This is a genomic window from Tritonibacter multivorans (genome assembly GCF_001458415.1).
In the GTDB taxonomy this organism is placed as follows: Bacteria; Pseudomonadota; Alphaproteobacteria; order Rhodobacterales; family Rhodobacteraceae; genus Epibacterium; species Epibacterium multivorans.
Genome location: NZ_CYSD01000012.1, coordinates 393625 through 449102, shown reverse-complemented (window position 1 = coordinate 449102; position 55478 = coordinate 393625). Strand labels below are relative to the sequence as shown.

The 55478-nt window shown below is 60.7% G+C and carries 60 protein-coding genes (2 of these 60 only partly in view); 39 read left to right on the top strand and 21 right to left on the bottom strand.

The window, feature by feature from the left end; translation table 11 throughout:
- From TRM7557_RS03450 to TRM7557_RS03420, 7 genes are all read left to right on the top strand, one after another.
- Positions 1-366: the 3' portion of a DUF6173 family protein gene (locus tag TRM7557_RS03450; protein WP_058288800.1), read on the top strand. It extends 93 nt beyond the left edge of the window; 366 of the gene's 459 nt are visible here — the last part of the coding sequence; its start codon lies beyond the left edge, outside the window; it ends in the stop codon at positions 364-366.
- Positions 367-498: 132 nt separating this feature from the next.
- Positions 499-633 carry an aa3-type cytochrome c oxidase subunit IV gene (locus TRM7557_RS03445; RefSeq protein WP_058288799.1) on the top strand — a complete coding sequence of 45 codons (135 nt, stop codon included), beginning with the start codon at positions 499-501 and terminating at the stop codon, positions 631-633.
- A 61-nt stretch (positions 634-694) separates the two neighbouring features.
- Positions 695-1324 carry a hypothetical protein gene (locus TRM7557_RS03440; protein ID WP_058288798.1) on the top strand — a complete coding sequence of 210 codons (630 nt, stop codon included), beginning with the start codon at positions 695-697 and terminating at the stop codon, positions 1322-1324.
- Positions 1325-1435: 111 nt separating this feature from the next.
- The gene (locus TRM7557_RS03435; RefSeq protein ID WP_058288797.1) at positions 1436-2335 is read left to right on the top strand and encodes a formate dehydrogenase accessory sulfurtransferase FdhD; all 900 of its coding nucleotides are present in this window, start codon (positions 1436-1438) and stop codon (positions 2333-2335) included.
- Between the two features lie 2 nt (positions 2336-2337).
- Positions 2338-2982, top strand: coding sequence for a molybdenum cofactor guanylyltransferase MobA (gene mobA / locus TRM7557_RS03430; RefSeq protein WP_058288796.1), 645 nt, complete (start codon positions 2338-2340; stop codon positions 2980-2982).
- Positions 2979-3494, top strand: coding sequence for a molybdopterin-guanine dinucleotide biosynthesis protein B (mobB, locus tag TRM7557_RS03425; protein ID WP_058288795.1), 516 nt, complete (start codon positions 2979-2981; stop codon positions 3492-3494). The genes mobA and mobB overlap by 4 nt, the downstream gene beginning before the upstream one ends.
- The gene (locus tag TRM7557_RS03420; RefSeq protein WP_058288794.1) at positions 3491-4750 is read left to right on the top strand and encodes a molybdopterin-binding protein; all 1260 of its coding nucleotides are present in this window, start codon (positions 3491-3493) and stop codon (positions 4748-4750) included. The genes mobB and TRM7557_RS03420 overlap by 4 nt, the downstream gene beginning before the upstream one ends.
- Here TRM7557_RS03420 and TRM7557_RS03415 read toward each other — a convergent pair.
- The 3 genes from TRM7557_RS03415 to TRM7557_RS03405 form a co-directional block, all read right to left on the bottom strand.
- Complete coding sequence (locus tag TRM7557_RS03415) at positions 4747-5778, bottom strand: hypothetical protein (RefSeq protein ID WP_058288793.1); 1032 nt, start codon at positions 5776-5778, stop codon at positions 4747-4749. The two genes, TRM7557_RS03420 and TRM7557_RS03415, sit on opposite strands and share 4 nt — an antisense overlap.
- A gap of 98 nt (positions 5779-5876) precedes the next feature.
- Positions 5877-6347 carry a transcription elongation factor GreA gene (greA, locus tag TRM7557_RS03410; RefSeq protein WP_058288792.1) on the bottom strand — a complete coding sequence of 157 codons (471 nt, stop codon included), beginning with the start codon at positions 6345-6347 and terminating at the stop codon, positions 5877-5879.
- A 290-nt stretch (positions 6348-6637) separates the two neighbouring features.
- Positions 6638-7018: a VOC family protein gene (locus TRM7557_RS03405; protein ID WP_058288791.1), complete on the bottom strand. Its 381-nt coding sequence runs from the start codon at positions 7016-7018 to the stop codon at positions 6638-6640.
- A gap of 84 nt (positions 7019-7102) precedes the next feature.
- Between TRM7557_RS03405 and soxR the strand changes: the two genes are divergently transcribed.
- The 4 genes from soxR (at position 7103) to TRM7557_RS03385 (ending at position 12147) form a co-directional block, all read left to right on the top strand.
- Positions 7103-7594, top strand: a complete 492-nt coding sequence (gene soxR / locus TRM7557_RS03400) for a redox-sensitive transcriptional activator SoxR (protein ID WP_058288790.1) — start codon at positions 7103-7105, stop codon at positions 7592-7594.
- 192 nt (positions 7595-7786) lie between these two features.
- Positions 7787-9436: an electron transfer flavoprotein-ubiquinone oxidoreductase gene (locus TRM7557_RS03395; protein WP_058288789.1), complete on the top strand. Its 1650-nt coding sequence runs from the start codon at positions 7787-7789 to the stop codon at positions 9434-9436.
- Positions 9437-9557: 121 nt separating this feature from the next.
- On the top strand, positions 9558-11294 hold the full coding sequence (locus tag TRM7557_RS03390) for a tetratricopeptide repeat protein (RefSeq protein WP_058288934.1): 1737 nt from the start codon (positions 9558-9560) through the stop codon (positions 11292-11294).
- Entirely contained in the window at positions 11284-12147 is an 864-nt protein-coding gene (locus tag TRM7557_RS03385) for a 4-(cytidine 5'-diphospho)-2-C-methyl-D-erythritol kinase (protein WP_058288788.1), read from the top strand. The genes TRM7557_RS03390 and TRM7557_RS03385 overlap by 11 nt, the downstream gene beginning before the upstream one ends.
- A gap of 7 nt (positions 12148-12154) precedes the next feature.
- On the opposite strand, the gene TRM7557_RS03380 is transcribed toward TRM7557_RS03385, so the two are convergent.
- Positions 12155-13153 carry a polyprenyl synthetase family protein gene (locus TRM7557_RS03380; RefSeq protein WP_058288787.1) on the bottom strand — a complete coding sequence of 333 codons (999 nt, stop codon included), beginning with the start codon at positions 13151-13153 and terminating at the stop codon, positions 12155-12157.
- Between the two features lie 72 nt (positions 13154-13225).
- On the opposite strand from TRM7557_RS03380, the gene TRM7557_RS03375 reads away from it, so the two are divergent.
- From TRM7557_RS03375 to TRM7557_RS19500, 3 genes are all read left to right on the top strand, one after another.
- A complete protein-coding gene (locus TRM7557_RS03375) occupies positions 13226-13444 on the top strand; it encodes a putative signal transducing protein (protein ID WP_058288933.1) in 219 nt (72 codons plus the stop codon).
- Positions 13437-14216: a tRNA1(Val) (adenine(37)-N6)-methyltransferase gene (locus tag TRM7557_RS03370; RefSeq protein WP_058288786.1), complete on the top strand. Its 780-nt coding sequence runs from the start codon at positions 13437-13439 to the stop codon at positions 14214-14216. The genes TRM7557_RS03375 and TRM7557_RS03370 overlap by 8 nt, the downstream gene beginning before the upstream one ends.
- A gap of 218 nt (positions 14217-14434) precedes the next feature.
- Positions 14435-14602, top strand: a complete 168-nt coding sequence (locus tag TRM7557_RS19500) for a YdcH family protein (RefSeq protein WP_074941857.1) — start codon at positions 14435-14437, stop codon at positions 14600-14602.
- 77 nt (positions 14603-14679) lie between these two features.
- Here the strand turns inward: TRM7557_RS19500 and yddG are convergent, their stop codons facing one another.
- On the bottom strand, positions 14680-15543 hold the full coding sequence (gene yddG, locus TRM7557_RS03365) for an aromatic amino acid exporter YddG (protein WP_058288785.1): 864 nt from the start codon (positions 15541-15543) through the stop codon (positions 14680-14682).
- On the bottom strand, positions 15540-16484 hold the full coding sequence (locus tag TRM7557_RS03360) for a transcriptional regulator GcvA (protein ID WP_058288784.1): 945 nt from the start codon (positions 16482-16484) through the stop codon (positions 15540-15542). The genes yddG and TRM7557_RS03360 overlap by 4 nt, the downstream gene beginning before the upstream one ends.
- 115 nt (positions 16485-16599) lie before the next feature.
- Between TRM7557_RS03360 and TRM7557_RS19960 the strand changes: the two genes are divergently transcribed.
- On the top strand, positions 16600-16740 hold the full coding sequence (locus TRM7557_RS19960) for an RSP_7527 family protein (protein ID WP_165592403.1): 141 nt from the start codon (positions 16600-16602) through the stop codon (positions 16738-16740).
- Between the two features lie 75 nt (positions 16741-16815).
- Here TRM7557_RS19960 and phbB read toward each other — a convergent pair whose 3' ends face one another.
- From phbB to TRM7557_RS03340, 4 genes are all read right to left on the bottom strand, one after another.
- On the bottom strand, positions 16816-17538 hold the full coding sequence (gene phbB, locus TRM7557_RS03355; protein ID WP_058288783.1) for an acetoacetyl-CoA reductase: 723 nt from the start codon (positions 17536-17538) through the stop codon (positions 16816-16818).
- Between the two features lie 224 nt (positions 17539-17762).
- On the bottom strand, positions 17763-18938 hold the full coding sequence (locus tag TRM7557_RS03350) for an acetyl-CoA C-acetyltransferase (RefSeq protein ID WP_058288782.1): 1176 nt from the start codon (positions 18936-18938) through the stop codon (positions 17763-17765).
- Between the two features lie 280 nt (positions 18939-19218).
- Complete coding sequence (locus tag TRM7557_RS03345) at positions 19219-20055, bottom strand: EAL domain-containing protein (protein WP_058288781.1); 837 nt, start codon at positions 20053-20055, stop codon at positions 19219-19221.
- A 165-nt stretch (positions 20056-20220) separates the two neighbouring features.
- Entirely contained in the window at positions 20221-20820 is a 600-nt protein-coding gene (locus TRM7557_RS03340; RefSeq protein WP_058288780.1) for a TlpA family protein disulfide reductase, read from the bottom strand.
- Between the two features lie 24 nt (positions 20821-20844).
- Between TRM7557_RS03340 and argH the strand changes: the two genes are divergently transcribed.
- The 5 genes from argH to TRM7557_RS03315 all read left to right on the top strand — a co-directional run bounded on the left by argH (position 20845) and on the right by TRM7557_RS03315 (position 26899).
- A complete protein-coding gene (argH, locus tag TRM7557_RS03335) occupies positions 20845-22236 on the top strand; it encodes an argininosuccinate lyase (RefSeq protein WP_207382613.1) in 1392 nt (463 codons plus the stop codon).
- 33 nt (positions 22237-22269) lie between these two features.
- Positions 22270-22455, top strand: a complete 186-nt coding sequence (locus tag TRM7557_RS03330; protein WP_058288778.1) for a hypothetical protein — start codon at positions 22270-22272, stop codon at positions 22453-22455.
- Positions 22456-22565: 110 nt separating this feature from the next.
- On the top strand, positions 22566-22733 hold the full coding sequence (locus TRM7557_RS19955; RefSeq protein WP_165592402.1) for a hypothetical protein: 168 nt from the start codon (positions 22566-22568) through the stop codon (positions 22731-22733).
- Positions 22734-22859: 126 nt separating this feature from the next.
- Positions 22860-24125 carry a diaminopimelate decarboxylase gene (lysA, locus tag TRM7557_RS03320; RefSeq protein WP_058288776.1) on the top strand — a complete coding sequence of 422 codons (1266 nt, stop codon included), beginning with the start codon at positions 22860-22862 and terminating at the stop codon, positions 24123-24125.
- A gap of 86 nt (positions 24126-24211) precedes the next feature.
- Positions 24212-26899 (top strand): DUF4175 domain-containing protein, encoded by a 2688-nt coding sequence (locus TRM7557_RS03315; protein WP_082626494.1) that lies wholly within the window; start codon positions 24212-24214, stop codon positions 26897-26899.
- A 53-nt stretch (positions 26900-26952) separates the two neighbouring features.
- On the opposite strand, the gene TRM7557_RS03310 is transcribed toward TRM7557_RS03315, so the two are convergent.
- Complete coding sequence (locus TRM7557_RS03310) at positions 26953-27894, bottom strand: zinc-ribbon domain-containing protein (protein ID WP_058288775.1); 942 nt, start codon at positions 27892-27894, stop codon at positions 26953-26955.
- A 310-nt stretch (positions 27895-28204) separates the two neighbouring features.
- Here TRM7557_RS03310 and TRM7557_RS03305 point away from each other — a divergent pair, with 310 nt between their 5' ends.
- The 5 genes from TRM7557_RS03305 to TRM7557_RS03285 all read left to right on the top strand — a co-directional run bounded on the left by TRM7557_RS03305 (position 28205) and on the right by TRM7557_RS03285 (position 32354).
- The gene (locus tag TRM7557_RS03305) at positions 28205-28882 is read left to right on the top strand and encodes a cell division ATP-binding protein FtsE (protein WP_058288931.1); all 678 of its coding nucleotides are present in this window, start codon (positions 28205-28207) and stop codon (positions 28880-28882) included.
- Complete coding sequence (locus TRM7557_RS03300; RefSeq protein ID WP_058288774.1) at positions 28879-29772, top strand: cell division protein FtsX; 894 nt, start codon at positions 28879-28881, stop codon at positions 29770-29772. The genes TRM7557_RS03305 and TRM7557_RS03300 overlap by 4 nt, the downstream gene beginning before the upstream one ends.
- Before the next feature lie 44 nt (positions 29773-29816).
- Positions 29817-30518 carry a lysophospholipid acyltransferase family protein gene (locus TRM7557_RS03295; protein WP_058288930.1) on the top strand — a complete coding sequence of 234 codons (702 nt, stop codon included), beginning with the start codon at positions 29817-29819 and terminating at the stop codon, positions 30516-30518.
- Positions 30496-31101: a pyridoxamine 5'-phosphate oxidase family protein gene (locus TRM7557_RS03290; RefSeq protein WP_058288773.1), complete on the top strand. Its 606-nt coding sequence runs from the start codon at positions 30496-30498 to the stop codon at positions 31099-31101. Before TRM7557_RS03295 ends, TRM7557_RS03290 begins: the two co-directional genes overlap by 23 nt.
- A gap of 248 nt (positions 31102-31349) precedes the next feature.
- Positions 31350-32354, top strand: coding sequence for a sterol desaturase family protein (locus tag TRM7557_RS03285; protein ID WP_058288772.1), 1005 nt, complete (start codon positions 31350-31352; stop codon positions 32352-32354).
- 21 nt (positions 32355-32375) lie between these two features.
- Here TRM7557_RS03285 and TRM7557_RS03280 read toward each other — a convergent pair whose 3' ends face one another.
- The 8 genes from TRM7557_RS03280 to TRM7557_RS03245 all read right to left on the bottom strand — a co-directional run bounded on the left by TRM7557_RS03280 (position 32376) and on the right by TRM7557_RS03245 (position 42836).
- Positions 32376-32900, bottom strand: a complete 525-nt coding sequence (locus tag TRM7557_RS03280) for a hypothetical protein (protein WP_058288771.1) — start codon at positions 32898-32900, stop codon at positions 32376-32378.
- 56 nt (positions 32901-32956) lie between these two features.
- The gene (gene lpdA, locus TRM7557_RS03275) at positions 32957-34351 is read right to left on the bottom strand and encodes a dihydrolipoyl dehydrogenase (protein ID WP_058288770.1); all 1395 of its coding nucleotides are present in this window, start codon (positions 34349-34351) and stop codon (positions 32957-32959) included.
- A gap of 96 nt (positions 34352-34447) precedes the next feature.
- Positions 34448-34771 carry a hypothetical protein gene (locus TRM7557_RS19815; RefSeq protein ID WP_131727512.1) on the bottom strand — a complete coding sequence of 108 codons (324 nt, stop codon included), beginning with the start codon at positions 34769-34771 and terminating at the stop codon, positions 34448-34450.
- 138 nt (positions 34772-34909) lie between these two features.
- Positions 34910-36415: a 2-oxoglutarate dehydrogenase complex dihydrolipoyllysine-residue succinyltransferase gene (gene odhB, locus TRM7557_RS03265; protein WP_058288768.1), complete on the bottom strand. Its 1506-nt coding sequence runs from the start codon at positions 36413-36415 to the stop codon at positions 34910-34912.
- Between the two features lie 13 nt (positions 36416-36428).
- Complete coding sequence (locus TRM7557_RS03260) at positions 36429-39386, bottom strand: 2-oxoglutarate dehydrogenase E1 component (protein ID WP_058288767.1); 2958 nt, start codon at positions 39384-39386, stop codon at positions 36429-36431.
- A 273-nt stretch (positions 39387-39659) separates the two neighbouring features.
- Positions 39660-40547, bottom strand: coding sequence for a succinate--CoA ligase subunit alpha (gene sucD / locus TRM7557_RS03255; RefSeq protein ID WP_058288766.1), 888 nt, complete (start codon positions 40545-40547; stop codon positions 39660-39662).
- Between the two features lie 86 nt (positions 40548-40633).
- Positions 40634-41827: an ADP-forming succinate--CoA ligase subunit beta gene (gene sucC / locus TRM7557_RS03250; RefSeq protein ID WP_058288765.1), complete on the bottom strand. Its 1194-nt coding sequence runs from the start codon at positions 41825-41827 to the stop codon at positions 40634-40636.
- A gap of 295 nt (positions 41828-42122) precedes the next feature.
- Complete coding sequence (locus TRM7557_RS03245) at positions 42123-42836, bottom strand: class I SAM-dependent methyltransferase (protein ID WP_058288764.1); 714 nt, start codon at positions 42834-42836, stop codon at positions 42123-42125.
- Positions 42837-42936: 100 nt separating this feature from the next.
- Between TRM7557_RS03245 and TRM7557_RS03240 the strand changes: the two genes are divergently transcribed.
- Positions 42937-44049: a glycosyltransferase family 61 protein gene (locus tag TRM7557_RS03240; RefSeq protein WP_082626493.1), complete on the top strand. Its 1113-nt coding sequence runs from the start codon at positions 42937-42939 to the stop codon at positions 44047-44049.
- Between the two features lie 104 nt (positions 44050-44153).
- On the opposite strand, the gene mdh is transcribed toward TRM7557_RS03240, so the two are convergent.
- Both mdh and TRM7557_RS03230 read right to left on the bottom strand, forming a co-directional pair.
- On the bottom strand, positions 44154-45116 hold the full coding sequence (gene mdh, locus TRM7557_RS03235; RefSeq protein ID WP_058288762.1) for a malate dehydrogenase: 963 nt from the start codon (positions 45114-45116) through the stop codon (positions 44154-44156).
- 340 nt (positions 45117-45456) lie between these two features.
- Positions 45457-45762, bottom strand: coding sequence for a hypothetical protein (locus TRM7557_RS03230; protein WP_058288761.1), 306 nt, complete (start codon positions 45760-45762; stop codon positions 45457-45459).
- Positions 45763-46125: 363 nt separating this feature from the next.
- Between TRM7557_RS03230 and TRM7557_RS03225 the strand changes: the two genes are divergently transcribed.
- From TRM7557_RS03225 to TRM7557_RS03165, 13 genes are all read left to right on the top strand, one after another.
- Positions 46126-46980, top strand: coding sequence for an HpcH/HpaI aldolase/citrate lyase family protein (locus tag TRM7557_RS03225; protein ID WP_058288760.1), 855 nt, complete (start codon positions 46126-46128; stop codon positions 46978-46980).
- A gap of 34 nt (positions 46981-47014) precedes the next feature.
- Positions 47015-47566, top strand: a complete 552-nt coding sequence (locus TRM7557_RS03220) for an NnrU family protein (RefSeq protein WP_058288759.1) — start codon at positions 47015-47017, stop codon at positions 47564-47566.
- Between the two features lie 4 nt (positions 47567-47570).
- Complete coding sequence (locus TRM7557_RS03215) at positions 47571-47774, top strand: DUF1737 domain-containing protein (RefSeq protein WP_058288758.1); 204 nt, start codon at positions 47571-47573, stop codon at positions 47772-47774.
- On the top strand, positions 47774-48805 hold the full coding sequence (locus TRM7557_RS03210; protein ID WP_058288757.1) for a MaoC family dehydratase: 1032 nt from the start codon (positions 47774-47776) through the stop codon (positions 48803-48805). Before TRM7557_RS03215 ends, TRM7557_RS03210 begins: the two co-directional genes overlap by 1 nt.
- A gap of 75 nt (positions 48806-48880) precedes the next feature.
- On the top strand, positions 48881-49453 hold the full coding sequence (locus tag TRM7557_RS03205) for a histidine phosphatase family protein (RefSeq protein WP_058288756.1): 573 nt from the start codon (positions 48881-48883) through the stop codon (positions 49451-49453).
- A 127-nt stretch (positions 49454-49580) separates the two neighbouring features.
- Positions 49581-49862, top strand: coding sequence for a hypothetical protein (locus TRM7557_RS03200; protein WP_058288755.1), 282 nt, complete (start codon positions 49581-49583; stop codon positions 49860-49862).
- Positions 49863-49873: 11 nt separating this feature from the next.
- On the top strand, positions 49874-50113 hold the full coding sequence (locus tag TRM7557_RS03195) for a TM2 domain-containing protein (RefSeq protein WP_058288754.1): 240 nt from the start codon (positions 49874-49876) through the stop codon (positions 50111-50113).
- 282 nt (positions 50114-50395) lie between these two features.
- Complete coding sequence (sdhC, locus tag TRM7557_RS03190) at positions 50396-50779, top strand: succinate dehydrogenase, cytochrome b556 subunit (protein ID WP_058288753.1); 384 nt, start codon at positions 50396-50398, stop codon at positions 50777-50779.
- Between the two features lie 11 nt (positions 50780-50790).
- Positions 50791-51162 (top strand): succinate dehydrogenase, hydrophobic membrane anchor protein, encoded by a 372-nt coding sequence (gene sdhD, locus TRM7557_RS03185; protein WP_058288752.1) that lies wholly within the window; start codon positions 50791-50793, stop codon positions 51160-51162.
- A gap of 24 nt (positions 51163-51186) precedes the next feature.
- On the top strand, positions 51187-52995 hold the full coding sequence (gene sdhA, locus TRM7557_RS03180) for a succinate dehydrogenase flavoprotein subunit (RefSeq protein ID WP_058288751.1): 1809 nt from the start codon (positions 51187-51189) through the stop codon (positions 52993-52995).
- Between the two features lie 12 nt (positions 52996-53007).
- A complete protein-coding gene (locus tag TRM7557_RS03175) occupies positions 53008-53787 on the top strand; it encodes a succinate dehydrogenase iron-sulfur subunit (protein WP_058288750.1) in 780 nt (259 codons plus the stop codon).
- Positions 53788-54052: 265 nt separating this feature from the next.
- Positions 54053-55120, top strand: coding sequence for an aldo/keto reductase (locus tag TRM7557_RS03170; RefSeq protein ID WP_058288929.1), 1068 nt, complete (start codon positions 54053-54055; stop codon positions 55118-55120).
- A 69-nt stretch (positions 55121-55189) separates the two neighbouring features.
- A protein-coding gene (locus tag TRM7557_RS03165) for a hypothetical protein (protein WP_058288749.1) crosses the window boundary here: on the top strand, positions 55190-55478 show its 5' portion. 50 nt of this gene lie beyond the right edge of the window; 289 of the gene's 339 nt are visible here — the first part of the coding sequence; its start codon is at positions 55190-55192; the stop codon falls past the right edge of the window.

Here is a 55478-nt window from a genome sequence, read left to right as displayed (position 1 = left end):
GCCACCAACCCGGCTGCCGCCCTGTCCGAAGAAGCGGCTAAAGCCGCCAAAAGCCCGGCGCAATGGGCCTACGAGCGGCTGATCCTCTATATCAAGAACTTTGAAGAGCAGCTCGACACCTCGGAAGAGGTCGCGATGGGCTTTGTTGGCGGGGATGCCGGTGTTCTGCGTATCGAAGGCATGGGCTATTTTGACCCCGATATCGTCACCTTTTACGGCAGCGACGGGTCTGGAGCGCGCACCCAGCTGGTGCAGCACGTCAGCCAGCTGAACGTTATGCTGCGCGCGCTGCCAAAACCGCGCGAAGCAGAACCAGCGCGCCGGATCGGGTTTGAACTGGCCTCTGACCTCACGCAAGAGGCGTAAAAGGTACATTTGCCCTGCGGCAATTTGCATTAGGGATCTGGACAGTATGGCGGTCATCGCCCGGTGACAGATCCCGCCAAATCCGCTAAGCACAAGATCAGATCACCCCGAGATTTGGAGGACGACGGACCAATGGCGGAACATAAACACGGCACCATGGACATCACCGTGCAGGAAAAGACCTACGCGGGTTTCATCTCCTTTGTGGCGCGCAGCTGCGTGGTTCTGATTCTCTTCACGCTCTTCCTGGCCATTTTCGCGGTCTGACTTCTGTTTTGTGACCCGGTGGCCTTGGCCACCGCAGGGCACAGCAAAGAAGGTTGCTCTCATGCAATTCGGTAATGTGGTGCGCCTGTTTTTATGCGGGCTTCTTCTGGTGTTGGCAGGCTGTGCCAGTTCACCGCAAAAGCCAAACGCAGATGCGGCCACTTTGGCGCAAGCCGCCTATCGTGACCCCGGCGCGCCCTCGATGATGTTGATCACCATGGTCAACAATCGCACCGGCAAGGGGGGGCACACATCGCTGATGGTCAATGCCAGCCAGCGGGTGATCTTTGACCCGGCAGGGTCTTTCAAGGCCGATGTTGTGCCGGAATACAACGACGTCCTGTATGGCATTACGCCAGCGGTGTTCAAAGCTTACCGCGGCTCGCATGCGCGCGAAACCTTCCACGTTGTCACGCAAGAGGTCGCATTGACCCCCGCACAGGCCGAACGCGCGTTTCAGCTGGTGACATCGAACGGTCGGGTGCCCGGCGCTTATTGTGCCAACGCAACGTCGGGCATTATGGCGCAGATCCCCGGTTTTGAATCGATTGACCGCACCTTCTTTCCGGTTCGGTTGCAGGAGCAGTTCGGCACGCTGCCCGGTGTGATCACCCAGCGCTATTACGAAAACGACAGCGAAGATCTGCAAGTGGGCATTGCCGCCAATAATGCGCAGCTGAACGCGCAGTAGCAGAGGCTGCGGTCGGACGTGCGGGGGCGTTGTCGCCCACGCCGTTGAAAAGGGCCGTTTTTGTGGTGGTGCGCGGCAGAGCGCGCGGCTAGGCTTTGGCAAACGGACCTGATGCCTGGGAGGGGCGCCGTGGCGACGGAACCCAAAAACACAAGCTACTTGATTGCGCCTGATCCACAGGCGCCGCGCCTGACACGGCCAGTGTCGGGTGTGGATCAGAACGGTGAGACGACCGAGATCGCCGTGGTCGAGGAACGCCCCCTGACGATCTATCTGAACCGCCAAGAGATCGTCACCGCCATGACCATTGGTGACTACCCGGAATATCTGGCGCTGGGGTTTTTGAAAAATCAGGGCATGTTGCTGCCCGATGATGAGGTCACCCGCGTCGACTACGACGAGGAACTGGAAACTGTTGTTGTGCGCACCGCGCGCGAAACCAGCCACGAAGAAAAACTGCAAAAGAAAACCCGCACCTCGGGCTGCGCGGTTGGCACCGTTTTTGGCGATATGATGGAGGGGCTGGAAGGCGTCACCCTGCCACAGACCGAGGTCCGCAGCAGCTGGCTTTATACGCTGGCGCATCAGATCAACCGCACCCCGTCGCTGTATCTTGAGGCCGGCGCGATCCATGGCACGGTGCTGTGCCGTAAGGATCAGCCGCTGGTCTATATGGAGGACGTGGGCCGCCACAACGCCGTCGACAAGATCGCGGGCTGGATGCTGTCGACGGGCGAAGAGGGCACGGACAAGATCCTCTATACCACCGGGCGGCTGACGTCCGAGATGGTGATCAAAACCGCGATGATGGGCATCCCGGTTCTGGTGTCACGCTCGGGCTTTACCGCCTGGGGCGTGGAGATCGCGCGCGAAGTCGGCCTCACCCTGATCGGCCGGATGCGCGGGCAGCGCTATGTCTGCCTCGCAGGCGAAGACCGCCTGACCCGCGACATGTCCGCCGAGGAGGCCCCGGTGGAAGAAAAGAAACACCGCCGGAAAAGCGCGGGGTGATCATGAAACCTCTTGGTGTAATCCTCGCAGGCGGCCTCGCCACGCGCATGGGCGGCGGCGACAAAGGGCGGCTCGAAATTGACGGCCAAAGCCTGCTGACCCGCGTGCGGGACCGTCTGGCACCGCAGGTTGCGGGGCTGGCGCTCAACGCCAATGGCGACGCAGACCGCTTTGACGACCTTGGCCTGCCCGTGGTGCCCGATAGCATTGAAGGCTTTGCCGGGCCCTTGGCCGGCGTTCTTGCAGGCCTCGACTGGGCGGCAGAACAAGGGGCGGAGGCGATTGTCACCGCAGCCGCCGACACGCCGTTTTTCCCGACCGATCTGGTGGACCGCCTGCTGGCAGCGGCCTCGGGGCAAGCATATCCCCTTGTCATGGCAACCACGCCGCGCACCGGGAACGAATTGAAATCTGGCGGTGGCAAGCGCGTCAACCGCCACCCCACCTTTGGCCTCTGGCCGGTCAGCCTGCGCGATGATTTGCGCGCTGAGCTGCACAATGGGCTGCGCAAGGTGGTTCTGTGGACCGACAAACATGACGGTCGCGAAGTTCTGTTCCCGGCCGACCCGTTTGATCCCTTTTTCAATGTAAACACGCCCGAGGATCTGGCGCAGGCCAAGACATGGGCCAAGGACTATCTCTCATGAAGATCTATGGTGTCACTGGCTGGAAAAACAACGGCAAGACCGGTCTGATGGAACGTCTGGTGGCTGAATTCACCGCGCGCGGGCTTTCGGTTTCGACCCTGAAACACGCCCATCACGCGACGGATGTGGATCAGCCGGGAACTGACAGCTACCGCCACCGGACCGCCGGCGCACAAGAGGTGGTGCTGGCCTCGCCCAATCGGGTGGCAATCATGCAGGAACTGCGCGGCGCGCCGGAACCGGCGCTCGAGGAGCTTCTGGCGCGGATGCGCCCCGTGGATCTGATCCTTATCGAAGGCTTCAAACGGGCCCCACACCCCAAGATCGAGGCCCACCGCGCCGAGGCGGGCCAGCCGCTGATCGCGCCGCAGGATGCTTCGGTCCGTGCCGTGGCGAGCGACGTGACGCTGGATCTCGACCGGCCGGTGTTCCATTTGGATGACACGCAGGCGATTGCGGATTTCATCGCGGCAGAGCTGTCGCTGCGACCCCTGTCGGAGGCCCAGAAATGAGCCTGAAGCCGCCGCCCCTCAGCAATGACTGCTTTGCGCTGCCACCCGGTGTCAGCTGGACACCGGTGGATGAGGCCTTGGCCCATCTTCAGGCGCGTCTGACGCCTGTTGCAGCCGAAGACGTGGTCCCGCTCGGTGACGCATTGGGCCGCATTCTGGCCGAAGATATCTGCGCCAAACGGTCCAACCCGCCGCAGCCGAACACGGCGGTGGATGGCTATGGGTTTGCCGGTGGACGGGCCGACGGACCGCATAGCCTGGCCTTGGTCGACGGTCGCGCCGCCGCGGGTGGCGCTTATGACGGGACCGTGCCTGCGGGCATGGCGATCCGGGTTCTGACCGGCGCCGCCCTGCCCAATGGCGTGGATACGGTTGTTCTGGAAGAAGACGTCACCACCGATGGCGCGCAGGTGGCGTTCAACGGGCCGGTGAAAGCCGGGTCCAACACCCGTACAGCAGGCGAGGATGTCGCCGCCGGGGACAGGATCCTTTCTGCCGGGCGGGTGCTGACGGCGGCGGATCTGGCGCTGATGGCAGCGACCGGGTTGGCGCAGGTGCCCGTGCGCAAACGCCTGCGGGTGGCGGTGATCTCGTCCGGGGATGAGCTGTTGGAACCGGGAGCCCCCGCCGCACCGGGGCAGATCTATGACGCCAATCGGGTCATGTTGCTGGGGCTTTTGCGTCAATGCGGCTATGTGGCGGTCGATATGGGCCGTATCGGCGATGACCGCGCAGCACTGCGGGCGGTTCTGGACCGTGCGGCAGATCAGGCTGATGCCATACTGACCAGCGGCGGAGCCTCGGCCGGGGATGAGGACCATGTCTCTGCCCTGTTGCGGGAAAGCGGTGCTCTGCAGCAATGGCGCATTGCCTTGAAACCGGGCCGTCCGCTGGCTCTGGGGATGTGGTCTGGCACGCCGGTCTTTGGCCTGCCTGGCAACCCGGTTGCGGCGCTGGTGTGTACGCTTGTCTTTGCGCGTCCGGCGCTGGGGCTCTTGGCGGGGGAGGGTTGGCAGCAGCCCGAAGGCTTTGTCCTGCCTGCTGGATTTGCCAAGAAAAAGAAACCTGGCCGCCGTGAATTCCTGCGTGCGCGGGTGCGGGCGGGCAAGGTCGAGGTGTTCAAATCCGAAGGCTCGGGCCGGATTTCGGGCCTCAGCTGGGCCGAGGGGCTGGTCGAACTGCCCGATGGGGCGCTCGAACTGAAGGAGGGGGATCCGGTGCGGTTCATCCCCTACAGCAGCTTTATTGGTTCCTAGTCGAAAGTGCCTGCCACACGTCCCAGCAGCATGAAGGCGCGCGCCGTGCGTGTGTCGCTCAGGGCCGAGATTTCCTCGTCCGTGGCACTGTCTTCGAACCTGCTGAACATCTGGTCGAACCGGCGCAGGAAGTGATGCGCGGCATCGCGGAAGATCGGATCCTGCTTCATTCGCGCAGAGCTGAGCGCAAGGGAGCTGCGGTCGCGGACGCCCCCAAGGGCCGCCACCGCGCGACCGCGGGTGCCTTGGGCAAACTGCCGCCAGATGTCGGGACGGGCGCGATCTGGGCGTAGGTCATCCATATAGATGCCATCTTGGCTGAGCAGGGTCAGAATGTCCTGCGCGGCGCGGATCACCTGCGCGCCACTGCGGTCCTGCAACGCCAGACGCAGGGCGACAAAGCCTTCTTCGTCGTCGGCGCTTTCGGGGAAATTCAGCGCGCGGATGAAATGCCCGTTTGCCAGCGGCGGCGCCATGTCCTCGGAGGGGGTGCCAAGCGCAAGAGAGCCCTGTTCGCTCACCGTTTCCATGGCTTTGACCGGAATGGCCGGGCGATCCGGCGTGCGGCGGCTGGTCTGGAAGGTCGCAAGCGCCACTTCGGTCTTGCGCGTGCTTTCCATGATTTCCTCGAGCTTTTTGGTGACCGAGGTCTCTGCCACCGAAGCGGAGGATTGCGAATGCGACAGATACATGTGCCGCAGGCTGGAGATTGCGGCGTGCAGCCGTTCGCTTTCTTCGCGCATCAGCCGCGCAGAGCGCAGGGAAATCGCCGCCACCACCAGCATGATCACCGGCATCATCACGGCCAGAATGCGCACCAATGGCGCGTTCCATTCCGGCGAGGCCGCGGTTTCCGGCGCAATCACATAGACGGTCACCACCACCAGCGCCCAGGCCACGCCCAGCAAAAGGGCCACCGTTTCCGGCAGCCCGAGCGAGCGGGCCTCTTGCCCGGTCAGTTCCCCAAGCCGCGGACCCGCGGTCCCGGAGTGGGCTGCATGTTCCTGTTGGCTCGGGTCGCTGCTCATCGGGCGCCTCTTTGTTTGGCTCGTCTTGAACCTGTGGCCATCGCCTTTGCGGAGAACGCGGCCAAAGGATGTGCAGCCCCGCAGTCGGGGCCGGGCACTTAGGCGTAGACGATCTTCAGGATCTCATAGGACCGTTGACCGCCGGGGGTACGCACTTCCACACTGTCGCCTTCGTCCTTACCAATCAAGGCGCGCGCGATGGGGGATTTGATATTCAAGAGACCGGCTTCGATGTTGGCCTCGTGTTCGCCAACGATCTGCCAGGTCTTTTCTTCATCGGTGTCTTCGTCGACCACAGTGACCTTGGCGCCGAATTTGATGGTGCCGGACAGTTTCGACGGGTCGATCACATCGGCCAGACCGATAATGCCCTCGAGCTCCTTGATGCGGCCTTCGATGAAGGACTGCTTTTCGCGGGCAGAGTGGTATTCGGCGTTTTCCGACAGATCCCCCAGTTCGCGGGCCTCGGCGATCGCTTGGATAATGGCCGGGCGCTCAACGCTTTTGAGGTTTTTCAGTTCCGCTTCCAGGGCGCCAAAGCCCTGAGGCGTCATGGGGATCTTATCCATAGCTGTGTCCGCTTTCGTTTTTTTGCCCGCGCCGGGTGGGGCGCTGGGATCGTGTATTGATCGTCTCTGTCAGAACGTCACCGCCCCGCCGCAGGTGGCGCGGCGGGGCGTCTGAACGTGTTGGTAAATACCTGACCCAATCATGGGCCGAATTGCAAGAGGGCGAGGCTTGCGCTGCGCGGAGTTTCACCCATCCATGAGGCGATTAACGCTGAAATATTCTCCACAGCCAAGGATTTGCCCGGTTTGGGACGCTCCGGCTGCACCGCAGCATTTCAGGAAGAAAGGCGTCAATCATATTGCACAACCTCGTATTCGACGCCCTGATCGTCCAGAAAATAGAACCGCAGACCGGGTTCATAGTCGGCATGGTTCATGGGCGTGAACCCCTGTTCGCGCACCGCGGCCTCTGTGCGCTCAATGTCCTCCACGACCACCGCCAGATGATTGAGCGCGCCTTTGTTGGCATAGCGCGGATGTGGTTCGGCCAGATCATTGGCGGGGCTGTACAGCGCAAGATAGCTGTCCTTGCTGCCCACATGCACGGTGTAGCCGCCATTCAGCGCCGGACCCTGCCAGCGGATGCGCCAGCCAAAAACCTTCTCCATCCACGCCGCGGTGTCGGTTGGTTCAGCCACGGTCAAATTCGCATGTTCCAGTACTGCAGTCATCTCTCAGGCTCCTTTCTCTTGCCTGAGTCGGGTGTAATTTCTAAACCTAACTTGAGCTCAAGCTATTTTTTGAAAGGGCCCATCATGCCCCAGCCCGGACTGTCCATCGGCTATCTGGCCGAACGCACCGGCCTTGCCGTGTCTGCGATCCGTTATTACGAAACCCAAGGTCTGCTGACGCCCTGGCGCAATGCGGGGGGGCAACGGCGGTTTGAACGCGCTGATATCCGGCGGCTGTCCTTTATCCTGATTGCGCAGAAGTTCGGGTTCACCCTGCCGGAAATCCGCGACCAGCTGGCGACGCTGCCGGGCAAGCGCACGCCGACCAAAGCGGACTGGCAAAAGCTGTCGACCGCGTTTCGCGGGCATCTGGATGCGCGAATCGCCCAGCTGGAAACCCTGCGGGATCGGCTGGATGGCTGTATCGGGTGCGGGTGTTTGTCGCTCGATAGCTGTAAACTTTACAACCCACAGGATGCAGCCGCAGCATTGGGGCAGGGCCCGCGCTATGTCATGGGGGATGATGCCGCCGATTTGGGCATTGATCCGGGGGAATTGCGTGCAGATTCGGACTGAAACTGCTGTGATCGACGCTACCGTGGAAATCCGCAGTACAATATGTCGCTTTTGATCGTCTTTGCCACATTGAACGTAGGGTATGGATTGACCTTATTATGCTGCAACCGCTAAGCAGCCGCGCAAGAATGTTGCGCTTTGTAGCCACAAACCACATGCGCACGTGGTAAAGCTAGCCAAGGGAGCCCTCGAATGGCCGAGATTGAACGCGAAGCAATGGAATACGATGTTGTGATCGTCGGTGCAGGTCCCGCTGGCCTGTCCGCTGCGATCCGACTGAAGCAACTGGACGCCGACCTTGACGTGGTCGTGCTGGAGAAGGGCTCTGAAGTGGGCGCCCACATCCTGTCCGGTGCGGTTCTTGACCCCTGTGGCCTCGATGCGCTGATCCCCGACTGGAAAGAAAAAGGCGCGCCGCTGAACACCGAAGTGAACGAAGACAACTTCTACTTCCTGGGTGAAGCTGGCCAGGTTCGTATCCCGAACGCGCCGATGCCGCCTCTGATGAACAACCACGGCAACTACATCGTCTCCATGGGCAACGTCTGCCGCTGGATGGCCGAGCAAGCCGAAGAGCTGGGCGTCGAGATTTTCCCGGGCATGTCCTGCTCCGAGCTGGTCTACGGTGACAATGGCGAAGTCAAAGGCGTGGTTGCCGGTGTCTTTGGTCTCGAAGAAGACGGCTCTTATGGCCCCAACACCGAGCCGGGCATGGAACTGCACGGCAAATATGTCTTCCTGTCCGAAGGCGTTCGCGGCTCATTGTCGAAGGAAGTCATCGCCAAATATGACCTGCAAGCCGGTAAGGAAGTGCAGAAATACGGCGTTGGCATGAAAGAGATCTGGGAAATCGACCCGGCCAAGCACAAGGAAGGCACCGTCACCCACACCATGGGTTGGCCGCTGAACTCCAACGCGGGCGGTGGTTCCTTCATCTACCACCTGGAAAACAACCAAGTGTACGTCGGCTTCGTGGTTCACCTGAACTACAAGAACCCGCATCTGTATCCCTACATGGAATTCCAGCGCTTCAAGCACCACCCGATGGTGGCCGAGCTGCTGAAAGGCGGCAAGCGCGTGGCTTACGGTGCCCGTGCGATCACCGAGGGTGGCTACCAGTCCATGCCGAAGCTGACCTTCCCGGGCGGTGCGCTCTTGGGATGTTCTGCGGGTATGGTCAACGTGCCGCGCATCAAGGGCAACCACAACGCCATGCTGTCCGGTAAGGCCGCAGCCGAAGCCGCCTTTGACGCGATCAAAGCAGGCCGCGCGGCGGATGAGCTGACCGAATACGAAACCTCGGTCCGTGAGGGCGCGATCGGCAAAGACCTGAAGATGGTGCGCAACGTCAAACCGATGTGGTCCAAATGGGGCCTCACCGCGTCGCTGGCGCTGGGTGGTCTGGACATGTGGACCAACAACCTGTTTGGCTTCTCCTTCTTCGGTACCCTGGGTCACGGCAAAAACGACGCCGAATCCACCGAACCGGCGGATAAGCACAAGCCGATCGATTACCCGAAACCCGATGGCGTTCTGTCCTTTGACCGTCTGACCAACGTCTCCTTCGCGGCGACCAACCACGAAGAAAGCCAGCCCTGCCACCTGCGTCTGGCTGACCCGGAGACCCCGATCAAGGTCAACCTGCCCAAATTCGCAGAACCGGCGCAGCGCTACTGCCCGGCTGGCGTCTATGAGGTGGTCGAAGACGAAGACGGCCCGCGTTTCGTGGTGAACTTCCAGAACTGTGTTCACTGCAAGACCTGCGACATCAAGGACCCGTCCCAGAACATCACCTGGACAACCCCGCAGGGCGGCGACGGCCCGAACTATCCGAACATGTGATCGGCAGATCGCAGCTTGTTCAACAGAATATGGGGCGTCCGGACGGGCGCCCCATTGCAGTTCCGGGGGCTGGGCACTACGATTCGTGGGATTACTATCCATTTCGATGGGGGAAGCCTTCGTGCCCGTTTCATTCCTGCGCCGCCTCAGCACTGCCGCGATTTTGCTGGCAACCGTATCCACCGTGCAGATCGGCAGCGCCGGACCCGCGCAGGCAGATGGGCTGGTTGGGGCCTATCTGGCTGGCCGCAGCGCCACCCAAGACAGTGATTTTGCCGCCGCCGCGCAGTATTTCACCCGCGCACTGGTGCGGGATCCGGCAAACCCCAACCTTATGGAAAGTCTGGTTTATACCCAGCTGGCGCTTGGCAATCTGAAAGCTGCCGTGCCAGTGGCGCAGCGGATGCAGGACAGCGGCTTGCGCAGTCAGGTGGCCAATATCGTTGCCGCCGCCCATGCAGGCGAAACCGGCGATTTTGCTGCCCTCCTCGACCGGGATCTGGAAAACGAACAGATCAGCCCCTTGGTGGATGGTCTGCTGACGGCTTGGGCCCATATGGGGCAGGGCGCGGCAAAAAAGGCGCTGGAGACCTTTGATGAGGTCGCCAAACAGCAGGAACTGCGGTTCTTCGCGCTTTACCACAAGGCGCTGGCGCTGGCCTCTGTCGGGGATTTCGAAGGCGCGGAGCGCCTGTTCTCGGACAATGGTGGCCAGCTGGGCCGCAGCTCGCGGCGCGCAGCCATTGCCCGTGTTGAGGTGCTGTCGCAGCTGGGCCGGACGGATGATGCCCTTCAGGTTCTCACCGAATCCTTCGGAAGCGATCTGGATCCGAGCCTGACCCGGATGAGCGAGGCGCTCGCCGCCGGAGAGGCGCTGTCCTTCACCATTGCCCCCAGCCCCCGTGAGGGTCTGGCCGAGGTCTTTTTTGTGCTGGCCTCTGCCCTGCAGAACGAGGCCGCGGATGACTATGTGCTGCTCTATGCGCGCTCTGCCACTGCGCTGCGCCCGGACCACGTGGATGCCCTGCTGCTGAGCGCGGAGCTGTTGGACAAGCTGGGCCGCTATGAGCTGGCGATCGCCGTCTACAAACAGGTGCCGCGCGAAAGTGCGGATTATCACGCCGCGGAACTGGGCCGCGCCGAGGCCCTGCGCCGCGCCGCCAAACCCGGCGCCGCCGCCGAAGTTCTGGAACAGCTGATCCGGGATGTCCCGGATTCGGTTATTGGCCACATGGATCTGGGCGATCTGATGCGGCAGGAAGAAAACTATGCAGCGGCTGTCGCGGCTTATGACAAGGCGCTGTCGCTGGCGGGCGAAGATGCAGGCAACCGCTGGTTCCTGTTGTATGCGCGCGGGATCTGCCACGAACGTCTGAAAGACTGGGACAAGGCCGAAGCGGATTTCCGGGCGGCGCTAGAGCTGAACCCGGATCAGGCGCAGGTGCTCAATTACCTTGGTTACTCGCTGGTGGAACGCCACGAGAAACTGGACGAGGCGCTTGATATGATCGAACGCGCGGTCACGGCCCGTCCCGACAGCGGCTATATCGTCGACAGCCTTGGTTGGGTGCTCTATCGCCTTGGCCGCTATGGCGAAGCTGTGGGTCATATGGAACGCGCGGTTGAACTGATGCCGGTGGACCCGGTCGTCAATGATCATCTTGGCGATGTCTATTGGGCTGTGGGTCGTCATCTGGAAGCAGAATTCCAGTGGAAGCGCGCCCTGTCGTTCATTCCCGAAGATGAAACCGACGGAGAGGCCGATCCCGATCGCATCCGCCGCAAGCTGGATGTGGGACTTGATCTGGTGCTCGAAGAAGAAGGCGCAGAGCCGTTGAAGGTGGCCAATGACGGCTAAGACGCCGGTGTCTGCCCCCGTTTCTGCCCCGTTTCTTGCTCCCGTTCTTGCTCCGGCCAAAGTCAATCTCAGTCTTCATATCACTGGCCGTCGTGATGACGGCTATCACCTGTTGGATTCGCTGGTGGCCTTTGCCGATATGGGCGACCGGCTGACCCTGACGCCGGGCGATGCGCTGTCGATTGATGTCGCTGGCCCCTTTGCGTCCGGCGTGCCCACCGACGCGCGCAATCTGGTCTGGCAGGCGGCCGAAGGTGCTGGCTGGACCGGGCATATCAAACTGGCCAAAAACCTGCCACATGGGGCAGGGATCGGCGGCGGGTCGTCGGATGCTGCTGCGGTTCTCAACGCCCTGGCCGCGCAGGGCGTGGATATCCCCGAGGGGCTGGCCCTGTCGCTGGGGGCGGATGTGCCCGTCTGCGTCGCAGGTCGCGCCACGCGGATGCGCGGGATCGGCGAAGACCTGACAGCTGTCGCACTGCCGCAGCTGCATGCCCTGTTGGTGAACCCCGGCGTTCACGTGCCGACGGGCGCGATTTTCAACGGGCTGGAACGGCGCGACAACGCCCCCATGCCGGAGGAGATCCCGGCCTTCACAGGCCCCGAGGATTGCGCCGCATGGTTGGCCGAACAGCGCAATGACATGGAACCCCCTGCCATACAGAACGCGCCGGTGATCGACCGGGTGCTGTCGGACCTGCGCGGCACAAGTGACGCGCTGATGGCGCGGATGTCAGGGTCTGGGGCCACCTGTTTTGCGCTCTACCCCACGAAAAAGGCCGCCCATATGGCGGCCTATGACATCGGCACAGAACAGGCCGATTGGTGGTGCTACGCCACTACCCTGAACTAAGGCACCCTTAGTTCAGGCGCGCCACCACGTAAGCTGCCAGATCGCTCAGCATCTGGCGGATCGGGTGCTCGGGCAGGATTTCCAGCGCTTCGCGGGCTTTGGCGGCCCAACCCAGCGCATCCTGACGGGTGGCTTCCAGAGTGCCGTATTTCGCCATCAGCTCCAGCGCGTGCTCCAGATCGCCGTCTTCTTGGCGGCCTTTTTCAATGGTGCGCACCCAGAAGGCGCGCTCTTCGTCCGTTGCCTGCGCTACGGCTTTGATCACCGGCAGAGTGAGCTTGCGTTCGCGGAAGTCGTCCCCGACGTTTTTACCGGTCGCCTTCGTGTCGCCCTGATAATCCAACAGGTCATCGGCAATCTGGAAGGCGATCCCCAGCGCGTCGCCGTAGTCATAAAGCGCCTGAACCTCGGCCGCCTCGCGCGCGGCGATCACGCCACCCACTTCGGTTGCCGCCGAGAACAGCGCAGCCGTCTTGCCGCGCACCACCTGCAGGTAAATGTCTTCCGTGGTCTTCAGATCGCTGGCGGCGGTCATTTGCAGCACTTCGCCTTCGGCGATGGTCGCGGCGGCATTTGCCAGAATGTCCAGAACGCGCAAAGATCCGGTTTCCACCATCAGCTGGAAGCTGCGTGCAAACAGGTAGTCGCCCACGAGGACCGAACTTTTGTTGTCCCACAAAAGATTCGCCGTCGGACGCCCCCGGCGCTGGCCGCTTTCATCCACCACATCATCATGCAGTAGGGTTGCGGTGTGAATGAATTCGACTGTGGCGGCCAGTTTCACATGGTCATCGCCTTCATAACCGCACATCTTGGCCGCAGCGAGCGTGAGCAGCGGGCGCAGGCGTTTGCCGCCTGCCTCGACCAAATGGGCGGTCACTTCGGGAATGCGCGGCGCGTGTTTGGAGGCCATCCGGGTCTGGATCAACGCGTTGACGGCTTCCATTTCGGACGCCAGCGTATCGGCCAGCAGTTCATGGGGCTTTTGCGTGTTCATCTGGTCCATTCTTTTCCCGATTGGGCGTCTGTCGAACTGGTGTCTCGACAAGCAAGCGCCCATGCCCTTACATCCATGATCATGAAAGAACTTTTGCGCAGCACGGATCCGACAGTTCTGGCCTTTGCCACAGCTCTTCTTGAGGGAGAGGATATAGACTGCTTTCAAATGGACGTAAATATGAGCATCCTCGAAGGAGGCATCGGAATTTTCCCCCGACGCCTGCTTGTGCGGGCGGACGACCATGCACGGGCGCTTCGTGCGATGCGCGACAATGGAATTGCCACCAGCGATGACTGATCTTGCCCTTTTTGCCGATGCGGATCTTACACAGGACGGTTTTCTGGATGGCCGGGTGCAGATCCAGCAGCCAAAATCGGGCTATCGCGCCGGCGTAGACCCTGTTTTCCTTGCGGCCAGCGTCAATGCGCGACCGGGACAAAGCGTGCTGGAGCTGGGCTGTGGCGCGGGGCAGGCGCTGTTGTGTCTGAACCAACGGGTGTCGGGGCTGACCCTGTCCGGGGTAGAGCTGCAGGCCGCTTATGCGGATCTGGCGCGACGCAATGCCGCGCTGAATGACGCAACGGTAGATGTCTATTGCGCGGATCTGGCCGCACTTCCCGAAGCGCTGCGTCAGCAGTCGTTTGATCACGTGATCGCCAACCCGCCCTATTACCGGGCAGGCGCGCACAGTCAGGCGCGCGATGCAGGCCGCCGGACCGCCTTGGGGGAAGAGACCCCGCTTGACGACTGGATCAGCATTGCTGCCAAACGCCTCAGGCCGCGGGGGTATCTGCATATGATCCAGAAAGCGGACCGGCTCTCTGATGTGCTGGCGGCCTGTTCCGGGCGGCTGGGGTCGCTCGAGGTGCTGCCCTTGGCCCCGCGCGACGGGCGCATGGCGGAACTTGTGATCCTGCGGGCCCGCAAAGAGGGGCGCGCGGCGTTTCGGCTGCATAGCCCGCGCATTCTGCATCAGGGCGCGCGTCACGATCAGGACGGCGAAGACATGCGGCCAGAGATTCGCGCCGTCCTGCGGGATGGGGCAGCGATTGGCTGGCCTGCGGGCTAGGCCGGCCGCCAAGCGGGCTGGCGGGTCTGTTCAAAGGGTGATTCACCGCCGATCACCAGATATGCGCGCGCTTTCCTAATCGGCGGTGTTTGGCCGATTGAGACGAATTGCGTCGAAATTCACGGCCTTCTTTTGCGACCGCAGCGTGACAAGCGCCCCTGTGCTGTGCTCCACTCTCTCCTGTTGTGAACTCAGACTGTAGAAAAGGAGGATAGACGATGAGCCTCAGCTCGCATCTCACCGAATTGAAGAAGAAGCACGAGCATCTCAGTTTCGAAGTCGAAGAAATGGAAAAATCCCCAGCCACCGACCCTCTTAAGGTAGCAATGCTGAAGAAGAAGAAATTACAGCTGAAGGACGAAATCTCGCGTCTCATGGACGCCTGACATCGGAATTCCGCACTTGGACGTGAAGAAGGGCTCTGCGTTTGCAGAGCCCTGTTTCGTTGGTCCGATTGGGTCGCTCAGGCCTGATGGGACGCGCGCGCTGCCAATGCTGCACCGCCGGTGATCAACAGGGCGGCCAGCCCCAGCGACCATGTGGGTGCGGCCACGCCAGCGGCCACCAAAATCACGGTCGACAGCAAAGGCGCGGCATAAGAACTGGTGCCCAGCATCTGGATGTCGCCCTTCTTGACGCCAATGTCCCAGACGTAAAACGCCAACCCCACAGGGCCCAGCCCCAGCCCAATCGCAGAAGCCCAGCCCAGCGTGCCCTGCGGCCAGATCGTGTCTTCCAGGGCCAGATGCAGCACGCCGGACCCCAGCGCGCTGGCCAGACAGAACACCGCAACCGAACTGGTCGGCGCATCACCAATCAGCCGCGATCCCACCGAATACCCCGACCACGTCAGCGCACAAAGCAGCGCAAGCCCATAGCCCAGGGCATATTCCATCCGCAGCCCCTGCGCGCCGCCTGCAACCAGCAGCCCCGCGCCCGCAAAGGCCAGCACCGCGCCAATCAAATGCCCACGCCGCAGCTGTTCGCCGGGCAGGAGGCCGGAAAACAGCACGATCAGCAACGGCCAGAGATAGGCAATCAACCCCGCCTCGGCGGCAGGGGCCGCCCGCAGGGCGGAAAAATAAAGCGCGTGATAGCCAAAGATCCCAAGCGTGCCAAAGGTATAGACCCGCCATGGCACCGCCACCAGTTCTGCCCAGCTTTTGGTCGCCGCGACCCAGATCAAACCAATCGCACCGCCAATGGCAAAGCAGATTGTGTTCAGCAGTAGGGGCGGTGTTGGCGCAGTGCCGACAGTCAACAGGGCCAGCAGTGCCCAAAGAAGTACTGCAATAAAGCCAATGGCGGTCGCGCGGGTGCGGTTCACTCGGAAACGTCCTCTACCGGGATGATTTCAATGTCAGCCCACATATCTGCGGTCTTGTCGATCTCTGCAAGGAACCAGTCGCGAAAGGCGCGGATCTGCGGGCGCTTCTCGGCCTCTGGCAGGCAGAGGAACCGAAACCGCGCGCGGGTTTCGATCGCCAGTTTGAACGGCACCACCAGACGGCCTTCCTGCACGTCTTTGATAATCATGGGCCGCCGCGCCAATGCCACGCCAAGCCCCGCACAGGCCGCATCGACCGCATGATCGGCGTTTGAAAAATGCGTGCCCGGCAGCGGGTCATCCGCCACCCCGGCAGCGCGAAACCACGCGGGCCAGTCGCAGCGCGGATTCAGAAAACTTATGGAATCATCATGGATCAGCGGGGCGTCTCGCAAGCTTTGCGGCGTCGGGAACCGTTCGGCCAGATCGGGGGTCATCACCGGAACCATCCATTCCCGCCGCACTGGCACCGAAGACAGCCCCTCATCCGCGCCGGTGCCAAAGCGGATCGCCACATCCACATCATCGCGGCGCAGGTCCACCATCTTGAGAGAGGCCGACAGGCGCAATTCGATCTCGGGGTGGCTGCGGGCAAAATCAAACAGCCGCGGCGCCAGCCATTTGGCCGTTAAAGCAGGCCCTGCCGTTACGGTCAGGGTCGTGTCATCCAGAAGCCGCCGGGTTGAACTCCAGGCCTGCGTCAGGGCACGAAACCCCTCATCCGCGCCCGGTGCCAGCGTGCGCCCGGCCTCTGTCAGCTCGACCGCGCGATTGAGGCGGCGAAACAGGGGCGTGCCCAGATGTTCTTCCAGCGATTTGATCTGAAACGACAGGGCGGCGGGGGTCACGTTCAACTCGGCTGCCGCCATGGCAAAGGACATATGCCGTGCCGCAGCGTCAAAGGCCCGCAGCGCGGTGAGGGGAGGGAGGCGGTCGGACATGTCAGACAAGTTTTCCTTAAGTGAAAGCCGAAGAAGTCTCGTTTGTAGCCTGAACAGCAAAGGCGCATATTGGCTGCAGGTCAAGGATACTCAATCGAAACTAAAGGAGGCCGACATGTTTGAAGCAACCACTCACGCCGATGTCAAACGCGCCATGGAGCAGGCGCACAAGGAACGCAGCGCCGCCGTGCGCCGCCTCTTTTCCGCCCTGCGCCTGTCTGAATGGCGCGGCATCCGGATTTCCCGCTGGGCCTGAGCGCGCAGGGTTCTTACGGGATTAAGAAAGGGCCGGTCGCAACGACCGGCCCTTTTGCATGTCTGGCAATCGGGGTCAGACGAAGAACTGACCGCCGTTTGCAGAAATGGTGGAGCCGTTGACAAAACCGGCGTCGTCGGATGCCAGGAAGGCCACGCAGCGTGCGATCTCTTCCGGTTCGCCCAGACGACCGGCCGGGATCTGGCCGATGATGCTGTCGCGGACTTTCTCGGGCACAGCCATGACCATTTCGGTTGCGATATAGCCGGGGCAGACCGCGTTGGCGGTGATGCCTTTGGCTGCGCCCTCTTGAGCCAGCGATTTGACGATGCCCAGGTCACCGGCCTTGGTCGCGGCATAGTTCACCTGCGCGAACTGACCCTTCTGACCGTTGATGGAGGAGATCACCACAATGCGGCCAAAGCCACGCTCGCGCATGCCCGGCCAGACCGGGTGCACCGTGTTGAACACGCCGGTCAGGTTGGTGTCGACCACCTGATGCCACTGTTCCGGGGTCATCTTGTGGAAGGGCGCGTCACGGGTGATGCCTGCGTTGGCGATGACAATGTCGATCGGACCCAGCTCTGCCTCGACCTTTGCGATACCGGCGGCGCTTTCCTCGTAGTCGCCGACGTTCCACTTGTAGGTCTTGATACCGGTTTCCTCAGTAAACGCGGCGGCGGCTTCGTCATTGCCGGCGTAGGTTGCTGCGACCTCGCAGCCCTGGGCTTTCAGCGCTTTGGAAATTGCCGCGCCGATGCCGCGTGAGCCGCCGGTGACGAGAGCGATACGTGCCATTTTAGTAGTCCTCCAACTTGTCTTCACTTCGTAATCATATTGCACAATGAATGCTGCAACTGCAATAAAATTTCGCGATGAAATTTTGCACATGCAGAATCATGGCGCCACTCCGGAGAGGAGATTTGGCGCACCCCCACCATAATCGGGCCAATGTAACGGCCCAGCAAAAAAGAAAGGGGCACCCGCGGCGCCCCTCTAACTTGCTTGTTTTTAATGCGATTTTACGGACGCTCAACGCAGAGCGCGACACCCATGCCACCGCCGATACACAGGGTCGCCAGACCCTTCTTGGCGTCGCGGCGCTTCATTTCGAACAGCAGCGTGTTGAGGACGCGGCAACCGGACGCACCAATCGGGTGGCCAATGGCAATGGCGCCACCGTTCACATTCACGATCGACGGATCCCAGCCCATGTCTTTGTTCACGGCACAGGCCTGCGCGGCGAAGGCTTCGTTGGCTTCGACCAGATCCAGATCGTCGACGGACCAGCCTGCTTTCTCCAGCGCCTTGCGGGAGGCATAGATCGGACCAACGCCCATGATGGACGGGTCAAGGCCTGCGGTCGCATAGGATGCGATGCGCGCCAGCGGCTCGATCCCGCGCTTTTCGGCGTCATCGGCGCTCATCAGCAGGGTTGCGGCTGCGCCGTCGTTCAGGCCAGAGGCGTTCGCTGCGGTGACAGAACCGTCTTTGGTAAAGGCGGGGCGCAGTTTCTGCATGGCTTCAATCGTGGCGCCGTGGCGGATGTATTCGTCCGAATCGACAATGATGTCACCCTTGCGGTGCTTCACGGTGAAGGCTGCGATCTCATCGGCAAATTTGCCGGCTTTCTGGGCGGCTTCTGCCTTGTTCTGCGAGGCGACGGCGAATTCATCCTGCTGCTCGCGGCTGATCTGCCATTTCTCGGCAACGTTTTCGGCAGTCTGGCCCATGTGGTAGCCGTTGAACGCATCCCACAGCCCGTCGCGGATCATGGTGTCGATGTATTTCATGTCGCCCATTTTGGTGCCGGCACGCATATGTGCCGCATGGGGGGAAAGGGTCATGTTTTCCTGACCGCCGGCCGCAACGATGGAGGCATCGCCCAGCATAATGTGCTGTGCGCCCAGGGCGACAGCGCGCAGGCCGGACCCACAGACTTGGTTCAGGCTCCAGGCCGCTGATTCTTGCGGCAGGCCGGCGTTGATATGGGCCTGACGGGCCGGGTTCTGGCCCTGAGCGGCTGTCAGAACCTGACCAAGGATCGTTTCCGACACTTCGGATTTGTCGATGCCTGCACGTTCTACGACGGCTTCCAATACGGCTGCGCCCAGATCGTGGGCGGCTGTATTGGCGAACGCGCCGCCAAAGCTGCCGACAGCTGTGCGCGCGGCGGATGCAATAACTACATTGGTCATGATTGGTGGTCCTCTGCCTTTGAAAGCGGAAACACACATCGCGGGGGCACCAGGGCCAGCAGCAGCGCCGTGGCCGGGGGCGTCGACCGCGAATGCGACGTCTCCTCCCTATTGAGGACAGGCATAGCCCATGTTTGCAGTTGCAGCAATAGTTGTGAACTTTCGCGCAATAAAATATCGCAAAACGATCACTGTGCGTAACAATGATGTAAAGGCTTGAATGGCCGTTCAAGTGGCCCTTGGCGCGATGGTCCTTGCATGGGGGGACGTTGCCCTTAGGTTAGGCGCGCTTCTGTTCGTTGCGCGCTTCCCAAGGTGGATTGATGGTCGGCGCGCCATAGAGGAACCCCTGCAGACAGTCCGCGCCCGCATCAATCAGGAAGGCGGCGTCTTCTTCCCGCTCTACCGACTCGGCCACGACAAACATGTCGAACTGTTTGGCAATGGCAATCAGCGACCGCACCACGGATTGGTTGTCGTGGTTGGCGTGGACCCCGCGCACAAACTGGCCATCAATTTTGACCGCATCAAAGAAGAACTCGCGGAAATGTCCAATTGCGGTTGTGCCCGCGCCAAAGTTATCCAGCGCAAAGGCAATGCCGTGCTGCTGCATCTGATCCATAAAGTCGATCACCAGCTCGGGCGCGGCCATGGCAGAGGCTTCGGCGATTTCCAGAACCAGCCGCTCTCCCAGAAACTCATCCCGTTTCAGATAGGTCTCCAGCACGCGCATCCATTGGCTGTAGCCAATCGACCGTGCAGACATATTGATCGACAGGCGAATGTTTGGGTTGCGCGACAGGGTTTTCAGCCCCTGTTCCAAGGCCAGCGCGTCCAGCTTGCGGCCCAGCTCGCGTTCTTCGATCACCGGCATGAAGTCGCGCGCGGGAATGATTCGACCCGTGGCGTCCATGACACGGATATATCCTTCAAAAAACGCGATCATGCCGGGGTTTGCCGCCTGTACAATCGGCTGGAACGCCAGAAGTGTCTGGTCGTGTTTGACGGCCTCGGCGACCATATCAACGGTGCTGCGATCCCGGGCAACCACGGCTGCATTCAGCGGGTTTTCGCCCCCTTCGGGAATGTCGGTTTTCCAAAAATGGCGTTTCTTCACGTCGCTAACCTCGGGCTTTGGGCCGAATATCTACCAAACAAAAGCTGAGTCTCCCCAGCTACCTGCTCGTATAGTACTCTGTTCCAAAAGGGTTGCTCGAAAATTAAAGCGCGCCTTTTAGCTAAAGGCGCGCGGTCGGATCGACGTCATTTCTGCTGCGCGGGGTCAGTCTTTTGCCACCAGGGCCGCAACAATGGCCCTTGCGCTGTCCGAGTACCAATCGGCATCGCCACGCAGGCGGGCGATTTCCTGACCTTCGCGGTCCAGGATCACCGTGGTTGGCAGGCCAAAGACCTTCATGTCCTTGGCCAGCAGACCCTTGCCGTCTTGGTGGCGGGGCAGGTCTGTCAGGCCGTTTTCATCAAAGAACTTTGCAATGCCGCCGGGCGTATTGCGACCTGTCGCCAGGGTCAGCACTTCGAAATCTTCGCCGCCGAATTCTTTCTGCAGGGCCGAAAGCATCGGCATTTCCTTGCGACAGGGGGCGCACCATGTCGCCCAGAAGTTCAACAGCACCACTTTGCCGCGATAGTCCGCAAGGCTGCCACTGCCCGCCTTGTCGGCCAGTTGAAAGCTTTTCTCGGACGCCGCCATTGGGGTGGGGTGAAAGATCAGCTTGCGCATATCCCCTTCACGCAGGTCGGCAAGGGCGACCTCTTCCGCATGTGCAGCCCCCAGATGCACCGTAGACAGCACAGCAGGGGCGAGGATGTTTGCACCCAAGGCCATCGCCATATAAAGGGGGATCAGACGAAACAGACGCATATTATCTCCGTAGGGTTCAGCCAGATGACAGACAAGACCTCGAACCAAATGTGGGGCGGCCGCTTTGCCGCCGGACCGGACGCGATCATGGAGGCGATTAATGCCTCGATCGGGTTCGACAAGCGGATGGCCTCCCAGGACATCGCAGGTTCGCGGGCCCATGCGGCGATGCTCGCCGCGAGCGGTGTCATTACGGATAATGACGCCGAGGCGATCCGTGAAGGGCTGCTCACCGTTTTGTCAGAGATTGAAAGCGGGAATTTTCAATTCTCCACCGCGCTGGAAGACATCCACATGAATGTCGAAGCGCGCCTGAAAGAGATCATTGGCGAACCCGCAGGCCGTCTGCACACAGGCCGGTCGCGCAATGACCAGGTTGCGACCGATTTCAAACTCTGGGTGCGCGACCAGTTTGATGCAGCTGAAGCGGGCCTTCTGGCGCTGATCAACGCACTGCTGAGCCAAGCCGAAGCCGGTGCGGATTGGGTGATGCCGGGCTTCACCCACCTGCAGACCGCGCAGCCGGTGACCTGGGGCCATCACATGATGGCCTATGTGGAAATGTTTGGCCGCGACCTGAGCCGTGTGCGCGACGCACGCGCCCGGATGAACGAATGTCCGCTGGGCTCTGCCGCGCTGGCTGGGACCTCTTTCCCGATCGACCGCGAGATGACTGCTGCGGCGCTGGGTTTTGATCGCCCGACTGCAAATTCGCTGGATGCGGTGTCGGACCGTGACTTCGCGCTCGAATTCCTGTCGGTGGCCTCGATCTGCGCCATGCACCTGTCCCGCTTTGCCGAAGAGCTGGTGATCTGGTCCTCTGCGCAGTTCCGTTTTGTGACCCTGTCGGACCGGTTCTCGACCGGCTCGTCGATCATGCCGCAGAAGAAGAACCCGGATGCGGCAGAGCTGATCCGCGCCAAAGTGGGCCGTATCTACGGCGCCAACACCGCGCTGATGATGGTGATGAAGGGCCTGCCGCTGGCCTATTCCAAAGACATGCAGGAAGACAAAGAGCAGGTCTTTGACGCCGCCGACAACTGGATGCTGGCGCTGGCTGCAATGGAAGGCATGGTCAAAGACATGACCGCCAACCGCGACAGCCTTGCAGCGGCGGCTGGTTCGGGCTTCTCCACCGCGACCGATCTGGCCGACTGGCTGGTGCGCGTCCTCAAGGTGCCGTTCCGCGATGCCCACCATGTCACCGGCACATTGGTTGCTATGGCCGAATCCCGCGGCTGCGACCTGCCCGATCTGACGTTGGACGACATGCAGGGCGTCCACGCGGGCATCACTGACGACATCTTTACCGTGCTTGGCGTCGAAAACTCTGTAAACTCGCGGATGAGCTATGGCGGCACCGCGCCTGCGCAGGTGCGCGCGCAAGTGGCCCGCTGGAAAGAGCTGCTGGGTTAAGCCCCGCAGCCTATTGCAAAAGGAACTGGCCCCATGATGCGGATCGTCTTTCTTGCCTGTGTCACTGCCGCCTCTGTTGCCCTTGCGGGCTGCGGCGCGGATGGGGAACCTGTGCGTCCGTCGCTCAATGCCGGGATTGGCATTGGCCCGGGCGGCGTGCATGTCGGCGGCAATGTTGGCGTTCGCAAAGGACCGGTGTCCATTGGCATCGGGCTCTAATCGCTGTGATTTAGGCGCCGTGCCAGCGCGCGCCTTGAAAACAGCCTCTGCATGATCACATATCAAAGGCCTCCACCCGCGTGGGGGCCTTTGTTGTTTGGAGCATTTTGATGAAACACAGCTTAGCAGCTTTCCTGCTCTTGGCGCTTGCGGCCTGTGGCGGGCCCTATGTCGACCAGCCCGCGCGCAAGACCCCCGAGCGCAAGACCGAGGCGCCGGTAAAAACCGGGGTGACAATTTCCGGCGAGGCGCGCGTTGGGGTGAAAACAACCCTCTGAGCCAGCCGGAACTGGGCTGTGTTGCGCCTGTGTTGCGCCTGTGTTGCGCCTGTGCCGCGACGGCGAATTGTACCCCGCGATCAGAATCCATTGATCCCCGCGCCCGTTTTGCCCTAAAGGCGGGGCATGGATCATTTTCTCTACCGCGACGGCGCGCTCTACGCCGAAGACGTGCCGGTGGCCGAGATTGCGGCTGCCGTGGGCACCCCGTTCTATGTCTATTCCACCGCAACCCTCTTGCGGCACTTCCGCCTGTTTGACGAGGCGCTCTCTGGCATGGACCATCTGGTCTGTTTTGCCATGAAAGCCGCCTCCAACCAGGCCATCCTGAAAACGCTGGCCCAGGCCGGTGCGGGCATGGATGTGGTGAGCCAGGGGGAATACCTGCGCGCCAAGGCCGCAGGCGTTCCGGGCGACAAGATCGTGTTCTCGGGCGTTGGCAAAACCGCCGAGGAAATCCACACCGCGCTGACCGGCGGCATCCGTCAGTTCAATGTGGAAAGCGAACCCGAGATGGAGACGATCAATAAAGTCGCGCTCGACCTTGGTGTCACCGCGCCGATCACCATCCGCGTGAACCCGGATGTGGACGCCAAAACCCACGCCAAGATTGCGACCGGTAAGTCCGAGAACAAGTTCGGTATTCCGATTTCCCGCGCCCGCGAGGTTTATGCGTTGGCCGCGTCGATGAAGGGCCTCGAGGTGATCGGCATTGACGTCCACATCGGCTCGCAGTTGACCGAGCTGGAGCCCTTCCGTCTGGCTTACCAGAAGGTCGCCGAACTGACCGAGACCCTACGCGCCGATGGCCACAATATCCGCCGCCTCGATCTGGGCGGTGGTTTGGGCATTCCCTACGAGCGCTCCAATGACGCGCCGCCCCTGCCGGTGGAATATGGCGCCATGGTCAAGGAAACCCTCGGCCATCTGAATGTCGAGATCGAGATCGAACCGGGCCGCCTGATTGCGGGCAACTCCGGGATTATGGTCTCCAAGGTCATCTATGTGAAACAGGGCGAGGACCGCCAGTTCCTCATTCTGGATGGCGCGATGAATGATCTGATCCGCCCGGCTATGTACGAGGCGCATCACGACATTATTCCGGTGATCGAGGCCGAACCGGGCACCGAACAGACCGCCTATGACATTGTGGGCCCGGTCTGCGAATCCGGCGACACCTTTGCCAAAGGTCGGATGATGACACCGCTTCAGGCCGACGATCTGGTCGCCTTCCGTTCGGCGGGCGCCTATGGCGCGGTGATGTCCAGCGAATACAACTCGCGCCCGCTGATCCCTGAAGTTTTGGTCAATGGCGATCAATTTGCGGTCATCCGCAAGCGTCCGACCTTTGACGAAATGATAAACCGCGATACCATCCCCGAGTGGCTGTAATCGCGTAAGCCCCGCCGCCGGTCAGCCTGCGGCGGGGTCTTCCCAAGGAGATGCGCGTCTGGCCCGCCAACAGGAGGCCGCGCGGCATGATCCAACGCCCTTCAGACAAGACGCCCCATCAGGCCAAAACAGCTGTGTCAAACAGCCGGTCTTCCCCTGTGTCGCCCCCTGTGTCGCGCCCTGTGTCGCCCCCTGTGTCGCGCCCTGTGTCGCGCCCTGTGTCGCCCCGAGTTTTGCGGCGGGCGGTATGGCTCACGCATCTGGGGCTGATCTGCGAAACCCTGTGGCGCGCCTTCTGGCCGCTGTTCAGTGTGCTGATGGCCGGGATGGCCTTTGTGTTTCTGGGCGGCTTGTCCTCTGGTTCGACCCCTGTGCTGTGGTCCAGTGTCGGGCTGGCGGCTGTTGCGGCGATCGCGGCGCTGGCTTATGCGCGGCCCCGGCTGTTCTGGCCCCGCCAGTCTGATGCGGTGGCGCGTGTGGATGCTGCCCTGCCGGGGCAGCCGCTGGCGGCCTTGCGCGATCAACAGGCCACCGGCACAGAGGATCCCGCAACCGTGGCCCTTTGGCAGGCGCACCGCGCCCGCATGGAACGCCGCGCCGCTGCCGCCACCCCGCAATCCCCGGATCTCAGCCTGACCGCCCGTGACCCCTATGCCCTGCGCTTTGTTGCGGCTGTGGCGCTGATGGTTGCGCTGTTGTTTGGCTCTCTGTGGCATACCCGCGATCTGGTAGAGCTGGCACGTGGCGGCGCAGGACAGGGCCTGTCCGGCCCCACGTGGGAAGGCTGGGTCGAACCGCCGCGCCACACGGGCCTGCCTGCGCTTTACCTCAATGACCAGCCTGAAGGGGCCTTGTCCCTGCCGGAAAACAGCCGCATCACCTTGCGTTTCTATGGCGAGGTCGGTGCGCTTCAATTGGCTCAGACCCTGACATTGGCCGACGACGCAGACCCAAGCGCGCCCGAACAGGCCTTTACCGCGGTGCAGGGCGGCGCGCTGCAGATCCTGGGTCCAAACGGGCGCGCCTGGCAGGTCAGCCTGATCGAAGACCGCGCCCCCTCTGTCCAATCCGAAGGCAGCAGCGAGGTCGCCGCCGATGGCAGTTTGACGCTGCCGTTTTCGGCCCAAGATGACTATGGCGTCACCGGCGGTGTTATTCGGATCGAACTGGACCTTGCGGCCATTGACCGCCGCTATGGCCTGACCATTGACCCAGAGCCCCGCGCCGCACTGGAGCTGCCACTGCCGCTGAGCCTCACCGGTGACCGCCGCGCGTTCACCGAAGCGCTGATTGATGACTTCAGCGAACATCCCTGGGCCAATCTGCCCGTGCGCTTTACCTTTGTGGCCGAAGATGCCGCAGGGCAGCTTTCGGACCCCGCGCTATTGCAAGCCCCGCTGGGCGCGCGCCGGTTTTTTGATCCCGTTGCCGCTGCGCTGATCGAACAGCGCCGGGATCTGCTCTGGAGCCGCCAGAATGGCCGCCGCATTGCGCAGGTCCTGCGCACCATGGGCCATTACCCATCCGAACTGTTTGGCGAGGCAGGACATTACCTGCAGCTGCGCGCCATCCTCTCCAAACTGGAGGCCGCTTTGGACAGCGGCGGGCTTGACCTCACAACGCAGGACCAACTGGCCGAGGCGATCTGGACTTTGGCAATGCAGTTCGAAGAGGGCGAGGTGGGCGATGCACTGGAACGGATGCGGCAGGCACAGGAACGCCTGTCACAGGCCATGCGCGATGGGGCCACGGACGAAGAAATTGCCCGCCTGATGCAGGAACTGCGCGACGCCACGCAGGACTACATGCGCCAGTTGTCGCGGCAGGCCGCCGAAGAAGCCGAGGATCTGGATCCGGGAGAGCAGAGCGAAAACTCCATGACGCTGTCGCAATCCGATCTGCAGGCGATGATGGATCGCATTCAGGAGCTGATGGAACAGGGCCGCATGGCCGAAGCCGAGCAAGCCCTGCGCGAGTTTCAGCAGATGATGGAAAACATGCGCGTCACCCAAGGTCAGGGCGGGCAGGGCAACAGCCCCGGTCAGCAGGCGATGGAAGGGCTGGCGGACACGCTGCGTGACCAGCAGGATCTGTCGGACGACTCTTTCCGTGACCTTCAGCAGCAATTCAACCCGCAGGGCCAGCCCAACGGGCAGCAGGGCCAACAACAGGGTCAGCAACAAGGTCAGAATGGCCAGGGCCAAGACGGGCAGGGTGAAAACGGGCAAGGTCAAGAAGGACAAGGCCAGCAAGAGGGCACTCAGCAGGGTCAGGGCTCTGGCCCCGGCGATCTTGCGCGCCGCCAGCAGGCTCTGCGCAATCAGCTGAGCGACCAACAGGGCAATATGCCCCTCGCTGGACCGGAAGGCGAAGCGCTGGGCGACGCGCTCGACCGGGCAGGGCGTGCGATGGACGGGGCTGAACAGGCCCTGCGCGATGGTGAATTTGGCGACGCCATAGATCAGCAGTCCGAGGCGATGGAAGCCCTGCGCGATGGCATGCGCGCACTGGGAGAGGCGCTTGCCGATCAGCAACAGAACCAGCCCGGTGGGCAGCAGGATGGCAATCCGGGGCGCATGGGCAACGCGCTGGATCCGCTGGGACGCTCCCGCAATGGCCAGTTCGGCGATTATCTGGGCGATGATATGCTCAACGGCGGAGAGCTGCGCCGGCGGGCTTGGGATCTGCTGGAAGAGCTGCGCCGCCGCGCCGGTGAACGCGACCGCAGCGAACAGGAACGCGACTACCTCAAACGCCTGTTGGACAATTTCTAAGACGGTTCAACTGGCGCCGCGGGTGACCCGGCGCGCCGACAGCGGCATGGCCGTTAGGCTTCGGCGCTGAGGCCGCGCACCAGATCATCCAACCACAGGCGCAGCCCATCGACCCAACTGACATAGGTTGTCAGGGCGCTGTCCGCTTCGGGCAGAACATCTGCGATATCGGGCGCCTGAGCATAGACAAAGACCGCAATTCCCATCAGCAAAAGCATCAGGACAAAGCCGCTGCGGAAACCGCCGCTGCGCTGCTTGGCGGCAACGACAGTGTCTTCTGCCGCACCGCTGTGGGTCATCGTGTCATCGCCGGACAGATCCTGGCTGACGTCTTCGATATCGGGCAACAAATCACGACGCGAGGTGCTGCGACGTGTGCGCCCCCCAAAAGGCGCCGGGGCTGGCGCGGGGTCTTTGAGTTCGGGTTTGTCTTCGGATTGCATCAACCCCTGAACGGCAGCAGCAACGGCCGCATGTTCCGCGGGATCGGCCACTTGCACCGCACCCGAGGTGTCAGATGGCTCTGTAACTTCTGTAACTTCTGGGGCTTCGGTGGCGTCGCTGTCTGGCGCAGCGGGGTCTTCCACGTCGGGTTCTGGTGCTGCTGCGGCGGGATCTGCCGCCGCGACCTCGTCGGCGGGGGCGGCCGGCTTCGGGCTGCCTTCCGGATCAAAAGTATCTTCCAGCCCCATTTCTGTCTGCGTTTCCAGACTGCCTTCGGGGGCTGAACGCAGGGCGGCTTCGCGTTCGGCCTCTTCGCGCAGGATCTGCGACACCTGCGGATCAATGGCGCGTTTGGGGCGCTCTTCGGCGGCCGCGTCGATCGGCATTTCGGCCTCTGGCGCGTTCTGTTCCTGTTCCGCAGCCAGCGCTTCAGCAGAGAGCTGAAACCACGTATCGCCGCAGTTCGAACACTGCACATCGCGCCCCTCTGGCGGGATTACATCCTCGGGCACTTCATATTGTGCACCACAGTTGGGGCAGGTCAGTCGCATCAAAATTCCCCGGTCGCCTCAAATCGCCATATCGGTAACGTTTCCCGCGATCATAAGCCGTTCAATAGGCTGGCAAAAGAAGAAATGCCGAAAGCAGGCGCTTATATTCCTGAGCGTTGCGTCCACGAACCATGACGGCACGGGGCCTCGCAGGCTGGGCAGGGGGTTAGGCAGGGGTTTAGGCAGGGGTTTAGGCAGGGGGGGGGGCGGAGGTCAGGCGAATAGGGGGGATCGGTTGAACACCCATTGAAACTGCCCGTCCAAAGGTGCACAAACAGCCCGGTATTCTTGGGGTTGAATGGGGCCAAACGTGATCGAGCTGGACAATCTGGGCTATAACTATGGCGGGGGCGAGCTCTTGAGCGATGTCTCCATTCAGCTGGGGTCAGGCTCCTTTCATTTCCTCACCGGGCCTTCGGGCGCTGGTAAAACCACGCTTCTGAAGCTGTGTTATGGCGCGCTGACGCCAACCTCTGGCCGGGTGCGGGCGTTCAATATGGACGTGCGCGGTCTGGACCGGGACCAGATGGCCCACCTGCGCCGCCGCATTGGCGTCGTGCATCAGGACTGCCGGTTTCTGGATCACCTGACACTGAAGGAAAACATCGCCCTGCCGCTGACCGTCTCGGGGCGTGACATCGCCGATGAAGAGGCCAATCTGCGCGAGCTCCTCAGCTGGGTGGGGCTGACCGACCGGATGGATGCGCGTCCGCCCGAATTGTCCGGTGGCGAACGCCAGCGCGCTGCCCTAGCACGCGCCGTTATCCTGTCGCCAGACGTCATTATCGCCGATGAACCCACCGGGAACGTTGATTGGGAAATGTCGCAGCGCCTGCTGCGGCTGCTGGTTGAACTGAACCATATGGGCAAGACGATCCTTGTGGCGACTCATGATCTGTCGCTGATCCGTGCGGCCAAAAATCAGGTGCAGGCACGGGTGCTGCGCATCTCCAGCCGACAATTGCAGCTCGCGGGGGCAGACCTATGACGTTTCTGAAAGCCCTGCTGCTGGGCGATGCACAGGCCGACCGCGTTGTGCCGCCCACCGGGTTCACCGCGCAGCTGACCCTGTTTGTCTCGGGCGCGATGGCGTTCCTTTGTGTCTTTGCGCTCGCCCTGTCGATGGCCTCGGGCCGGGTCGCGGACCGCTGGGCGGACGAGCTGGCCCGCGCCGCCACCCTGCGCATCAATGCGCCCGCCGCCCAAAAGGCCGCCCAAACCGAAGCGGCGCTGAAGATCCTCCAGCAGACCCCCGGTGTGGCCTCTGCCCGCGCGTTGACCGCCGAAGAACAGGCAGCCCTTCTGTCGCCGTGGTTCGGCTCTGGCCTGCCGGTGGACAGCCTGCCGATCCCGCAGTTGATCGAGGTGATCGAAGATGAGGCAGGCTATGATGCCACCGGCCTGCGTCTGCGTCTTCAGGCCGAAGTGCCCGGCGCGGTGCTGGATGACCACGCCCGCTGGCGCCGCCCGCTGGTCGATGCAGCCCTTGCGCTGCGGCGCCTGTCGGTGGTGTCCATCCTGCTGATCGGCGGCGCGATGGCGGCCATGATCACCTTGGCGGCCAATGCGGCCCTGTCAGCCAACGCGCAAGTCATTGAAGTGCTGCGCCTTGTGGGCGCGCAAGACAGCTATATTGCGCAGGCCTTTGTGCGCCGCTTCACCCTGCGGGCCCTTGCCGGCGGCGGGGCGGGCATGGCGCTTGGCATGATCGGAGTTCTGTTGATGCCTGCCGCCTCAGATGAGGGCGGCTTCCTCACCGGACTGGGGTTCCAGGGGGTTGGCTGGCTGTTGCCATTGCTGATCCCGCTTCTTGGCGGTGCTGTTGCCTTTGTCGCCACCACCCGTGCAGCCAATAAAAAACTGGGAGAGCTTGCGTGAGCCACGCCATCCAATATCTTCGGTCCCTTATCTTTGTGGGGCAGATGTATCTGATGATGCCGATTTTTGGCCTTGTCTTTGCGCCTTGGGCGATCTTCAGCAAAAAGGGCGCGCGCGTCTGCTGCAAGAGCTATTCACGCTATGTGTTCTGGACCGCCCGGCTGCTGGTTGGGATCCGCTGCGAAGTGCGCGGCACCGTCCCGCAAGGCGAAGTGCTGATCGCCGCCAAGCACCAGTCTTTTCTGGACATTATGATGATCTTCACCGCGCTGCCGACGGCCAAGTTCATTATGAAGCGCGAAATCCTCTACACCCCTGTGATTGGCCAATACGCAAAGCTGCTGGACTGTGTGGCGGTGGATCGCGGCAAACGCGGTGCAGCCATCCAAAAGATGGTCGAAGACGTTGAGGCAGGCCGCCAAGACGCAGGCCAGCTGATCATCTATTCGCAAGGGACACGCGTCGCACCGGGCGCAAAAAAGGAATACAAAGTCGGCACCGGGGTTCTCTATGAACAGCTGAACCAGACCTGCGTGCCTGTGGCGACCAATGTGGGTGTCCTTTGGCCGCGCACGGGCATTGGGCGCAAACCCGGCACGGCGGTGGTTGAATTCCTCGACCCGATCGAACCCGGTCTTGGTCGCGAAAGCTTCATGGAAACACTGGAAACTCGGGTCGAAGCAAAGTCAGATGAGCTGATGCGGGAAGCGGGGTTTGAGCCAGATGGACTACATCAAAACGCTTGAGGATTTGGAGGCGCGTTACGGACAACCCGGCGCGCCTTCTTTGCGCAAAGTGGTGCGGCAGATGACGCCGCTGTATCGCAAATGGATCATGGCCTCGCGGCTGTGCATGCTGACCACGGTTGGTCCTGAAGGGACCGATGACAGCCCCCGTGGCGATGATGGTCCTGTGGTGCTGGAACTGGATCCCGGCACGCTGGCTTTGCCCGATTGGCGCGGTAACAACCGTCTGGATTCCCTGCGCAATATTATCCGCGACGGCCGCGTGTCGCTGATGTTTCTGGTGCCGGGCTCCAACAATGTGATCCGCCTCAATGGCACTGCGCAGCTTACCGCAGATGCCGCGCTGCGGGCGCGGTTTGACAAGGATGGCAAGCAACCCGCCACCGTCATCGTGATTTCTATTGGTGAAATCTATTCGCAATGCGCCCGCGCCCTGATGCGGGCGCGCACCTGGACCAGTGGCGACGAAAGCGCGGGCCTGCCCACTGCCGGTCAACTGCTGGCCGAGGCCTCCTCAGGCGCAGAAGGGGGCGACACTTATGACCGTGAATGGGCGCCACGCGCGGCCAAAACAATGTGGTAACTTTTTTGGGTTTTCCGCGACGGAACCCCAGCGCTGCTGCGTGAAGAGATCCGAGAGCAGGGCAAATGCCTTGGGCTCACTCGCATTCTGCTGTGCGTAAAAAGCGTGACCACCACTCACGTGGCAAGGGCGGCCTTCGCGGTCGCCCTTACTGTTTCCAAATCGCCCATAGTTTCGCCGTATTCCCAAGATAGGGAGGGGAAACGACTCCATCGGCCGCAGGTCTGGCCATATGAGCGAGGTATGAGATGCAGGATTTTCTAGCGACCTTTTCCGGGCATGTGGTCAGCGTGCTGATGAACCCTTTTGATCCCAACCAAAGGATCTTCCTGCTCTATGTGCTGACCTCTCTTTTGGCCGCATTTCTGATCTGGCGGGCGCATCGCCATGCCAATCGCAGCGAAGGCAAAAGCAGCTTTCTGGGGTTCCTGTTCCCGAAATCTGTCTGGGACCACCCCTCTGCCTGGTTGGATGTGCGCTACTTCTTCTTCCACAAGTTCCTTGGCCACTTTTTCCTGCTGGGGCTTTTGGGCGCCAGCGGCGCAGGCATGTTCCGCCTTGTCACCGGTGAGGCGATCACCGGGCTGACCGCCACCCAACAGGGGCCGCTCAGCTGGGGCATTGTTGTGATCTATATGGTGGTGTCGGCCATTGTTGTGGATTTCATGGGCTATGCGGTCCACTACTTGCAGCACAAGGTGCCAATCCTGTGGGAATTCCACAAGGTACACCACAGCGCCGAAGTCATGCACCCGCTGTCGAACTACCGAGAACACCCGGTTGATAACCTCCTCTATATGCTGCTGATCGGCGGTGGCTATGGGGCGGTCACCGGGGTTGCCTATCTGATGTTGGATGTGGTGCCCGCGCTGCCTTCGGTTCTGGGCGTGCCGATCCTGATGTTCCTCTTCAATATCGCGGCCTACAACCTGCGCCATTCCCATGTCTGGCTGCGCTGGCCGGGCGCCTGGTCCAAGATCTTCCCGTCGCCTGCCCACCATCACGTACACCACAGCTGCCACCCGGATCATTTCGACAAGAACTTTGCCTTCATGTTCCCGCTTTGGGATGTGGTTTTTGGCACCTACATCATGCCCGAAGACAATCGCGACGTGAAATTCGGTGTGGCTGGGATGAAGTCAATGGAGATGGACAGCTGTTGGAAACTCTATTGGGTGCCTTTCAAGAAGGCTGCGAAACGCTTGCGCAAAGGACGGCGCAGCAAAACGGGGCAGTCCACACCGGCGGAATAATGCAGCCGATAGGGCACGTCGCTATTGCGAGGTTGGACGTCTGACAAAGCTGAGAATGCTACCGGCGTTTTCTCCCCAATCGGGATAGGAAAACGCATAGACCCCCCAACGGTCAGGCGAGGCCAGCCCACCCTGCATCCAAGCTGTGGAGATTGTCTCGGGCCCTAATGTGGACTTTGGGTCAAAACGCAGGCTTGGGAAAAGGTCAGGGACCAGCGCATCCAGACGTGCTTTCAGCTCTTCTGCCTGCTGCCGTGTCAGGGCACTTGGGGCCGTTGTCTTTATACTACAGCGGCGCGCGTTACGGGTGAGAATGGTGGCAGACGCCGGGTCGACCCAATGCGTGCTCTTGGGAAACAGGTCCCGCCGGATCAATGATGCCTTCATCTTGGCCTCCAAATGTTTGGAGGAAGGCGGGAGGCAATAGTCTTGGAACAGTTCGACAATCTGTTCTGCGCGGGTTTGGTGCGGCCAAAGCGTGCTCGCCCCGGTGTAGCCAAGTGCTAAACCACCCAGAACAACAACATACAGACTGCGTTTCTTCACATCTTCAATCCAAAGAAAAAGGCCCGCTCAAAAATGTCGAGCGGGCCTTCCGTGACTTAGCTGTGGATCGCGCCGTCGCCCAGGGCCAGCGCCGCTTCGCGCACCGCTTCCGAGAACGTCGGGTGGGCGTGGCAGGTCAGGGCAATATCCTCGGCAGAGGCGCCGAATTCCATGCCAACGCAGATCTCGTGGATCAGGTCACCCGCCGCCGGGCCAATGATGGCTGCGCCCAGCACGCGATCGGTTTCGGCATCTGCGATCAGCTTCACAAAGCCTTCGCCCTGGCCCACGGCCTTGGCGCGGCCATTGCCCATGAAGTTGAACTTGCCAACTTTGATCTTGCGACCTTCGGCCTTCAGCGCATCCTCGGTGGCGCCAACGGTGGCAACCTCGGGCGTGGTGTACACGACGCCGGGAATCACGCCGTAGTTCACATGGCCATGTTTGCCGGCGATCACCTCGGCGGCGGCCATGCCTTCGTCTTCGGCTTTGTGGGCCAGCATCGGGCCTTCGATCACGTCGCCAATGGCATAGATGCCGGGGACATTGGTCTGCCACTGCGCATTCACCGCGATCTGACCGCGCTGGGTCATCTCAACGCCAAGCGCGTCCAGACCCAGACCTTCGGCATAGGGCTTGCGACCTGTGGCAACAAGCACCACATCGGCGTCGATGACCTGTTCATCGCCGCCCGCTTTGGGCTGGTATTTGACCTTGGCTTTGGTCTTGGAGGCCTCGACCCCCTGAACCGCGGCGCCCATGACAAAGGTCAGACCCTGCTTTTCAAGGATCTTCTTGAAGGTACGCTGAACGTCCTTGTCCATGCCGGGGCAGACCGCGTCCATATATTCAACCACGGTGACCTCGGACCCCAGACGCGCATAGACCGAACCAAGTTCGAGACCAATCACGCCCGCGCCGATGACAACCATTTTCTTCGGAACCTTAGGCAGTTCCAGCGCGCCGGTGCTGTCGACCACAACGCCTGCGTCATTGTCCACAGTCACGCCGGGCAGCGCCGAAGGCACAGAGCCGGAGGCAATCACGATGTTCTTGGTCTCGTGGATGTCATCGCCGACTTTGACCTTGCCCGCCGCAGGGATCGACGCCCAGCCCTTGAGCCAGTCGATCTTGTTCTTCTTCATCAGGAACTCAACACCGCCGGTGTTCTGGCCGATGACCTCGTCCTTATAGGCCTTCATCTGGTTCCAGTCGACGGAAGGCGATTTGCCCTTGAGGCCCATCTTGGCAAAGTTGTGCTCTGCCTCGTGCAGCTGGTGCGTGGCGTGCAAAAGCGCCTTGGAGGGGATGCAGCCCACATTCAGGCAGGTCCCGCCAAGGGTCTCGCGCCCCTCAACGATGGCGGTTTTCAGGCCCAGCTGGGCGCAGCGGATGGCCGACACATAGCCGCCGGGGCCCGCGCCGATTACGATGACGTCATAGGATGCCATTTTGATGTGCTCCTTGATTGTTGAGCGGGGAGGGGGCGCTGCCCCCGGCGCTGCGCGCCTCCCCCGGGATATTTGGGAAAAGATGAAAGAAAAGGGTCATGCATCCGGTTCAGGCTCGATGGCGATGTCCTCAAAGCGATTGGTCGCAACCAAGGCTGGCACCAGGAAGAAGAAGACCAAGATCAAGCCGTCTAGCAGATTTGGCGCGCTGGCGTTCGGTCCGTCGTTTGGCCAATGCAGCCCGTCAAAGGGGGCAATTGTAAAACTTCCAAGCCCCAGAGCCGCCAAAATCATCGGAGTTACGACCGTAAAGAACCGCCGATTGCGGCCTTTGCCGGTCAGATAATGTAGTGTGCCGCACTCTTGGCAACGCACTGCATCGATTTTGTTCCAACCACGATAAGGATTTGTTCGGAACATCAAGCCCACCGGCTGAACGGTGTTACAGCTCTGGCACCGAAGATTGGCAATGCGTGAGGGTAGCAAAGGGCGTTCGCCTCGTCTCAGTCGCTTTATGCGGAGAGGGGAATGAGGCGAACGCATGGATCGGAACCCGTCTTACAGATCCATCAGCAGACGACGGGGATCTTCCAGCGCTTCTTTGACGCGCACAAGGAAGGTCACAGCGCCTTTGCCGTCGACGATGCGGTGGTCGTAGGACAGGGCCAGATACATCATCGGGCGGATCTTGATCTCACCGTTGATGACCATCGGACGGTCCTGGATCTTGTGCATGCCAAGGATACCGGACTGCGGGGGGTTCAGGATCGGCGAGGACATCAGGGAGCCGTAGACACCACCGTTGGAGATGGTGAAGGTGCCGCCCTGCATCTCTGCCATGGACAGTTTGCCGTCGCGGGCACGCTTGCCTTTTTCGGCAATCGCCTTCTCGATGTCGGCAAAGCCCATTGCATCCGCGTCACGGATCACAGGCACAACCAGACCGGTGGGGGTGCCCGCCGCGATGCCCATGTGGACATAGTTCTTGTAGACGATGTCGGTGCCGTCGATTTCCGCGTTGACCTCGGGCACTTCTTTCAGCGCGTGGCAGCAGGCCTTGGTGAAGAAGGACATAAAGCCCAGACGCGCGCCGTGCTTCTTCTCGAACTGGTCTTTGTACTGCTTGCGCAGGGCCATCACCTCGGTCATGTCCACCTCGTTGTAGGTGGTCAGCATGGCGGCGGTGTTCTGGCTGTCTTTCAGACGCTTGGCGATGGTCTGGCGCAGGCGGGTCATTTTGACACGCTCTTCACGCGCGGCATCATCTGCGGCAACTGGGCCGCGGGGTGCGGCGGGGGCTGCGGCCGGGGCCGGAGCGGATTTCGCGGCGGCAATCGCAGCAGAGACGTCTTCTTTCATAATGCGCCCGTCGCGACCGGTGCCTTGCACATTGGCGGCAGACAGGCCGGCCTCAGCCATGGCTTTTTCGGCCGAGGGTGCATTGGCGATGTCCTTGGTGCCAGCGGCCGGAGCAGCAGCTGCCGCAGGTGCCGCAGCCGGGGCCGCTGCAACCGCAGCGCCTGCGCCAGCGATGACGCCTAGTTTCGCAGTTGCGTCCACGGTGCTGCCTTCGGGCGCGGTGATTTCAGTCAGGACGCCAGCGGCGGGGGCGGGAACTTCAACCGAAACCTTATCGGTTTCCAACTCGCACAGCATTTCATCCTGCGCAACCGCGTCGCCGACCTTTTTGAACCAGGTGGAAACGGTCGCCTCGGTCACGGATTCGCCAAGCGTCGGAACCATAACATCGGTTGCGCCCGCTGCCGCTGCCGGAGCAGCCGCCGGAGCTTGCGCGGCAGGCGCGGGCGCCGCTGCGGCTGCGCTGCCAGCTTCGGCGATCATGGCGAGGAGCGCATCCACGCCCACGGTGTCGCCTTCATTGGCGACGATCTCGCCCAGAACGCCCGCTGCGGGGGCGGGGACCTCAACGGTCACCTTATCGGTTTCCAGCTCGCACAGCATCTCATCAGCTGCCACGGCGTCGCCGGGCTTTTTGAACCAGGTCGCAACCGTCGCTTCGGTCACGGATTCGCCCAGGGTGGGCACGCGCACTTCGGTGGTCATATCTCTGTCTTCCTCAGATGCTCAGCGCTTCGTTCACAAGCGCTGCTTGTTGTGCTTTGTGTTCGCTGGCCAGGCCTGTCGCAGGCGAGGCCGATGTGGCACGACCGACATAGGTCGGACGGGTATTTTTGGCTTTGATACGGGTCAGGACCCATTCGATGTTCGGCTCGATGAAGGACCAGGCGCCCTGGTTCTTCGGCTCTTCCTGACACCAGACCATGTCGGCGTTTTTGAAACGCTCCAGTTCCTTCACGAGGCTGATCGCCGGGAAGGGGTAATACTGTTCGATCCGCAGCAGATAGACATCATCGATGCCCCGCGCGTCGCGCTCTTCCAGCAGGTCGTAATAGACCTTGCCCGAGCACATGACGACGCGTTTGATCTTGTCGTCTGCCACCAGTTTCGTGTCAGAGTTGCCTTGCTGCGCATCATCCCACAGCACGCGGTGGAAGCTGGAGCCGGTGGTGAAATCGGCGGCTGTGGACACGGCCAGCTTGTGGCGCAGCAGGGATTTCGGCGTCACCAGGATCAGCGGCTTGCGGAAGGTGCGGTGCAGCTGACGGCGCAGGATGTGGAAGTAGTTCGCAGGCGTTGTACAGTTCGCCACGATCCAGTTGTCCTGACCACACATCTGCAGGAAGCGTTCCAGACGCGCCGAAGAGTGTTCGGGGCCCTGACCTTCGAAACCATGCGGCAGCAGGGTGACCAGACCGGACATCCGCAGCCATTTGCTTTCGCCCGAGGAAATGAACTGGTCGAACATGATCTGCGCACCGTTGGCAAAGTCGCCGAACTGGGCTTCCCACAGGGTCAGCGCGTTTGGTTCCGCCAGCGAATAGCCATATTCAAAACCCAGAACCGCATATTCCGACAGGGCCGAGTCGATGACTTCATAGTTCGCTTGCCCTGCGCGGATGTGGTTCAGCGGGTAATACCGTTCCTCGGTCTCCTGGTTCACAATGCCAGAGTGACGCTGCGAGAAGGTGCCGCGGGTCGCGTCCTGACCGGCCAGACGCACCGGATACCCTTCGGTCATCAGAGAGCCGAACGCCAGCGCCTCACCGGTTGCCCAGTCAAAGCCTTCGCCTTTTTCAAACATATTGGCGCGGGTCTGCAGGAAGCGACCCACGGTTTTATGCACCGGGTAGCCCTCGGGCAGGGTGGTCAGGCCCTTGCCGATCTCTTCCAGCGTCTCCGGTTTGATCGCGGTTGCACCACGCTGGTAGTCCGCATCCTGTTTGTCCAGATGCGACCAGCGGCCGTCCAGCCAGTCAGCTTTGTTGGGTTTGAAGTTCTTACCCGCCTCGAATTCCTCGTTCAGGTGGGCCTGGAACGCGGCTTTCATGTCCTCGATCTCGCCCTCGGGGATCAGGCCATCCTTGACCAGACGCTCGGTGTACAAGGACAGGGTGGTCTTGTGACCCTTGATCTTCTTGTACATGAGCGGGTTGGTGAACATCGGCTCATCGCCTTCGTTGTGACCAAACCGGCGGTAGCAGAAGATGTCGATGACGACGTCCTTGTGGAACTTCTGGCGGTATTCGGTCGCAACCTTGGCGGCGTGTACAACCGCTTCGGGGTCGTCGCCGTTCACGTGGAAAATCGGGGCCTCGACCACCAGCGCGTTGTCGGTTGGGTACGGCGAAGAGCGCGAGAAATGCGGCGCCGTGGTGAAACCGATCTGGTTGTTCACAACGATGTGGATGGTGCCGCCGGTCTTGTGACCGCGCAGACCGGACAGGGCGAAACATTCCGCCACAACACCCTGACCTGCAAAGGCCGCATCGCCGTGCAGCAGGATCGGCAGAACCGCCTTGCGTTCGGCACGGTCGGCTTTCTGGTCCTGCTTGGCGCGGGCTTTACCCAGAACAACCGGGTTCACCGCCTCGAGGTGCGAGGGGTTCGCGGTCAGCGACAGGTGCACCTTGTTGCCGTCAAATTCGCGGTCAGACGACGCGCCGAGGTGATATTTCACGTCGCCAGAGCCATCCACGTCCTCGGGTTTGAACGAGCCACCCTGGAATTCGTTGAAGATCGCGCGGTACGGCTTGCGCATCACATTCGCCAGCACCGACAGACGGCCCCGGTGGGGCATGCCGATGATGATGTCTTCCACACCCAGGTTGCCGCCGCGCTTGATGATCTGCTCCATCGCGGGGATCAGGCTTTCGCCGCCATCCAGACCAAAACGCTTGGTGCCCATGTATTTCACATGGAGGAATTTCTCAAAACCTTCGGCCTCGACCATCTTGTTGAGGATCGCCTTGCGGCCTTCGCGGGTGAACTGGATCTCTTTGCCGTAGCCTTCGATCCGCTCTTTCAGCCAGGAGGACTGCTCGGGATCTGAAATATGCATGTACTGCAGCGCAAAGGTGCCGCAGTAGGTGCGCTTTACGATGTCGACGATCTGGCGCATGGAGGCAACCTGCAGGCCCAGAACATTGTCGATAAAGATCGGGCGATCCATGTCGGCATCGTTGAAGCCATAGGTCTTCGGGTCCAGCTCGGGATGCGGGTTGTTGCCGTGCATGCCCAGCGGGTCCAGGTTTGCTGCCAGATGGCCGCGAATACGATAGGCCCGGATCAGCATCAGCGCACGGATCGAATCCAGCACCGCACGCTGAACCTGCGCGTCCGACACCTCAACGCCGGTGGCTTTTGCCTTCTCGACGATCTTCTTGCCTGCAGATTTGCTCTCAGCAGGGGCAACAGGCCATTCGCCGGTCAGCGCGCCATGCATGTCATCGGCGGGTTGCGGCGGCCAGTCATTGCGCGCCCAGGACGGGCCCTCGGCCTCTTTTTTGACGTCCAGCTCTGCGTCGCCCATGGCGCGGAAGAACTCGGCCCAGGCGGCGTCTACCGCGTTCGGGTCTTGCGCGTATTGTGCGTAAAGCTGTTCCAGATATTCCGCGTTGTGCCCCTGCATAAAGGAGGAGGCGTGGAAGATATCATTGGGGCTTTGTTCGGTCATTTGGTGTGCCTCGTTGGTGCGTTTGGACCGTATGTCTTTGACCTTGGGTCAAGTCCGGAAGGCCAATCTGCTGGTACCCTGACGGGTGAAGTCTTTCTCAACTGTAAAGTTGGGGAGGATCTTGCGGCGAAGGTGGCCAGCTGCGTGATGCAGAGGCCGCATTGGCGACAAGATCGCCTGAAATCTGGGTCAGACATGGCGAGGGGGCGGATGGTTTGCACCCGCCCCAAAGCCCTGTGGGGACACCCCCGGCTGTATGACAGCCGCGGCGCATCAGCCCTTGTTGATCGCTTCCATGACAGCTTCGCCCAGGGTGGCGGGGCTGTCTGCAACGACGATACCTGCGGATTTCATCGCTTCGATCTTGTCTTCTGCGCCGCCTTTGCCGCCGGCGACAATCGCGCCCGCGTGGCCCATGCGGCGGCCCGGAGGCGCCGTACGGCCGGCGATGAAGCCTGCGATCGGCTTCCAGCGGCCTTTTTTCTTCTGCTCAGCGATGAACTCAGCCGCTTCTTCTTCGGCAGAGCCACCGATTTCACCGATCATGATGATGGATTCGGTTTCCGGATCATCCAGGAACATGTCCAGCACGTCGATGTGCTCGGTGCCTTTGATCGGGTCGCCGCCGATGCCAACCGCCGAAGACTGGCCCAGACCCAGATCAGAGGTCTGCTTTACAGCCTCATAGGTCAGGGTGCCGGAGCGGGACACAACGCCGCAAGAGCCGCGCTTGTGGATGTGGCCGGGCATAATGCCGATTTTGCATGCATCCGGGGTGATGATGCCGGGGCAGTTCGGGCCGATCAGACGCGAGGAAGAGGTCTCCAGCGCGCGCTTCACTTTCATCATGTCCAGAACCGGGATGCCTTCGGTGATGCAGACGATCAGTTCCATCTCGGCGTCGATCGCCTCGAGGATGGAATCGGCTGCAAACGGCGGCGGCACATAGATCACGGAAGCGTTTGCTTCGGTGACATGCTTGGCTTCGTGCACGGAGTTGAACACCGGCAGGCCGAGGTGGTCCTGACCACCTTTGCCCGGGGTCACACCGCCGACCATTTTGGTGCCATATGCGATGGCCTGTTCAGAGTGGAAAGTACCCTGCGAGCCGGTCAGGCCCTGACAGATAACTTTGGTGTTTTCGTCGATAAGGACTGCCATTTTAGGAGTCTCCTTAGAATTTCGGGGCGCGCAAATAGAGCGCGCTGAAAGTTGGGGAAGAAGGGGGCAGGCCCCCCTCGGGTTCCTTAGCCTTTGACAGCTTTTACGATCTTCTGAGCACCGTCTTTCAGGTCCTCGGCTGCGATCACATCGAGGCCGGAGTTGTTGATGATCTCTTTGCCGAGCTCAACATTGGTGCCTTCCAGACGCACAACCAGCGGAACCTGCAGGCCCACTTCTTTCACCGCGGCGATCACGCCTTCGGCGATGACGTCACAGCGCATGATGCCGCCGAAGATGTTCACCAGGATGCCTTTGACGTTCTGGTCAGAGGTGATGATTTTGAACGCCTCGGTCACTTTCTCTTTGGTCGCACCGCCACCAACATCGAGGAAGTTTGCAGGCTCAGCACCGTACAGTTTGATGATGTCCATGGTGGCCATCGCCAGACCCGCACCGTTCACCATGCAGCCGATCTCACCGTCGAGCGCAATGTAGTTCAGATCGTATTTGGAGGCTTCCAGCTCTTTGCTGTCTTCTTCGGTCTCGTCGCGCAGCTCGGCGATGTCGGCGTGGCGATACATTGCGTTGCCGTCAAAGCTGACCTTGGCGTCCAGAACTTTCAGGTCACCGCTGTCGGACACGATCAGCGGGTTGATTTCCAGCATCTCCATGTCCTTCTCGAGGAAGGCGGTATAGAGCTGGCCCATCAGTTTCACGCATTGCTTCACCTGCGCACCGGTCAGGCCGAGGGAGAAGGCGATGCGGCGGCCGTGGTACGCCTGATAGCCGGTTGCCGGGTCAACAGAGAAGGACAGGATCTTTTCCGGGGTCGCTTCTGCAACTTCCTCGATGTCCATGCCACCCTCGGTGGAGCAAACGAAAGACACGCGGGAGGTCTGGCGATCGACCAGCAGGGCCAGGTACAGTTCGCGTTCGATGCCGGAACCGGCTTCGATGTAGATGCGGTTGACCTGTTTGCCCGCCGGGCCGGTCTGGTGGGTCACAAGGGTGCGGCCCAGCATCTTTTTGGCTTCTTCGGCTGCTTCTTCAACCGATTTGGTCAGGCGCACACCGCCTTTTTCACCAGCGTCGGCTTCCTTGAAGGAACCTTTGCCGCGGCCACCTGCGTGGATCTGGGCTTTTACAACCCAAAGCGGGCCGTCAAGCTCGCCTGCTGCGGTTTTGGCGTCTTCGGCTTTGAGTACCGCGCGGCCTTCAGAAACCGGCGCGCCATAGCTCTTGAGGAGGGCCTTGGCCTGATATTCGTGGATGTTCATGAGAAACTGTCCCGTCTGGCTACAATTGTCTTTCCTAATACGCCTACATACGACAGGGGGGTTAAAGGTTTTTCTGATCCTGCCGTCATAATACCGTTAGATTTTTTATATTTGTGATCACGCTTATTTAGGTGTGATCACAAAACTTCTCGCGGCGGGCAGAGTTCGAATTTTAGTGATTCGCGGATCGTCTTTTGGCGTTTCGACTGTTAGCGCAAGTCATTCCTCGCGCCTGGCGCCGGGGGCGACATCCCGTGCCTTTTTCATGATCCTGCATGGGGCGCGCCCGCAAACGTCAGCGGCTGCCAACGCGCGAATGTGTCGGCTTATGCTTGGGGCCTTTGTCAATCACCGCGATGGAATCGTGAATATGCACGCCGGTCACCTGACCGTTGGTCGAGGCCACGCGCGGTGGCGCCTTGTGGGTCCATCCGTGCAGGTCCGTAACCAGATCTGAAACCATGGCAAAGAAGTTGCCAGGGGTGTCGAGGCCACCGCCCCAATCTTCCCAATACGCCGTATGCAAATCTTCGATCATGTAGAGCCCGGGCAAGCTCAGCCGGGGGAACAGCGTGTGAAAACTGGTGCGAATATGGTTCATCACATGGCTGCCATCGTCGAGCACCACATCAACGCCACCCATTTCGTCGACCACTTTGTTCAGGAAGTCAGGATCATCCTGCGAGCCAATTCGGACCATGCCGGCCTGACCGTCAAACTGGGCGCAGTCTGGGTCAATGTCGATCCCCATGATCGTGGCGTCGGGTCCAAAATACTCGCGCCAGATCTGTAGGGATCCGCCTTTGGACACTCCGATTTCCAGAAACTTGAAGTTGCTTCCCCGGAATTTGGAAAAATATTGGTCATATAGAGGAATGTAGTGATGCCACTTGTGGACCACAGGGCCCTGATTGTTCGCGAAAATATTCAACAGGTCGCCGTCGAAGTTGTATTTCTCGCGAATGTCCGCCGCGACATCGTCACCATGAAATCGGTATTTCCCTATCATCTCAAATAGACCTTATTTTGCCACAGGTTCATGCTATCAGCCTCACCTAACGATTGTGTCTCGTTATTTCAAAGCCTTGAGTTTGCCGGAGATGAATTGAATGACTACTGATGCCGAGGGTGTGCTGCGTTTGCCATCTCAACCAGACGGATCCCCGTCCAAAGTGTTGATGGTGCCGCAGGCCGTCGTGGTGCCCCCTGATCAGGCGCGGTTCAAGCAGCGTGCCGGTGTTTTGGACCGCAACGGTTCATATGTTGCCCAAGGGGCGACATCGCGCTTTGAGAGCACCATAACGCTGGAGCCAAAGCAACCAGAGGCCATTCGCGCGCAGCTTGAAGGCCGGTGGCTGTGGGCCGGCGTTTTGTTTGATCATTTCGGACATTATCTCGTCGAAAGCATGTCGCGTCTTTGGGCCTTTCACACGGGCCTCAAGTTTGATGGCATTTGCTATACGCCCAAACGGCCGCGTCGAAAGGGGCCTTTGCTTGGATTTCAGGACGACGTGATGCAGGCCTTCGGGATCACGCGGCCGGTGCACATTATCAAAGAACCAACACAGATTGAGCACCTGACCGTGCCTCGGCAAGGGTTTGGGCTGGGCGATCTTGTGTCCGGCACGCCGGAAATGCGGGATGCGGTTCGGATCGCTTTTGGTCGCAATATCGCTGCCGAAGGGCCCGATCGCCTTTATGTGTCCCGCTCGAAATTGGGCGCAAGCGATGGCGGGATCATGAATGAGACAGAGGTCGAAGCAAACCTCGCTGCGGAAGGCTACGAGATTTTCCACCCGCAGGAGCATTCGATCTTTGAGCAGATCGCCCGCTATAAGGCAGCAAAGCAGATCATTATTTCGGACGGGTCTGCCGGGCATCTCTTTGCTTATGTTGGGCGGGAACACCAAAGGGTTGCTTACCTGCCCCGGCGCAGTTTCTGGGCCGATGGGATCACGGACCATATTGCCGCTTTTTCAGGCCGCTCACCGACAGTCTTGACCTCTTTGGCTCAGGAGTGGCTGCCGCGCGAAAAGAACAACGCCACCCGCGGACATGCTTTTGTGCTGCATGATATGGCAGCGCTGCAGGCAACCTTGGCCGAGAACGGATTTGTTGCAGGCGCTCCGGTCTGGAGCGCTTCGGATCCAGACTTGATCGCAAAGCATCTGGAGGCGCGCGGTCTCCTGGACACGTTTCACGATGTCTCGGGGCTGCAGTAAGATCCAGTGCTGAAAGTTCCAGTGCCGAACACGGCCCGGAGGACGAAAAAGGCCACCCGAAATTTGGGTGGCCTTCATCAGTTTAGAGCGATCGCTGCGCGGGCTTATGCCAGCGAGCTGTCGATCTCTTTGCAGGCGTCGACCAGGCCTTTGACGGCGGCGACGGAGGTGTCGAACATGGACTGCTCTTCTGCGTTCAGCTTGATGTTGACGATACGCTCAACGCCGCCAGCACCGATCACGGTGGGCACGCCAACATACATGTCTTTCACGCCAAGGTCGCCGTCACAGTAGGCCGCGCAGGGCAGGACGCGCTTCTGGTCTTTGAGGTAGGCTTCAGCCATCTCGATCGCAGAAGTCGCCGGTGCGTAGAAGGCAGAGCCGGTTTTCAGCAGGCCAACGATCTCTGCGCCACCGTCACGGGTGCGCTGAACAATCGCGTCCATTTTTTCTTGCGTGGTCCAGCCCATCTCAACCAGGTCGGGCAGCGGGATGCCTGCAACGGTGGAGTAACGGACAGACGGCACCATGGTGTCGCCGTGGCCGCCCAGAACGAAGGCGGTGACGTCTTTCATGGAGACATTGAATTCTTCGGCCAGGAAGTGGCGGAAACGTGCGGAGTCCAGAACACCCGCCATGCCGCAGACTTTGTGCGCGGGCAGGCCAGAGAACTGCTGCAGCGCCCAAACCATGGCGTCCAGCGGGTTGGTGATGCAGATCACGAATGCGTCCGGCGCGTTGTCGCGGATGCCTTCGCCAACAGATTTCATAACCTTCAGGTTGATGCCCAGCAGGTCGTCGCGGGACATGCCCGGCTTGCGCGGAACACCCGCGGTCACGATGCAGACGTCTGCGCCGGCGATGTCGGCGTAAGACTGGGTGCCCTTCAGCGAGGCGTCGAAGCCTTCGGAGGGACCGGATTCTGCGATGTCCAGCGCTTTGCCTTCAGGGGTGCCTTCGGCAATGTCGAACAGGACGACGTCGCCCAGTTCTTTAAGTGCTGCGAGATGTGCGAGGGTGCCACCGATCTGACCTGCGCCGATAAGGGCGATTTTGGGTCGTGCCATAGGATTTGCTCTCCGGTCCGGTTGAAATTTGCACAGATGCCTAAGGCCTAACCGCCTTCCGCGCAAGTCCTCTGCGCTGCAGCGCGCAAGATGCGCCTGCGAAACCGTGCTGAAACAGCGTCAAACAAGATAGTTTACCGCTAAAGACCACGTGGTCGTACAGCGGGCGTTTTTACCTGTTTTTCTCGAAACGGGCAAAAGCGTGCCTGTTTTTTGGGCTGTTTGAGAACGATTTTTCCGTAAACCCGCAGGGCAGCGCGCGCTGATTCGCGGCGCAGGCTGCAATCAAAGCCGGAAAAACGAAGCCAGAAAACCGAAGACGGCAAAACGACGTCTGGGGTCAGGCGTCTTTGTCAGCTGTCGGCAGCGCTTCGGCCAGAACCTCATAAGCCTGACCAGAGGCCACCAGACATGTCATGCCCTGTGGGGTGGTCACGGTGATGGTCCAAGACCCGGTTTCATCGCTGGCAAAGGTTTCCATCAGCATGCCCTTCTGGCCCATGCCAATGCTTTGGCGGCTTTCGCCATATTTCTCGGCCAGACGTTTCAGCACCAGATCGCGCGGCGCGCAGTTCTGGGTTTGTGCGGATGCCGCAGGAGACAGGCCAAACACGGCCAAAGTTGCAACAATAAGCGTCTTCTTCATCGGTTTTACCCCTTTCGGAACGACTTCCCCGGCCAGGGCGCGCGACGCACCCCAGTGTCCGGGAAGGACCGGTTGATTGACGTAATCTTGACTGTGTGGGCACCTTTCGTGTGATGCCCCGCAGCGCTAGAACCAAAGGGGCCTGGGGAGGGACAGGCACCGAAGAAAGCGCGGCATAACACCCAGTATGTGGGCAAGTTGCTGATATCTGGTTAATGGTGCGTTCACCTTGATTTAAAAAGAAAAATCCGGAACGCCCCGGCTGTGACGCAGGGAATTTCTGCAACGCGGCGCAATTTCTCTTGAAAATAATGCAACAAATTCGTACCCGTTACAGCAAGATTATAACTCGGAGGAATTTCCATGGATCCCCGTCAGCGCCCCTATCGCTCGGTTCTTTATATCCCCGGCTCCAAGCCCCGGGCGCTCGATAAGGCGCGCGGGCTGCCGGTGGATGCGATCATCTTTGACCTTGAAGACGCCGTGTCGCTTGAGGAAAAAGAAAACGCCCGTGAAACGCTGGCAGCAGCCCTGACCGAGGGCGGCTATGGCGCGCGGGTGAAAATCGTGCGGATCAACGGGCTCGACACCAAATGGGGCCGTGCGGATGCGGAGGCCGCGGCCAAGATGGGCGCGGATGCGATCCTGCTGCCCAAGGTCGACAGCCCCGCCGATCTGGATGCGCTGGCCGAAATCACCGGTGACACCCCCCTTTGGGCAATGATGGAGACCCCGCGCGGCATGCTGAACGCGGCGGCGATTGCTGCGCATCCGAAACTGCAGGGCATGGTCATGGGCACCAATGACCTTGCCAAGGAACTGCAGACCCGCTTCCGCCCCGACCGCCTGCCGCTGATGGCGGGGCTGGGCCAATGTCTGCTGGCCGCCAAAGCCGAAGGCAAGATCATCGTTGATGGCGTCTATAATGCCTTTAAGGATGCCGACGGCCTGAAGGTCGAATGTGATCAGGGCCGGGACATGGGGATGGACGGCAAAACCCTGATCCATCCGGCGCAGGTCGATGTGGCCAATGCAGCCTTCGCGCCCTCGGAGGCCGAAGTGGACCTGGCCCGCCGCCAGATCGCCGCCTTTGAAGAGGCCGAAGCCGCAGGGCAAGGTGTTGCCGTTGTTGACGGAAAAATCGTTGAGAACCTTCATGTGGCCACTGCACGTGAAATCCTTGCAAAAGCAGATGCAATCTCCGCGCTCGCAGGTTAGGTGTTAATCACCTTAACATACAGCGGAGAGACCGATGGCACTGCTTGTCCTAGGCATCATTCTTTGGTGGGCGGCCCACCTCTTCAAACGCGTGCGGCCCGAAGCCGCCACCGCCATCGGGGAGGGACCGCGCAAAGGCGTGGTCACGGGCCTGCTGCTGCTGTCGGTCGCCCTGATGGTGATCGGCTATCGCGGCGCGGACTATATACATGTGTGGTCGCCGCCCGCGTTCATGGTGCATATCAACAATCTGGCGATGATCTTTGCGCTGTACCTGACCAGTCCGGGGCCAAAGAAGGGCGCGCTGTTTTACAAACTGCGTCACCCGCAGCTGGGGGGCTTCAAGCTCTGGGCTTTTGTGCATCTTCTGGTGAACGGGGATCTGGCGTCGATCATCCTGTTTGGCGCGCTGCTTGCCTGGGCGGTGGTCACGGTGATCACCATCAACAAATCCGAACCCGACTGGCAGCCGGGGCCGAAGGGGACTATTGCAAAAGACGCGATGTTCTTTGTCGCGTCGATCGTGCTCTTGGGCGTGATCGGATACATCCACGGCCTCATCGGCCCCTCACCATTCCCGGGGTAAGCACATGAAACTTTACCGTTTTCTTTCCGAGGACGACACCTCCGCCTTCTGCCACAAAGTCACCGCCGCCCTGAACAAGGGCTGGGAACTTCACGGTGAGCCGACCTATGCCTTTGACGCCTCCAATGGGGTCATGCGCTGCGGTCAGGCTGTCGTGAAGGAGGTAGAGGGCACCTACACACCCGACACGAAACTAGGAGAGCACTGATGGCCAAGACCAACAAGGGGCGGTTTTTCGAAGACTACAAAGTGGGCGATGTGATCAAACACGCCGTGCCACGCACCGTATCGGGGGGCGAACGCGCGCTCTATCATGCGCTCTATCCCGCGCGCCATGCGGTCTATTCTTCGGATCAGTTCGCCGCCTCTGTTGGTCTGCCCAAATCGCCGCTGGAGGATCTGCTGGCATTTCATGTGGTCTTTGGCAAAACCGTCCCGGATGTGTCGCTGAATGCGGTGGCGAATCTGGGCTATGCCGAAGGGCGCTGGCTGACGCCGGTGTTCGAGGGCGACACGCTGCGGTCCGAGAGCGAGGTGATCGGGGTCAAGCAGAACTCCAACGGGAAATCCGGTGTGGTCTATGTGCGCACCCGGGGGCTGAACCAGAACGATGAGGTCGTGATGGAATATGTCCGCTGGGTGATGGTGCGCAAAGGCAATCTGGATGCGCCTGCACCCGAAACCCAGATCCCCGATCTGGCCAAGGTGATTGATGCAGGCGATCTGGTGATCCCGGAGGGGCTGGATTTCACTGGGTATGATTTTGACCTCGCGGGGGAAGCGCACCGCTGGGGCGACTATGAAGTGGGCGAGAAGATCGACCATGTGGATGGTGTCACGGTCGAGGAAGCCGAGCATATGATCGCCACGCGCCTGTGGCAGAACACGGCCAAGGTGCATTTTGACACCACCGCGCGCCCCGATGGCAGCCGCCTGATCTATGGCGGGCATGTGATCTCCATGGCGCGGGCGCTGTCGTTTAATGGTCTGGCCAATGCGCAGATGATTGTGGGTCTGAACGGCGGCGCGCATGCAAACCCCTGTTTGTCCGGCACCACCATCCGTGCGTGGAGTGAGGTGCTCGACAAAGCTGAAACCTCCGCTCCCGGTGTTGGGGCAATCCGTCTGCGACTGGTGGCGACCTCGGGCGGGGCGCCGTTTGATCTGAAGGGGGAAGATGGCAAATATAAGCCTGAGGTTCTGCTGGATCTGGATTACTGGGCCTTGATGCCTGTTTGAGCTGGGGAAGGGGGCTCTGCCCCCGGCCTTGCGGCCTCCCCCGGGATATTTCTGAAAAGATGAAAGGGGGGGCGCATGGCGCGCGCGATCTATCTGACCCATCCAGACGTGGTGATTGATCCAGAGGTGGCGGTCCCAGACTGGGGGCTGAGTGAGAGTGGCGCGGCGCGGGTGGCGGCATTGGCGCCGCGGGCGCGTCTGCAGGCGTACCATGTGGTCAGCAGTGCCGAGCGCAAAGCGCTGGAGACGGCTTGGCCTCTGGCCGCGCCAAGGGCTGAAATCGAGGTCCGTCCCCGCATGCATGAAAACGACCGCTCTGCGACAGGGTTTTTGCAGAGGCATGCATTTGAAGACATGGCGGATGCGTTTTTTGCCCAGCCCGAGGCAAGCGTGCGCGGATGGGAGCGCGCGGTGGATGTGCAGGGCCGGATCCTGGCCGAGGTTGACGCCGTGATTGCAGCGCGCCCCCACCAGAACCTTTTGTTCTGCGGCCACGGTGGGGCCGGGACGCTTCTGTATTGCGCGCTGGCCGGGCAGCCCATTTCGCGCAGGTGGGATCAAAAGGGCGGCGGCCATTGGTTTGCCTTTGATACGGAGAGCCGCAAACCCGAAAACCACTGGACGCCAATGGAAGCCTTGTTTGCCTGATGCGGCTTCCGGATATGGCCGCAGACCCGCGCGCCACGCGATAGCCAATGCGTGGCCTTATTTTCACCTTAAAGGCGAGCAAATAGGGTGCTATCGTTTAGGTTCTGTTCATTAAGAAATTGCATCCATGTCCAATTCTGAAGTCTCAACGGCCAGCTATGGTACGGCCGTCGCCCTTTGTGGCGTGTTCGGCGTGCTCGGCCTGCACCATTTTTACCTTAGAAATTTCGTGCATGGGTTTATCGACCTCGGCCTTGCCGTTCTGTTCTTTGTGCTTCTTTTTTCGGGGCATATCGGGCTGGCTTATTTGGCGCTTTTGGTGGATGGGCTGCACACGATTGTTATGTTCTATCTGTTGATCACCGAGCAGGCGCGTGATGGCGCTGGGCGTCTGGTGAAATTGAAATAAGGAGTTTTTAAATGACCAATCAATCCGTTGAGGTGAATACCGCTTTCAGTGAGAAAAAATTCGTCCCCGCCGTGCTATTGTGCTTCTTTCTGGGCGGGCTCGGGGTGCACCGCTTCTACCTCGGCAAGGTGGGAACCGGCATTTTGATGCTGCTGACCTTTGGTGGTTTGGGGATCTGGACCATTATTGACTTTGTGCGCCTGGTGATCGGGTCGTTGAAAGACAAGGACGACCTGCCGCTGGCGCGCTAAGCGCGGCCTACAGCGTTTAACCTGAAACGCTTTAAACGCATGGCTGAGGGCCTGTTTTCAGGCTGATTCAGAGAGGCGGGGTGTTCCCCGCCTTTTTTGCATGAATTAACCCGACTAATTTTATCAGCAAATGGGTTTGTGATCACGCGATTTCCGCTTGTGATCACATATGCGATTTTTATGCTTTTATGACAGCGGTAACAGCCGATTTTTACCTTCCGTTTGGGTGACAGGGGCTAAAAAACCGCTAAAACAAAGCCAGCTAATCGGAAAGGAGCCAACATGGCCGATGTCAATCGGGGCAATCGCCCGCTTTCGCCGCATCTGACGATCTATCGCCCGCAGATGACCTCCCTGTCGTCGATCATGGTTCGCATCACCGCCATCGCTTCGCTGGTGTTTGCCGTTCTCGTGGTCTGGTGGTTCCTTGCCGCCGCAACCTCGCCCGAGGCCTTTGCAGGCATCGACGGGTTCCTGCGCAGCTGGCTTGGAAAACTGCTGCAACTGGGCGCGACCTGGGCGATCTTCTATCACATGCTGGGCCGCCTGCGCCACGTCGTGTGGGACCTGGGCTACTGCCTTGAGGTCGAGATTTCGGAAAAACTGGGCCTGTGCATGTTTATCGTGGCCACTGCCCTGACCCTTCTTATTGCGATCGTGGTGTAAGGAGCATGTCTATGAACTATATGACTGACCGCAAACGCGCGACCGGCCTTGGGGCTGCGGGCGCTGGCACGCATCACCACTGGCAGATGATGGGCACCTCCATCGCGCTGGTTGTTCTGGTCCCGCTTTTTGTTGTGACCTTCGCCATTGGTCTGGGTGGCACCTACGAGGACGTGATTGCCTTCTTTGGCCGTCCGGTCCCCGCGATCATCACCGGCCTGTCGCTGGTGGTTGGGATCATCCACCTGAAGTCCGAGGCCGATGAGGCGATTGTCGACTACATGCACGGCACCGCACAGAAGCTCGCGCTGAAGTTTGTGGCCGCCCTCTCTTACACGCTGATTGCCGCGGGTCTTTTCGCCCTCGTCAAGCTCGCACTGTAACATATGCGGTAAGGAACAGATAAGATGACAGCAGCATATGAATATGAAACCCACGAATATGACGTCGTGGTTGTTGGTGCGGGTGGCGCGGGTCTGCGCGCGACGCTCGGCATGGCCGAACAGGGCCTGCGCACCGCTTGTGTAACCAAAGTGTTCCCGACCCGCTCGCACACGGTTGCGGCGCAGGGTGGTATTGCAGCAAGCTTGGGCAATATGGGCCCCGACAGCTGGCAGTGGCACATGTATGACACCGTCAAAGGCTCTGACTGGCTGGGTGACACCGACGCGATGGAATACCTCGCGCGCGAAGCCCCCAAAGCGGTTTACGAGCTGGACCACTATGGCGTGCCGTTTTCGCGCACCGAAGAAGGCAAGATCTACCAGCGTCCGTTTGGCGGCCACACCACGGAATACGGCGAAGGCCCCGCGGTGCAGCGCACCTGTGCGGCGGCTGACCGGACCGGTCACGCGATCCTGCACACGCTCTATGGTCAGTCGCTGAAGAACAACGCGGAATTCTATATTGAGTATTTCGCCATCGACCTGATCATGTCCGAAGACGGTCAGTGTCAGGGTGTTGTCTGCTGGAAGCTGGATGACGGCACCATGCATGTCTTCAACGCAAAGATGGTGGTGCTGGCGACCGGCGGTTACGGCCGCGCGTATTTCTCTGCGACCTCTGCCCATACCTGCACCGGCGACGGTGGCGGCATGGTGGCCCGTGCGGGTCTGGCGCTGCAGGATATGGAATTTGTTCAGTTCCACCCGACCGGCATCTACGGCTCCGGCTGTCTGATCACGGAAGGCGCACGCGGGGAGGGGGGCTATCTGACCAACTCCGAAGGCGAACGCTTTATGGAACGCTACGCGCCGAACTACAAAGACCTCGCACCGCGTGACTATGTTTCGCGCTCCATGACCATGGAAATCCGCGAGGGCCGTGGTGTGGGCGAACATGGCGACCATATCCACCTGAACCTCAGCCACCTGCCGGCCGATGCGCTGGCGGAACGTCTGCCGGGTATCTCTGAGTCTGCAAAAATCTTTGCAGGCGTGGACGTCACCAAAGAGCCGATCCCGGTGCTGCCGACCGTGCACTACAATATGGGCGGTATCCCGACCAACTATTGGGGTGAGGTTCTGAACCCAACTGCCGAGGATCCGACCGCTGTTGTGCCCGGCCTGATGGCTGTGGGTGAAGCGGGCTGTGCCTCGGTTCACGGTGCAAACCGTCTGGGCTCCAACTCGCTGATCGACCTCGTGGTCTTTGGCCGCGCCGCCGCAATCCGCGCCGGTAAGGTTGTCGATGCCGAGGCCCCGAACCCGGTTCTGAACCAGGCGGCTGTTGACAAGGCCTTTGATCGTTTCGACGGTCTGCGCCACGCCAAAGGCGAGATTGCCACGGCTGATCTGCGTCTGGAAATGCAGCGCTGCATGCAGGCCGACGCGGCCGTGTTCCGCACCGACAAAACCCTGAAAGAGGGTGTCGAGAAGATGACCGGCATTGCCGCGAAGCTTGACGATGTGTCCGTGACCGACCGTTCGCTGGTCTGGAACTCTGACCTGATGGAAACGCTGGAACTCACCAACCTGATGCCAAACGCGCTGGCAACCATCGTTGGCGCCGAGGCCCGCAAAGAATCCCGTGGCGCGCACGCCCACGAGGACTACGCGGACCGCGACGACGAGAACTGGCGCGTGCACACCGTGTCCCACGTTGAGGGCAACGATGTGAAGCTGACTTACCGTCCGGTCATCACCGATCCGCTGACCAACGAAGCCGAAGGCGGTATCTCGATGGCAAAAATCGCGCCCAAGGCGCGGACGTTCTAAGGAGACAATCAGATGGTTGAATTTGCACTTCCCAAGAACTCCCGCATCACCACGGGTAAAACCTGGCCAAAGCCCGAGGGTGCGACCAATGTCCGTAAGTTCCAGATTTACCGCTGGAACCCGGATGATGGCAAAAACCCGCAGGTCGACACATACTTCCTGGACATGGACAAATGCGGTCCCATGGTTCTGGACGCGCTGATCAAGATCAAGAACGAGATCGACCCGACCCTGACCTTCCGCCGCTCCTGCCGCGAAGGCATCTGTGGCTCCTGCGCGATGAACATCGACGGGATCAACACCCTGGCCTGTATCTATGGCCTGGACGAGGTCTCCGGCGACGTCAAAATCTACCCGCTGCCGCATATGCCGGTGGTGAAGGACCTGATCCCGGACCTGACCCACTTCTATGCGCAGCACGCGTCGATCATGCCCTGGCTGGAAACCAAGACCAACCGCCCCGCGAAAGAGTGGAAGCAGTCCATTGAGGACCGTAAAAAACTCGACGGCCTCTATGAGTGCGTAATGTGCGCGTCCTGCTCCACATCCTGCCCGTCCTACTGGTGGAACGGCGACCGCTACTTGGGCCCAGCCGCCCTGCTGCACGCCTACCGCTGGATCATCGACAGCCGCGATGAAGCCACGGGCGAGCGTCTGGATAACCTTGAAGACCCCTTCAAGTTGTATCGCTGCCACACCATCATGAACTGCGCGAAAACCTGCCCCAAGGGCCTGAACCCGGCCAAGGCAATCGCCAACATCAAACAGATGATGGTCGAGCGTAACGTCTGATCTGACGGCTTATGGATTGTAAAAAGCCCCGCCAGCGATGGTGGGGCTTTTTTTGTTTGGGCCGCGCCGCAGAACATCACCCTGCGGCAAGGGCCCGGTTTTCGGGCCCCTTTGGGGCTGCGGTGTCAGGGGGGGCGAAACCGAACTTGCAGGCCGTGCCGAAATCCCTGCCTTTGGTGCCTTTTGGCGACTTCCTGTTTGGAAATTGGCAGCAGGCGCTTATGTTTGCGCCAACCCTCCCTCCTTTTATGAAAGAGAGCGCATCATGCAGTATCGCAAGCTTGGCACCTCGGACCTGAATGTCTCCCGGATCTGCCTTGGCACCATGACCTGGGGCGTGCAGAACACCTATGAGGATGCCGCCGCGCAAATGGATCTGGCGCTGGAGCGTGGCGTCAATTTCTTCGACACCGCAGAGATTTACCCGGTGCCGCCGAACAATGATTACGCAGGCACCACCGAAGACATCATCGGCCAGTGGTTTGAGGCAACCGGCAATCGTGACAAGGTCATTCTAGCCACCAAAATGGCCGGACCTGCGCCGTTGTGCCGGGGCCGTGGCCTGACACCCGCAGATGTGGAAGAGGCCGTGGATGGCTCGCTCAAGCGTCTGAAAACTGATGTTATCGACCTCTACCAGCTGCACTGGCCACAACGTCAGTCGAACTTCTTTGCTCAGCGCGATTTCCAGCCGCATCTGCACACCTCCATGACCGGCGAGGACATGGAAGGCATGCTGGAAGCGCTGGCAAAGATGATCGAGAAGGGCAAGATCCGCGAGATCGGCGTCTCGAACGAAACCCCTTGGGGCATGATGAAGTACTTGCAGCTGGCTGAAGCCAAAGGCCTGCCGCGTATCCAGTCGAGCCAGAACCCCTACAGCCTGTTGCAGCGCAACTGGGATGTGTCTTCTTCCGAGGTGGCGATGCACGAACGTGTGGATCTGCTCGCTTATTCGCCACTGGGCGGGGGCATTCTGTCGGGCAAATATCTGGACGGTCAGCAGCCCGAAGGCGCGCGCTTCACCCTGCCGTGGGGGGAAATGATCATGACCCGCCACAGCCAGAACCGCGACAGCCAATATGTGCGCAACTATGTGGAACTGGCCCGCGACAACGGTATGACACCGACGCAGCTGGCCATTGCCTTTGTGAATTCGCGTCCCTTCTTGGGCTCGAACATCATCGGCGCCACCACCATGCCGCAGCTCGAAGAATGCCTCTCGGCCGAAGACATCACCCTCTCGGACGAAGTGCTGGACGCAATCGAAGAGCTGCACAATGCAAACCCCAGCCCGTCCCTGACGCGCGGCGGTATGCGCGACGCAGGCTAAGTCCGGCGCAATCAGATCCCAGACAGCCCCTGCCATCTGGCGGGGGCTTTTCTGTCAGGGGGCGCCACTGTGTACCATTGCACGCTGGCTTTGCGGTTTCTGCATGGCGAGTTTGCAATCTTGGCCGATGTGCTGCGCTGCGGCATCGCCTATATCTCTGGCCGTGGGAGCCTGGAACTCCAAGCCGCGTGCCAGCCACTTGAACGTGACACGCGACGTCCCATTCAAGGATATGATGCAATGACCTCTGATGTCACCGAACTGAAAACCGCCAATACCAAAGCCGACGAAGCGCTCGCCATTCTGGACGAAGCCTGGGCCTACTACACCCCGGAAACACATGTTGCGGCGCTGAAAA

Bases quoted from the DNA above. Each gene is read 5' to 3' on its own strand.
- TRM7557_RS03395 (WP_058288789.1), top strand. From the start codon at position 7,787: ATGGCCGAGATTGAACGCGAAGCAATGGAATACGATGTTGTGATCGTC.
- TRM7557_RS03370 (WP_058288786.1), top strand. From the start codon at position 13,437: ATGACTGATCTTGCCCTTTTTGCCGATGCGGATCTTACACAGGACGGT.
- TRM7557_RS03380 (WP_058288787.1), bottom strand. From the start codon at position 13,153: ATGGACCAGATGAACACGCAAAAGCCCCATGAACTGCTGGCCGATACG.
- greA (WP_058288792.1), bottom strand. From the start codon at position 6,347: ATGGATAAGATCCCCATGACGCCTCAGGGCTTTGGCGCCCTGGAAGCG.
- TRM7557_RS03435 (WP_058288797.1), top strand. From the start codon at position 1,436: ATGCCTGGGAGGGGCGCCGTGGCGACGGAACCCAAAAACACAAGCTAC.
- sdhC (WP_058288753.1), top strand. From the start codon at position 50,396: ATGGCCGATGTCAATCGGGGCAATCGCCCGCTTTCGCCGCATCTGACG.
- TRM7557_RS03245 (WP_058288764.1), bottom strand. From the start codon at position 42,836: ATGATAGGGAAATACCGATTTCATGGTGACGATGTCGCGGCGGACATT.
- TRM7557_RS03420 (WP_058288794.1), top strand. From the start codon at position 3,491: ATGAGCCTGAAGCCGCCGCCCCTCAGCAATGACTGCTTTGCGCTGCCA.
- TRM7557_RS03210 (WP_058288757.1), top strand. From the start codon at position 47,774: ATGGCCAAGACCAACAAGGGGCGGTTTTTCGAAGACTACAAAGTGGGC.
- odhB (WP_058288768.1), bottom strand. From the start codon at position 36,415: ATGACCACCGAAGTGCGCGTGCCCACCCTGGGCGAATCCGTGACCGAA.
- TRM7557_RS03215 (WP_058288758.1), top strand. From the start codon at position 47,571: ATGAAACTTTACCGTTTTCTTTCCGAGGACGACACCTCCGCCTTCTGC.
- TRM7557_RS19955 (WP_165592402.1), top strand. From the start codon at position 22,566: ATGAAACACAGCTTAGCAGCTTTCCTGCTCTTGGCGCTTGCGGCCTGT.
- sucD (WP_058288766.1), bottom strand. From the start codon at position 40,547: ATGGCAGTCCTTATCGACGAAAACACCAAAGTTATCTGTCAGGGCCTG.
- TRM7557_RS03385 (WP_058288788.1), top strand. From the start codon at position 11,284: ATGACGGCTAAGACGCCGGTGTCTGCCCCCGTTTCTGCCCCGTTTCTT.
- TRM7557_RS03440 (WP_058288798.1), top strand. From the start codon at position 695: ATGCAATTCGGTAATGTGGTGCGCCTGTTTTTATGCGGGCTTCTTCTG.
- sucC (WP_058288765.1), bottom strand. From the start codon at position 41,827: ATGAACATCCACGAATATCAGGCCAAGGCCCTCCTCAAGAGCTATGGC.
- TRM7557_RS03175 (WP_058288750.1), top strand. From the start codon at position 53,008: ATGGTTGAATTTGCACTTCCCAAGAACTCCCGCATCACCACGGGTAAA.
- TRM7557_RS03170 (WP_058288929.1), top strand. From the start codon at position 54,053: ATGCAGTATCGCAAGCTTGGCACCTCGGACCTGAATGTCTCCCGGATC.
- TRM7557_RS03195 (WP_058288754.1), top strand. From the start codon at position 49,874: ATGACCAATCAATCCGTTGAGGTGAATACCGCTTTCAGTGAGAAAAAA.
- sdhD (WP_058288752.1), top strand. From the start codon at position 50,791: ATGAACTATATGACTGACCGCAAACGCGCGACCGGCCTTGGGGCTGCG.
- mobA (WP_058288796.1), top strand. From the start codon at position 2,338: ATGAAACCTCTTGGTGTAATCCTCGCAGGCGGCCTCGCCACGCGCATG.
- TRM7557_RS03285 (WP_058288772.1), top strand. From the start codon at position 31,350: ATGCAGGATTTTCTAGCGACCTTTTCCGGGCATGTGGTCAGCGTGCTG.
- TRM7557_RS19815 (WP_131727512.1), bottom strand. From the start codon at position 34,771: ATGTTCCGAACAAATCCTTATCGTGGTTGGAACAAAATCGATGCAGTG.
- TRM7557_RS03200 (WP_058288755.1), top strand. From the start codon at position 49,581: ATGTCCAATTCTGAAGTCTCAACGGCCAGCTATGGTACGGCCGTCGCC.
- mobB (WP_058288795.1), top strand. From the start codon at position 2,979: ATGAAGATCTATGGTGTCACTGGCTGGAAAAACAACGGCAAGACCGGT.
- lysA (WP_058288776.1), top strand. From the start codon at position 22,860: ATGGATCATTTTCTCTACCGCGACGGCGCGCTCTACGCCGAAGACGTG.
- TRM7557_RS03330 (WP_058288778.1), top strand. From the start codon at position 22,270: ATGATGCGGATCGTCTTTCTTGCCTGTGTCACTGCCGCCTCTGTTGCC.
- TRM7557_RS03375 (WP_058288933.1), top strand. From the start codon at position 13,226: ATGAAAGAACTTTTGCGCAGCACGGATCCGACAGTTCTGGCCTTTGCC.
- TRM7557_RS03445 (WP_058288799.1), top strand. From the start codon at position 499: ATGGCGGAACATAAACACGGCACCATGGACATCACCGTGCAGGAAAAG.
- TRM7557_RS03230 (WP_058288761.1), bottom strand. From the start codon at position 45,762: ATGAAGAAGACGCTTATTGTTGCAACTTTGGCCGTGTTTGGCCTGTCT.
- TRM7557_RS03310 (WP_058288775.1), bottom strand. From the start codon at position 27,894: ATGCGACTGACCTGCCCCAACTGTGGTGCACAATATGAAGTGCCCGAG.
- sdhA (WP_058288751.1), top strand. From the start codon at position 51,187: ATGACAGCAGCATATGAATATGAAACCCACGAATATGACGTCGTGGTT.
- phbB (WP_058288783.1), bottom strand. From the start codon at position 17,538: ATGGCACGTATCGCTCTCGTCACCGGCGGCTCACGCGGCATCGGCGCG.
- TRM7557_RS03405 (WP_058288791.1), bottom strand. From the start codon at position 7,018: ATGACTGCAGTACTGGAACATGCGAATTTGACCGTGGCTGAACCAACC.
- TRM7557_RS03205 (WP_058288756.1), top strand. From the start codon at position 48,881: ATGGCGCGCGCGATCTATCTGACCCATCCAGACGTGGTGATTGATCCA.
- TRM7557_RS03295 (WP_058288930.1), top strand. From the start codon at position 29,817: ATGTATCTGATGATGCCGATTTTTGGCCTTGTCTTTGCGCCTTGGGCG.
- TRM7557_RS03290 (WP_058288773.1), top strand. From the start codon at position 30,496: ATGGACTACATCAAAACGCTTGAGGATTTGGAGGCGCGTTACGGACAA.
- TRM7557_RS03240 (WP_082626493.1), top strand. From the start codon at position 42,937: ATGACTACTGATGCCGAGGGTGTGCTGCGTTTGCCATCTCAACCAGAC.
- argH (WP_207382613.1), top strand. From the start codon at position 20,845: ATGACAGACAAGACCTCGAACCAAATGTGGGGCGGCCGCTTTGCCGCC.
- TRM7557_RS03220 (WP_058288759.1), top strand. From the start codon at position 47,015: ATGGCACTGCTTGTCCTAGGCATCATTCTTTGGTGGGCGGCCCACCTC.
- TRM7557_RS03340 (WP_058288780.1), bottom strand. From the start codon at position 20,820: ATGCGTCTGTTTCGTCTGATCCCCCTTTATATGGCGATGGCCTTGGGT.
- TRM7557_RS03300 (WP_058288774.1), top strand. From the start codon at position 28,879: ATGACGTTTCTGAAAGCCCTGCTGCTGGGCGATGCACAGGCCGACCGC.
- TRM7557_RS19960 (WP_165592403.1), top strand. From the start codon at position 16,600: ATGTTTGAAGCAACCACTCACGCCGATGTCAAACGCGCCATGGAGCAG.
- soxR (WP_058288790.1), top strand. From the start codon at position 7,103: ATGCCCCAGCCCGGACTGTCCATCGGCTATCTGGCCGAACGCACCGGC.
- TRM7557_RS03415 (WP_058288793.1), bottom strand. From the start codon at position 5,778: ATGAGCAGCGACCCGAGCCAACAGGAACATGCAGCCCACTCCGGGACC.
- TRM7557_RS03350 (WP_058288782.1), bottom strand. From the start codon at position 18,938: ATGACCAATGTAGTTATTGCATCCGCCGCGCGCACAGCTGTCGGCAGC.
- TRM7557_RS19500 (WP_074941857.1), top strand. From the start codon at position 14,435: ATGAGCCTCAGCTCGCATCTCACCGAATTGAAGAAGAAGCACGAGCAT.
- mdh (WP_058288762.1), bottom strand. From the start codon at position 45,116: ATGGCACGACCCAAAATCGCCCTTATCGGCGCAGGTCAGATCGGTGGC.
- TRM7557_RS03260 (WP_058288767.1), bottom strand. From the start codon at position 39,386: ATGACCGAACAAAGCCCCAATGATATCTTCCACGCCTCCTCCTTTATG.
- TRM7557_RS03315 (WP_082626494.1), top strand. From the start codon at position 24,212: ATGATCCAACGCCCTTCAGACAAGACGCCCCATCAGGCCAAAACAGCT.
- TRM7557_RS03225 (WP_058288760.1), top strand. From the start codon at position 46,126: ATGGATCCCCGTCAGCGCCCCTATCGCTCGGTTCTTTATATCCCCGGC.
- TRM7557_RS03360 (WP_058288784.1), bottom strand. From the start codon at position 16,484: ATGTCCGACCGCCTCCCTCCCCTCACCGCGCTGCGGGCCTTTGACGCT.
- lpdA (WP_058288770.1), bottom strand. From the start codon at position 34,351: ATGGCATCCTATGACGTCATCGTAATCGGCGCGGGCCCCGGCGGCTAT.